55 protein-coding genes and 5 pseudogenes (1 of these 60 cut by a window edge) are annotated in these 54,898 nt (G+C 61.4%); 44 read left to right on the top strand and 16 right to left on the bottom strand.

Going from position 1 to position 54,898, the window contains the following annotated elements; genetic code table 11:
* Positions 1–168: 168 nt before the first annotated feature.
* Positions 169–348 carry a hypothetical protein gene (locus tag C6Y53_RS19815; RefSeq protein ID WP_149615684.1) on the top strand — a complete coding sequence of 60 codons (180 nt, stop codon included), beginning with the start codon at positions 169–171 and terminating at the stop codon, positions 346–348.
* 32 nt (positions 349–380) lie between these two features.
* Here the strand turns inward: C6Y53_RS19815 and C6Y53_RS19810 are convergent.
* From C6Y53_RS19810 to C6Y53_RS19800, 3 genes and pseudogenes are all read right to left on the bottom strand, one after another.
* A pseudogene (locus C6Y53_RS19810) lies at positions 381–1,040 on the bottom strand (IS30 family transposase); the annotation flags it as partial.
* Positions 1,041–1,188: 148 nt separating this feature from the next.
* On the bottom strand, positions 1,189–2,094 hold the full coding sequence (locus C6Y53_RS19805) for a LysR family transcriptional regulator (RefSeq protein WP_149615683.1): 906 nt from the start codon (positions 2,092–2,094) through the stop codon (positions 1,189–1,191).
* 136 nt (positions 2,095–2,230) lie between these two features.
* Positions 2,231–3,274, bottom strand: a pseudogene (locus C6Y53_RS19800) (MFS transporter); the annotation flags it as partial.
* A gap of 141 nt (positions 3,275–3,415) precedes the next feature.
* On the opposite strand from C6Y53_RS19800, the gene C6Y53_RS19795 reads away from it, so the two are divergent.
* Together C6Y53_RS19795 and C6Y53_RS21500 are read left to right on the top strand one after the other, a co-directional pair.
* Positions 3,416–4,629 (top strand): IS3 family transposase gene (locus C6Y53_RS19795; protein WP_149615682.1). Its coding sequence is split into 2 segments (ribosomal slippage): positions 3,416–3,746 and positions 3,746–4,629, totalling 1,215 coding nucleotides; the frame shifts between segments, so codons are not numbered across the junction.
* A 62-nt stretch (positions 4,630–4,691) separates the two neighbouring features.
* Positions 4,692–5,540, top strand: coding sequence for an alpha/beta fold hydrolase (locus C6Y53_RS21500; protein ID WP_211299558.1), 849 nt, complete (start codon positions 4,692–4,694; stop codon positions 5,538–5,540).
* Here C6Y53_RS21500 and C6Y53_RS19785 read toward each other — a convergent pair.
* The gene (locus tag C6Y53_RS19785; RefSeq protein ID WP_149615695.1) at positions 5,519–6,187 is read right to left on the bottom strand and encodes an IS6 family transposase; all 669 of its coding nucleotides are present in this window, start codon (positions 6,185–6,187) and stop codon (positions 5,519–5,521) included. The two genes, C6Y53_RS21500 and C6Y53_RS19785, sit on opposite strands and share 22 nt — an antisense overlap.
* A 262-nt stretch (positions 6,188–6,449) precedes the next feature.
* On the opposite strand from C6Y53_RS19785, the gene C6Y53_RS19780 reads away from it, so the two are divergent.
* From C6Y53_RS19780 to C6Y53_RS19770, 3 genes are read left to right on the top strand one after another with little or no spacing between them, the layout of a single operon-like run.
* A complete protein-coding gene (locus tag C6Y53_RS19780; protein ID WP_149615585.1) occupies positions 6,450–7,967 on the top strand; it encodes a Mu transposase C-terminal domain-containing protein in 1,518 nt (505 codons plus the stop codon).
* A complete protein-coding gene (locus tag C6Y53_RS19775) occupies positions 7,945–8,799 on the top strand; it encodes a TniB family NTP-binding protein (RefSeq protein ID WP_244615033.1) in 855 nt (284 codons plus the stop codon). Before C6Y53_RS19780 ends, C6Y53_RS19775 begins: the two co-directional genes overlap by 23 nt.
* On the top strand, positions 8,763–9,758 hold the full coding sequence (locus tag C6Y53_RS19770; RefSeq protein ID WP_149615583.1) for a TniQ family protein: 996 nt from the start codon (positions 8,763–8,765) through the stop codon (positions 9,756–9,758). The genes C6Y53_RS19775 and C6Y53_RS19770 overlap by 37 nt, the downstream gene beginning before the upstream one ends.
* 33 nt (positions 9,759–9,791) lie before the next feature.
* Here C6Y53_RS19770 and C6Y53_RS19765 read toward each other — a convergent pair whose 3' ends face one another.
* Positions 9,792–10,223 (bottom strand): TatD family hydrolase, encoded by a 432-nt coding sequence (locus C6Y53_RS19765; RefSeq protein ID WP_342212785.1) that lies wholly within the window; start codon positions 10,221–10,223, stop codon positions 9,792–9,794.
* A 703-nt stretch (positions 10,224–10,926) separates the two neighbouring features.
* Here C6Y53_RS19765 and C6Y53_RS19750 point away from each other — a divergent pair.
* Positions 10,927–11,058: pseudogene (locus C6Y53_RS19750) on the top strand (IS481 family transposase); the annotation flags it as partial.
* Here the strand turns inward: C6Y53_RS19750 and trpC are convergent.
* The 4 genes from trpC to C6Y53_RS19730 all read right to left on the bottom strand — a co-directional run bounded on the left by trpC (position 11,030) and on the right by C6Y53_RS19730 (position 15,261).
* Entirely contained in the window at positions 11,030–11,866 is an 837-nt protein-coding gene (gene trpC / locus C6Y53_RS19745) for an indole-3-glycerol phosphate synthase TrpC (RefSeq protein WP_149615680.1), read from the bottom strand. The pseudogene C6Y53_RS19750 and the gene trpC overlap by 29 nt on opposite strands.
* 78 nt (positions 11,867–11,944) lie before the next feature.
* Entirely contained in the window at positions 11,945–13,375 is a 1,431-nt protein-coding gene (locus C6Y53_RS19740) for an NAD-dependent succinate-semialdehyde dehydrogenase (protein WP_149615679.1), read from the bottom strand.
* Between the two features lie 120 nt (positions 13,376–13,495).
* On the bottom strand, positions 13,496–14,443 hold the full coding sequence (locus C6Y53_RS19735; RefSeq protein ID WP_149615678.1) for a LysR substrate-binding domain-containing protein: 948 nt from the start codon (positions 14,441–14,443) through the stop codon (positions 13,496–13,498).
* An 11-nt stretch (positions 14,444–14,454) separates the two neighbouring features.
* Positions 14,455–15,261, bottom strand: a complete 807-nt coding sequence (locus tag C6Y53_RS19730) for an aspartate dehydrogenase (RefSeq protein WP_149615677.1) — start codon at positions 15,259–15,261, stop codon at positions 14,455–14,457.
* A 161-nt stretch (positions 15,262–15,422) separates the two neighbouring features.
* Here C6Y53_RS19730 and C6Y53_RS19725 point away from each other — a divergent pair, with 161 nt between their 5' ends.
* From C6Y53_RS19725 to C6Y53_RS19665, 13 genes are all read left to right on the top strand, one after another.
* The gene (locus tag C6Y53_RS19725) at positions 15,423–16,376 is read left to right on the top strand and encodes a dihydrodipicolinate synthase family protein (protein WP_149615676.1); all 954 of its coding nucleotides are present in this window, start codon (positions 15,423–15,425) and stop codon (positions 16,374–16,376) included.
* Positions 16,377–16,386: 10 nt separating this feature from the next.
* Positions 16,387–17,265: a DMT family transporter gene (locus C6Y53_RS19720; RefSeq protein WP_149615675.1), complete on the top strand. Its 879-nt coding sequence runs from the start codon at positions 16,387–16,389 to the stop codon at positions 17,263–17,265.
* A gap of 129 nt (positions 17,266–17,394) precedes the next feature.
* Entirely contained in the window at positions 17,395–17,958 is a 564-nt protein-coding gene (locus C6Y53_RS19715) for a 3-hydroxyanthranilate 3,4-dioxygenase (RefSeq protein WP_149615674.1), read from the top strand.
* Positions 17,959–18,231: 273 nt separating this feature from the next.
* Entirely contained in the window at positions 18,232–19,245 is a 1,014-nt protein-coding gene (locus C6Y53_RS19710) for a type 2 periplasmic-binding domain-containing protein (RefSeq protein WP_149615673.1), read from the top strand.
* A gap of 47 nt (positions 19,246–19,292) precedes the next feature.
* On the top strand, positions 19,293–19,808 hold the full coding sequence (locus tag C6Y53_RS19705) for a TRAP transporter small permease (protein WP_244615032.1): 516 nt from the start codon (positions 19,293–19,295) through the stop codon (positions 19,806–19,808).
* Positions 19,808–21,124: a TRAP transporter large permease gene (locus C6Y53_RS19700; RefSeq protein ID WP_149615672.1), complete on the top strand. Its 1,317-nt coding sequence runs from the start codon at positions 19,808–19,810 to the stop codon at positions 21,122–21,124. Before C6Y53_RS19705 ends, C6Y53_RS19700 begins: the two co-directional genes overlap by 1 nt.
* A 3-nt stretch (positions 21,125–21,127) precedes the next feature.
* On the top strand, positions 21,128–21,901 hold the full coding sequence (locus tag C6Y53_RS19695) for an aspartate/glutamate racemase family protein (protein WP_149615671.1): 774 nt from the start codon (positions 21,128–21,130) through the stop codon (positions 21,899–21,901).
* Positions 21,902–21,970: 69 nt separating this feature from the next.
* Complete coding sequence (locus tag C6Y53_RS19690) at positions 21,971–22,402, top strand: organic hydroperoxide resistance protein (RefSeq protein WP_149615670.1); 432 nt, start codon at positions 21,971–21,973, stop codon at positions 22,400–22,402.
* 33 nt (positions 22,403–22,435) lie between these two features.
* Complete coding sequence (locus C6Y53_RS19685; protein WP_149615669.1) at positions 22,436–23,611, top strand: thiolase family protein; 1,176 nt, start codon at positions 22,436–22,438, stop codon at positions 23,609–23,611.
* Complete coding sequence (locus C6Y53_RS19680; protein ID WP_149615668.1) at positions 23,611–24,867, top strand: SDR family NAD(P)-dependent oxidoreductase; 1,257 nt, start codon at positions 23,611–23,613, stop codon at positions 24,865–24,867. The genes C6Y53_RS19685 and C6Y53_RS19680 overlap by 1 nt, the downstream gene beginning before the upstream one ends.
* Before the next feature lie 3 nt (positions 24,868–24,870).
* Positions 24,871–25,653 (top strand): cyclase family protein, encoded by a 783-nt coding sequence (locus C6Y53_RS19675; protein WP_149615667.1) that lies wholly within the window; start codon positions 24,871–24,873, stop codon positions 25,651–25,653.
* A gap of 23 nt (positions 25,654–25,676) precedes the next feature.
* Positions 25,677–26,483 (top strand): aspartate/glutamate racemase family protein, encoded by an 807-nt coding sequence (locus C6Y53_RS19670; RefSeq protein ID WP_149615666.1) that lies wholly within the window; start codon positions 25,677–25,679, stop codon positions 26,481–26,483.
* A gap of 135 nt (positions 26,484–26,618) precedes the next feature.
* Positions 26,619–27,992 carry an aspartate ammonia-lyase gene (locus C6Y53_RS19665; RefSeq protein WP_149615665.1) on the top strand — a complete coding sequence of 458 codons (1,374 nt, stop codon included), beginning with the start codon at positions 26,619–26,621 and terminating at the stop codon, positions 27,990–27,992.
* Positions 27,993–28,199: 207 nt separating this feature from the next.
* Here the strand turns inward: C6Y53_RS19665 and C6Y53_RS19660 are convergent, their stop codons facing one another.
* Together C6Y53_RS19660 and C6Y53_RS19655 are read right to left on the bottom strand one after the other, a co-directional pair.
* A complete protein-coding gene (locus C6Y53_RS19660) occupies positions 28,200–28,676 on the bottom strand; it encodes a MarR family winged helix-turn-helix transcriptional regulator (protein WP_149615664.1) in 477 nt (158 codons plus the stop codon).
* Complete coding sequence (locus C6Y53_RS19655; protein WP_211299556.1) at positions 28,673–29,152, bottom strand: MaoC/PaaZ C-terminal domain-containing protein; 480 nt, start codon at positions 29,150–29,152, stop codon at positions 28,673–28,675. The genes C6Y53_RS19660 and C6Y53_RS19655 overlap by 4 nt, the downstream gene beginning before the upstream one ends.
* A 185-nt stretch (positions 29,153–29,337) precedes the next feature.
* Between C6Y53_RS19655 and C6Y53_RS19650 the strand changes: the two genes are divergently transcribed.
* From C6Y53_RS19650 to C6Y53_RS19635, 4 genes are read left to right on the top strand one after another with little or no spacing between them, the layout of a single operon-like run.
* Positions 29,338–30,939, top strand: a complete 1,602-nt coding sequence (locus C6Y53_RS19650) for an ATP-dependent acyl-CoA ligase (protein WP_149615662.1) — start codon at positions 29,338–29,340, stop codon at positions 30,937–30,939.
* Between the two features lie 51 nt (positions 30,940–30,990).
* The gene (locus C6Y53_RS19645) at positions 30,991–33,144 is read left to right on the top strand and encodes a ferredoxin family protein (RefSeq protein ID WP_149615661.1); all 2,154 of its coding nucleotides are present in this window, start codon (positions 30,991–30,993) and stop codon (positions 33,142–33,144) included.
* An 11-nt stretch (positions 33,145–33,155) separates the two neighbouring features.
* On the top strand, positions 33,156–34,718 hold the full coding sequence (locus C6Y53_RS19640; RefSeq protein WP_149615660.1) for an indolepyruvate oxidoreductase subunit beta family protein: 1,563 nt from the start codon (positions 33,156–33,158) through the stop codon (positions 34,716–34,718).
* On the top strand, positions 34,718–35,335 hold the full coding sequence (locus C6Y53_RS19635) for a flavin reductase family protein (RefSeq protein ID WP_149615659.1): 618 nt from the start codon (positions 34,718–34,720) through the stop codon (positions 35,333–35,335). Before C6Y53_RS19640 ends, C6Y53_RS19635 begins: the two co-directional genes overlap by 1 nt.
* Positions 35,336–35,499: 164 nt before the next feature.
* On the opposite strand, the gene C6Y53_RS19630 is transcribed toward C6Y53_RS19635, so the two are convergent.
* Complete coding sequence (locus tag C6Y53_RS19630; protein WP_149615658.1) at positions 35,500–35,862, bottom strand: type I restriction-modification system subunit M N-terminal domain-containing protein; 363 nt, start codon at positions 35,860–35,862, stop codon at positions 35,500–35,502.
* A 139-nt stretch (positions 35,863–36,001) separates the two neighbouring features.
* Between C6Y53_RS19630 and C6Y53_RS19620 the strand changes: the two are divergent.
* Positions 36,002–36,109 (top strand): annotated as a pseudogene (locus C6Y53_RS19620) (IS481 family transposase); the annotation flags it as partial.
* Positions 36,110–36,217: 108 nt separating this feature from the next.
* On the opposite strand, the gene C6Y53_RS19615 reads toward C6Y53_RS19620, so the two are convergent.
* Complete coding sequence (locus C6Y53_RS19615; RefSeq protein WP_149615657.1) at positions 36,218–37,393, bottom strand: IS5 family transposase; 1,176 nt, start codon at positions 37,391–37,393, stop codon at positions 36,218–36,220.
* Between the two features lie 125 nt (positions 37,394–37,518).
* Between C6Y53_RS19615 and C6Y53_RS19610 the strand changes: the two are divergent.
* A pseudogene (locus C6Y53_RS19610) lies at positions 37,519–38,342 on the top strand (CBS domain-containing protein); the annotation flags it as partial.
* A gap of 16 nt (positions 38,343–38,358) precedes the next feature.
* Here C6Y53_RS19610 and C6Y53_RS19605 read toward each other — a convergent pair.
* Positions 38,359–39,072 carry a 4-phosphopantoate--beta-alanine ligase gene (locus C6Y53_RS19605; protein ID WP_244615031.1) on the bottom strand — a complete coding sequence of 238 codons (714 nt, stop codon included), beginning with the start codon at positions 39,070–39,072 and terminating at the stop codon, positions 38,359–38,361.
* An 85-nt stretch (positions 39,073–39,157) separates the two neighbouring features.
* Here C6Y53_RS19605 and C6Y53_RS19600 point away from each other — a divergent pair, with 85 nt between their 5' ends.
* The gene (locus C6Y53_RS19600; protein WP_149615656.1) at positions 39,158–40,198 is read left to right on the top strand and encodes an IS110 family RNA-guided transposase; all 1,041 of its coding nucleotides are present in this window, start codon (positions 39,158–39,160) and stop codon (positions 40,196–40,198) included.
* 474 nt (positions 40,199–40,672) lie between these two features.
* Positions 40,673–41,146, top strand: coding sequence for a hypothetical protein (locus tag C6Y53_RS21130; protein WP_211299555.1), 474 nt, complete (start codon positions 40,673–40,675; stop codon positions 41,144–41,146).
* Positions 41,147–41,300: 154 nt separating this feature from the next.
* On the opposite strand, the gene C6Y53_RS19590 is transcribed toward C6Y53_RS21130, so the two are convergent.
* Both C6Y53_RS19590 and C6Y53_RS19585 read right to left on the bottom strand, forming a co-directional pair.
* Positions 41,301–42,329 (bottom strand): L,D-transpeptidase, encoded by a 1,029-nt coding sequence (locus tag C6Y53_RS19590; protein WP_149615655.1) that lies wholly within the window; start codon positions 42,327–42,329, stop codon positions 41,301–41,303.
* A gap of 121 nt (positions 42,330–42,450) precedes the next feature.
* Positions 42,451–43,305 carry an acyl-homoserine-lactone synthase gene (locus C6Y53_RS19585; protein ID WP_149615654.1) on the bottom strand — a complete coding sequence of 285 codons (855 nt, stop codon included), beginning with the start codon at positions 43,303–43,305 and terminating at the stop codon, positions 42,451–42,453.
* Between the two features lie 382 nt (positions 43,306–43,687).
* Between C6Y53_RS19585 and C6Y53_RS19580 the strand changes: the two genes are divergently transcribed.
* From C6Y53_RS19580 to C6Y53_RS21120, 16 genes are all read left to right on the top strand, one after another.
* Positions 43,688–44,026: a hypothetical protein gene (locus tag C6Y53_RS19580; RefSeq protein ID WP_149615653.1), complete on the top strand. Its 339-nt coding sequence runs from the start codon at positions 43,688–43,690 to the stop codon at positions 44,024–44,026.
* Positions 44,027–44,181: 155 nt separating this feature from the next.
* Complete coding sequence (locus C6Y53_RS19575; RefSeq protein ID WP_244615030.1) at positions 44,182–44,538, top strand: hypothetical protein; 357 nt, start codon at positions 44,182–44,184, stop codon at positions 44,536–44,538.
* Between the two features lie 54 nt (positions 44,539–44,592).
* Entirely contained in the window at positions 44,593–44,880 is a 288-nt protein-coding gene (traL, locus tag C6Y53_RS19570) for a type IV conjugative transfer system protein TraL (protein WP_149615652.1), read from the top strand.
* Positions 44,881–44,883: 3 nt separating this feature from the next.
* A complete protein-coding gene (locus C6Y53_RS19565; protein WP_149615651.1) occupies positions 44,884–45,435 on the top strand; it encodes a TraE/TraK family type IV conjugative transfer system protein in 552 nt (183 codons plus the stop codon).
* Between the two features lie 21 nt (positions 45,436–45,456).
* Complete coding sequence (locus tag C6Y53_RS19560) at positions 45,457–46,155, top strand: TraK domain-containing protein (RefSeq protein WP_211299554.1); 699 nt, start codon at positions 45,457–45,459, stop codon at positions 46,153–46,155.
* A complete protein-coding gene (locus C6Y53_RS19555; protein WP_149615649.1) occupies positions 46,152–47,417 on the top strand; it encodes a TrbI/VirB10 family protein in 1,266 nt (421 codons plus the stop codon). Before C6Y53_RS19560 ends, C6Y53_RS19555 begins: the two co-directional genes overlap by 4 nt.
* A gap of 5 nt (positions 47,418–47,422) precedes the next feature.
* Positions 47,423–47,815, top strand: a complete 393-nt coding sequence (locus C6Y53_RS19550; protein WP_244615029.1) for a TraV family lipoprotein — start codon at positions 47,423–47,425, stop codon at positions 47,813–47,815.
* Between the two features lie 23 nt (positions 47,816–47,838).
* Positions 47,839–48,030 carry a hypothetical protein gene (locus tag C6Y53_RS21125; RefSeq protein WP_211299553.1) on the top strand — a complete coding sequence of 64 codons (192 nt, stop codon included), beginning with the start codon at positions 47,839–47,841 and terminating at the stop codon, positions 48,028–48,030.
* Positions 48,027–50,513: a TraC family protein gene (locus C6Y53_RS19545; protein WP_149615647.1), complete on the top strand. Its 2,487-nt coding sequence runs from the start codon at positions 48,027–48,029 to the stop codon at positions 50,511–50,513. The genes C6Y53_RS21125 and C6Y53_RS19545 overlap by 4 nt, the downstream gene beginning before the upstream one ends.
* Positions 50,510–50,869: a TrbI F-type domain-containing protein gene (locus C6Y53_RS19540; RefSeq protein WP_149615646.1), complete on the top strand. Its 360-nt coding sequence runs from the start codon at positions 50,510–50,512 to the stop codon at positions 50,867–50,869. The genes C6Y53_RS19545 and C6Y53_RS19540 overlap by 4 nt, the downstream gene beginning before the upstream one ends.
* Positions 50,856–51,377 carry a S26 family signal peptidase gene (locus C6Y53_RS19535; protein WP_149615645.1) on the top strand — a complete coding sequence of 174 codons (522 nt, stop codon included), beginning with the start codon at positions 50,856–50,858 and terminating at the stop codon, positions 51,375–51,377. Before C6Y53_RS19540 ends, C6Y53_RS19535 begins: the two co-directional genes overlap by 14 nt.
* An 8-nt stretch (positions 51,378–51,385) precedes the next feature.
* A complete protein-coding gene (gene traW, locus C6Y53_RS19530) occupies positions 51,386–51,997 on the top strand; it encodes a type-F conjugative transfer system protein TraW (RefSeq protein ID WP_244615028.1) in 612 nt (203 codons plus the stop codon).
* Complete coding sequence (locus tag C6Y53_RS19525) at positions 51,994–52,422, top strand: thermonuclease family protein (RefSeq protein ID WP_149615643.1); 429 nt, start codon at positions 51,994–51,996, stop codon at positions 52,420–52,422. The genes traW and C6Y53_RS19525 overlap by 4 nt, the downstream gene beginning before the upstream one ends.
* The gene (traU, locus tag C6Y53_RS19520) at positions 52,419–53,411 is read left to right on the top strand and encodes a conjugal transfer pilus assembly protein TraU (RefSeq protein ID WP_149615642.1); all 993 of its coding nucleotides are present in this window, start codon (positions 52,419–52,421) and stop codon (positions 53,409–53,411) included. The genes C6Y53_RS19525 and traU overlap by 4 nt, the downstream gene beginning before the upstream one ends.
* Positions 53,396–54,139, top strand: a complete 744-nt coding sequence (gene trbC / locus C6Y53_RS19515) for a type-F conjugative transfer system pilin assembly protein TrbC (RefSeq protein ID WP_149615641.1) — start codon at positions 53,396–53,398, stop codon at positions 54,137–54,139. Before traU ends, trbC begins: the two co-directional genes overlap by 16 nt.
* 94 nt (positions 54,140–54,233) lie before the next feature.
* Positions 54,234–54,898: the 5' portion of a hypothetical protein gene (locus C6Y53_RS21120; protein ID WP_211299552.1), read on the top strand. Its footprint extends 676 nt past the window's final position; the window shows 665 of its 1,341 coding nt (coding positions 1–665); it begins with the start codon at positions 54,234–54,236; its stop codon lies beyond the right edge, outside the window.

Here is a 54,898-nt window from a genome sequence, read left to right as displayed (position 1 = left end):
GCTGCGTCACCGGTTGCGCGCCGCTCGGGCCAGGTGCGGGGCTTCGCCATGCAGCGGGGATTAGGACGGACCAGCGCCCGAACGCGACCGGGTGCTCATCTCCGTCGGTCTGCTGACACTCTCGGATCGCTTCGCTATACCGAACGCGAAAACGGAAGAGCCGCGCGTATGTCCATCGACCACGAAGACGACCTCGACGGCCTCAAGGAGATCAGCAGGTTTCGGGGGCGGGACAAAAACGGTTCTCTGATGGCGGCCATGTCAAGCGGGATGGCGATCCGTCCGTTCGGGGTCATGGTTCTTCTATGGTTGCCGCCCTTATTGCAAGATGTTGTGCGCGATACCTGAACCGCGACTCTCGCGGAGCCAGAGTAGGTGCGTCACGCCCGTTTCTCCAGGATCTTCTCCTTGAAGACTTCTGCCGGCGTCTTCCACCCGAGGCACTTGCGTGGCGTGTTGTTGAGGCGCTCGCAGATCATTTTCAAATGATGATCTGAGAGCGCCGACGGGTCGAGCTTGCGGGGTAGCCAACGACGGGCGCGGCGGTTGGTGTTCTCCACCGTGCCTTTCTGCCACGGCGCCGATGGATCGCAGAACCAGGTCTGCGTCCCGATCTCGGCCTGCAGGTGCGGCCAGCTCACGAATTCGCTGCCGCGGTCGAAGGTAATGGATCTGCGCGACGCGAGGGGCAGGGCGCGGATCGCCTCGATCATCTTGCCGATGACTGGCTGGGTGCGCTTGTTCGGATTCTTCAGCAGAACCGTGAACCGGCTGACGCGCTCGACGAGCGAGGTCACGTTGGCCTGGCCGAAGCGCTGCTTGAACAGCATCAAGTCGCCTTCCCAGTGATCGAACTGGCGACGATGCGCGACATCGTCGGGACGGAAGAGGATGCTGACATCGCGGTGGAACTTCGGCGGCAGACGTCGTCTGGCACGCCGCGGCCGGCGCGCCTTGCGGTGGGTCGGCAGGTACCACCAGAGTTCGTCCGCCATGCCTTCCCTGGAGTATATGTACCGGTAGATCGTCTCTTGTTGCGCGTGCACGGCGATGATCTCGCCAATCTCCTCGATGGAAGATTCGGACATGGCTGATGGCATGGCTATGCGTCCTCCCTTTCGCATACCATCGGATGCCGGGGCGGCGTGGATCAATAAAGCAGTCCAGTGGGGCGATTTGGGTTTCCGATCAAACGGTCAGCGGCGGCCGCCCTGCGCGGGCCAGCTGCGCCGCCTTCACGTTGAGCGCTTCGAGCACCGGGGTGCGCGGATCGCGTTGCGGCAGGATCAGCCCGACGCTGTGACCCGAGCCGTCGGTATCGAGTGGGAGCAGAGCGAGGTCGCGTCCGGTGGCCAGGAAACGGGCCATATCGGTCGGCAGGATCGCCACGCACTCGCCCGCCAGCGCACTGGCGATCAGCACGACGATGGAGTTGGATTCGATGCAGGTGCCTGCGGTTGCGCCCGCCTCCGCGATGCGCTGGTTCACGATGCGGCGGTTTTGCATGTCGGGGGTCAGAAGTGCGAGGGGGATGCCGTCCAGGTCAGCCCAGCCGGCACGCTCGCGTCGGGCCAGCGCATGACTGGTGCCGCAGACTGCCATGTAGTCCTCGCGGTAGATCGGTAACGTGTCGACACGGCCGAGAGGCTCGTTATCGAGGTAGGAGATGCCCGCATCTACTTCGAAGTTTTCCAGCATGGCGAGGATCTCGCGCGAGGTGCGCGACAGGATGGTGAAGCGCACGCGCGGATGTGCCTTGCTGAACTCGGAGGAGAGGTTGGCCGCCCAGGTCAGCGCGGTAGGGATCACCGCGAGCCGGATTTCGCCCGCCAGTCCGTGCCGTTTGGCGCGCATTTCGTCGCGCATCTGGCGGGTGTCGGCGACGATTTTGCGCGCCCAGGCGAGGGCGCTCTGGCCCTCCGGCGTCAGCCCGCCGAAGCGTGACCCGCGAAACACCAGCTGGGTGCCCAGCACCTCCTCGAGTTGCTTGATCCCGGCGGAGAGGGTGGGCTGCGAGATATTCAAGCTCTCTGCGGCGCGGCCGAAGTGCTGCTCGCGGGCGAGGGCGATGAACATCTCGAGCTTGTCGATCATGATTGGTTTTTCCGATCGGGAGCCGTTGGTTTGATCGGAAATGCCGCAAGACAATGATCCGATCAAGCCCGGGGCGCGGTCGCGAGCGCACCCCGGGCGGCGCATCACTCGCCGGCGACGGCCTGAAGCTCGGGCTCATCGTGGTGTTGTAGAGCGAGGGCGTCGGGTCAATGGTGCCCTCGGGCGCGATCTCCATCAGCCGCGCGATCGTCACCGTCTTGGCGGCGACGAGCTGTTCGAGCTGGGTCAGATGCCCCGAATTTCTCGGCAAAGGCGGCCGGGTCGACCTTGGCGGCGAGATCCTCGATGGCATTCGTCACCCACATCTGGCGCAGCCAGGTTATCGCAAGCGGGCCCAGTACACCTGCGGTGGACCACGCAGTCAGCGGCCGGCCGTGGATGCCGCCTACGTGCATGGTGCCGAACATGTCGGCCAGGTAGGCTGGGATCGTCGCAAAGCCGCCGCCGCCGTGCATCGAGAAAATGATCATCGTCGCGCCGTAGAAGCCGATCAGGTAGATCAGGGCCGGGTTGGTCGCCACGGCGCTCGCGAAGTAGGGGATCGACAGGTAGAGTAGGGTGCCCAGCACGAAGAAGCACATATAGGTCGCCTTGCGACCGATGTAGTCCGACGTGGAGGCCCAGAAGAACCGGCCCACCATGTTGAACACTAAGATCATCAGCACGTAGGTCGAGGCGAAAGCGGCGGTGACCACCAGCGGTATGACCGTACCGAAGATTTCCGTCATCATGGTCTTGGCCACGCCGATCACGCCGATACCGGCAGTCACATTGAAGCAAGCATTACCCAGAGCTGCCAGAATTGCGGTGTTTTCAGAGCCTGATCGATGTGCACGTTGTTCTGGCTGACCATGCCCTTGGCAGCAGGCTTGGGCTCCCAGCCCTCCGGTTTCCAGTCCGGGGCGGGAACGCGATACTGGAAGGCGGCGATCATCATCACCACAAAGTAGACGATCCCGAGCGTCAGGAAAGCCTCGGTGGCGCCGGTGCTGCCGGTGACGACAATGTAAACCCCGGCCTCGCCGCCCAGTTCGGCGGCCCGAGCCGCATTGGCGAGCACGACTTCGATCTGACCGGCGGCGGTTTCGGCAAAGGCACAGCCGCCTTCGACCACTGTTTGTACTGCCTCCGTGGTGCCCAGGTATTCCGGCGCGCGCTCGAACATGCCGCGGATGCCCAAAGGGCCTGCGATTACCTGGTTGCCGCTTCGGAAGAGAAGCAGGGGGACCGGGTGAACTGGCCCCCGTTTTTACCGGACAGCTTGTCTTGACGAAGGAGGCTTAGGGATAGCCTTAAGCTTATGCTCATGTCTGAGATTGAAATCCTCACCGACGGCGGCCGCCGTCGGCGCTGGTCTGCGGCGGAGAAGCTGCGGATCGTGGAAGAAACGAAGTATGACGGGGCGAGTATTTCTGCTGTTGCGCGTCGCAATGGCGTTGCCCCCAATCTTCTGTATCGTTGGCGCAAGCTTATGCTCGAAGGGGGCAGCATCGCCGTGGCACAAGATGACAGCGTGACCGGGAACAGAACCGTCCGCGAGATGGAAAGCCGCATCCGGGAACTTGAGCGCCAGCTCGGGCGCAAGACGATGGAAGTGGAAATCCTGAAGGAAGCCCTCGACAAGTCACGGGCAAAAAAACCGACCTTGCTTGCGCAGTCGCTGAAACCGGACGGTTCCCGATGAAAGCGGTGGCCACGACATTGGGCGTGTCCCGCTCAAACCTGCACGATCGGGTGCACGGAAGCGCAAAGCCGCGTCGGGGCTATCATAAAGCCCAGGACGCGGCGGTCCTGCCACGCATCCAGGCGCTTGTGGCGAAGCGCCCGACCTATGGCTACCGTCGCATTACCGCCATTTTGAACCGGGAGTTGCGTACGCGGGGCTTGCCGCCTGTTAACCATAAGCGCGTCTATCGCATCATGGAGCGTAACGATCTGCTGCTTCAGCGATCCGGCTTTGACCGGCCCGAACGGAACCATGACGGCAAGGTGGTGATGATGCGCTCGAACCTGCGTTGGTGCAGTGACGGCTTCGAGTTCACCTGCTGGAACGGTGACATCATCCGGGCGGCTTTTCTGATAGACGCCCACGACCGAGAGATCATCTCCTGGCGGGCGGTGGCGAATGCCGGGATCAGCGGATCGGATGTGCGTGACATGCTGCTGGAGGCGGTTGAGCACCGGTTCCGCGCCTATCAAGCGCCGGAGCGGGTCGAGGTGCTCTCCGACAACGGCAGCGCCTATGCCGCCAAAGAAACGCGCATCTTCGCGCAACAACTCGGGTTGAAATCCTGCTTCACGCCGGTCAAGAGCCCGCAATCCAACGGCATGTCAGAGGCGTTCGTGAAAACCCTGAAGCGTGACTACGTTCGCGTGAACCCGCTGCCAGATGCCGAAACTGTGCTGTCATTGATTGGAGACTGGATCGAAGACTATAACGAAAACCATCCTCACAGCGGCCTGAAATGGAAATCGCCTCGCGAGTTCATTAGAGCCAAAACCGAAACCGCTTAGGTGTCCGGTGAAATGGGGGCTGGATCACCGGGCTGCCTGAAGGGCCGCGCTGCCCGCATCGTTTGTTAGAATTCCCCGGGCGAACTGAGTTTATCGAAACCTTTGGGCGGACGATGGTGGAGTTCGCCGAACTCGGATACTCGACGCTGGTTGTCGATTGGCGCGGTCACGGTCTTTCCGATCGCATCGCCCAAGATCCTAAGCTTGGCCACGTCGGACGGTTCTCCGACTATCAACTCGACGTCGCGGCGATGGTTCAGGCTGCTCGTCAACTTGGAATGCCGGAACCTTGGTACCTGCTTGGGAACTCCATGGGGGCATGTATCGGGCTTCGGGCCCTTATCAATGGGCTACCGGTCGCAGCTTGCGCCTTCTGTGCGCCAATGTGGGGCATAAAGCTATCCCTTCTGGCTCGCATCTTCGCCTGGCCTGTGAGCTGGGCTGCGTCTGTCTCGGGCAGCGGTCAACGATACGCGCCCGGACATTCAGGCGAGAGCTATATCCTGAGCGTAGACTACCCAAGTAACCGACGCACGAATGATGAAGACATGTATCTCTACATGGTCCGCCAGGCGGAGGCTGCACCTGAACTGCACACCGGGGGCCCGAGTATGACGTGGCTGAACCAAGTCTTACTAGAAACCAAGAAACTCTCCAGAGTCCCATCGCCGAGCTTGCCATGTATAAGCTTTTGCCCTGAGGAGGACGAACTCGTAAGCCTATCTGCCGTCAAGAGCCGGATGGCCCGCTGGGCGGGGGGGACGCTCGAGTTCATTCCCGGTGCGAAGCACAACCTTTTGCTGGAAGAGACAGAGATATGTCGGCACATCTTCACGGGTTCCGTCGCAAAGTTCGCATCCAGCGGAAATTCGTTCCACTTGGTTGTCGCTCAGGCCGCAAGGCTGGCATAGATTGCGAACGGGCAGCTTTCGCCGAGTTGTCCTTTCCTGATCATGTGCGCGGTTTCGATACCGTCTAAAGTTGCTGTCGCTGAGCTTAGCGCCTTGAAGCCCATCATCGGCCTGATCCTCCGTTTGACCGCCCGGTGGTCCTGCTCCACGATGTTGTTGAGGTACTTGGACCGATAAACTGCAATTCTCCGGTCTGAGCCCACCTTCCGAAGCGCTTCGTTCATCCCTGCGAGTCCAGCCGTATTAGCGCCGCTCTTGTCGATGGCGCAGGATCGGGGTAGCCCGTTCGCAGTGACTGCCTTGGCCAGAAATCGCAACGCTGCTGCTTCGTTTCGTTGTTCGGAAAGCATGAAATCAAGGGTTTGCCCGTTCCGATCCACTGCACGATAGAGGTAGCACCAATCCCCGCGGACCTTCACGTAAGTCTCATCGAGACGCCAGGACGGAGCCGTAGCCGCTTTGCGTCGCTGCGCGACCGCCGCCAGGGCCGATGCATATTTCACGACCCAACGGTTCAGAGTTGCGTGATCGACGCGGATGCCGCGCTCCGCTAGGATCTCCTCGAGGTCGCGATAGGACACGGCGTAGCGGACATAGAAAAAGACCGCGTGCAGGATAACATCCTGCGGGAATTGCGCACCTGTCATGGTCACGTAATTCGTGAGACTCACGGTTGATTTTCTCGTTTGTTTTCAGCGGCGACTTGGTAAGGTTAACTTTAGGATGGTAAAGTTATTTATGAGATGGTAACTTTAACCGTGAGACAGTTTCCACTGTGGATAACTTTAGATTGTGACGGAAGAAGCAAGTGACGAAGCGCTAGAAAGGGCAGAGGCGCTAAGACCACTGTTATCACCGCTTGCTCGGGGTCAAAGTATCGGGCGGGCGGTGGAGGCGGCGGCGGCCGAGTTGAACATATCGCGCAGTACAGCTTGGCGTATTTTGAGCATGTTGCGCGAGAACGATGGCCGGGCAAGTTCGCTTCTTCCCAAACGCAGCGGCCCCAAGCCCGGCTCCCTCCGTCTGCCAGCGCAAGTTGAAAGCATGATTGCCCGGGTCTTGCGTGAGCGATATCTGGTTCCGGAACGCCCGAGCTTTCGCAGGATTGTGGGCGAGATCCGCGCCGAGTGCGTTGCCAGAGGTTTTCAACCGCCAGCACGGCAAACGATCAAGGCTCGCCTTGATGCCATGGATCAGCGCGAGGTGTTACGGAAGCGGAAAGGGGCGAAGGCCGCAAAACAAGTTTTCGAAGCGAGGGCAGGGAAGTTGGAGGTGGAACGGCCACTGGAAGTCGTCCAGATCGATCACACGTTGGCGGATATTATCCTAGTTGATCAGGTTGAGCGCAAACCTCTAGCACGACCATGGCTGACACTCGCGATCGACGTCGCGACCCGTGTGGTACTGGGTGCCTATGTCACTTTCGACGCGCCATCGGTCTTGTCCATTTGCCTTTGCCTTGACCACTGTGTGCGGCCGAAGTCCGTCCGGACACCGAGTTCGCTTAAGCAACTCTATTGGCCGACAGCCGGGATCCCACAGGCCATCCATGTCGATAACGGGCGGGACTTTCGCAGTGATGCCTTCCGGTCGGCTTGCGCGGAATGGGGCATCGCGATCAAGTACCGGCCGCCGGGCCGTGTGCATATTGGTGGGCATATCGAGCGGCTGATCGGCACGACGATGGGTGCCGTGCATGTATTGCCGGGAACGACGCAATCCTCGCCAAAAGACAAAGGCGAGTATGATAGCGCTGCCAAGGCCTCAATGACGCTGGACGAGTTCGAGGACTGGCTGCAGCTGGAGATTTGTCGGTATCATAATACACGCCACAGCGGATTGAAGCGGACCCCGCTGGCCGCCTGGGCCGATCTTGGGGGCGACGATGCCGGCCGACAGGTCGTGGATACAGATGCCTTCCGGATCAGTTTCCTTCCTTCCGAACGCCGCCAACTTGGCAGGACCGGGATCAACCTGTTTTCCATCGGTTATTGGAGCGACGCCTTCGCGCCCATGATCGGTCGCGGGGCAGGGAAGGTTACGGTCAAGTACGACCCGCGAGATATGTCCCGGATATGGGTAGTAACCGACGATGGTCGAACAATTGCCGCGCGCTACAAGGATCTTTCTCGCCCCAAAGTTTCCCTTTGGGAGTCGAGGCGCGCCAGTGCAATTTTCCATGAGCGTCACGGCGGTAGGATATCGGAGGCAATTCTTTTCGGGATCATCGAAGAACAGCGGCGTATCGCCCACGCGGCGCGGCAACGAACGCTTGCGACGCGCCTGGACGAAGAACGCAAAGCACGCCAGCCAAACGACAAACCGAAGCGTGATCCGTCCCGTGAGATGTTTGCGATTGATACCAGTAACCCCAATCTCCCAACTTACCCGATAGATGATTTTGATGGACCTCGACGAAAGACTTGATCTCATTCGCAGCGATCGTTGGATCGCCTTTGATCGCGCAACCATTGTTCTCAACAGATTGATATCCCTGATGGAAATGCCTCGGCAGTCCAGAATGCCGGGCCTCATGGTTTATGGCAGCTCTGGCATCGGCAAGACCATGATCGCCAAGCGGATGGAGAGCCTCTACCCGAGCAACTATCGCTCAGACCTCGGGGTGACGCGCACGCCGATCCTACTCCTTCAGGCGCCACCCGCACCAGACGAGCGGCGGTTCTATCAACATATCCTGGCGTCGATCGGCGCGCCCATGTGGGGCCGTCACACCATCTCCGAACTGGAGGTGCGGGCTCTCAGCCATTTGCGCGGAATGGACTTGAAGATGATCATGATCGATGAGGTCCATAACCTCCTTGCCGGAAGCTATCGGGAGCAACGCCGGTTCCTGAACATGCTGCGCTTCCTTTCCAACGATCTGTGCGCATCACTTGTCGTCTTTGGTGTCAATGAAGCTGCTGAGGCGGTTCGCGGTGACGAGCAACTTGCGCGACGGCTGGACGAACATTTTCTGCCACTCTGGGATGACGATGTTGAGTTTTCCCGGCTGGTCCAGACTCTGATTGCTGCCATGCAGTTGGAGCGCGGATCTGGTCTGAGCGTCCAGTCTCTACGTACCATTCTCGGTATTACAGGCGGCGTCACATCGCGTGTGTTCACGATGATAAAGGCTCTTGCCATCGACGCCATTGAGACTGGCGAAGAGCGGATAACTGACGAGGCCGTCCAATCCTGGCAGCCTATCTGGGCCAAACATAGTTGGACCGTTCGGAACCAACCACAGCCGGCATTTTAGTGATCCACAAACCTCTGCCGAGGCGTCCGGCACCTTATCAGGACGAACTGCTGTCAAGCTGGATCGCCCGTCTGGCAGACGCTAACTATTGTTCACTACCAGAGCTCTGCCGATATCTGGGGCTTGGTCAAGAACGTCCGCCGGAAACGCAATCAGATTTGGCTGGCGTGAACCTCGACAGGTTCTGCACATTGTTACGTCTGCCTTCTGCGGAGCTCGGTCGCATGTTGCTCAGGCGACGGGCTGAATTCCCGATTGAATGCATTTCGTGGTCGGATTTTCAGCACTGTCCCGCGTGCACTCACAAGGTACCCGGGGTATCTTTGCGCCATTGGCGCTACGCGTGGTCGTTGCAATGCGAAGTCTGCGGATCCGAGTTGTCGCCATTGGGCCGTGATCCAGCGGCACATGTGAACCTGCCCACCCGGCTCCGCACCCGCGCCAAAGAGGGCGCGAAGCAGCTGATGCTCGCCAATCGACGCGGGGACCGCCATGCTGGTCGACGCATGGATTTGACGCTGCAAGTCGCTGGCGTGCTCGCGCCAGAACCCCGTCACGGTGCGCTCTTTTCCCAGAACCGAATAGATCGCTTCAAAACCCTCGCCGCCATCAATCTCGGAATGACCCGACCTTTGCTCGCAGCCGCGTTGACGATGAAAAGCGATAGGGTTGGCGAGACCAAGCTTCGGATTGCCTTCCCGCACAAGCGGAAAGTTGTGGATCGCCTTTCACGACTTGCTGAAAGCTTACCACGGCAGAGGCCTCGAGAGGGCGGGGGACCCAAAAATCAATCGCCTACGAACTACGCGGGTACGACCCAAGCACCAAGGCAGGAATATCTTCAGGCGGCGCGGAAGGCGATTGATCAGCTTGGGGAAAACGCAGAATGGTCCGATTTGCTCAATTGCGCGGCGAAGCTCCTCGAAAGTGCATGCCAATCCCATATGGATATCTCATGAATAGCCTTACCAAATATCGAAAATGGATGGCCATTACGAAAGAGTCTCAAGAATACCGTGACCATGACAACCCCTCTCACCCGCCAGCATGGCAGGGCCTACACTGAACCAGCAGCCGCAATCCACCGCACGGTCCAACTCCTTTTGGCTACCGGAAAACCAGTGCAGGACGGGTGTTCCGGCACTTGGACAGGCCTCAAGCCGCTCAACTACAGCGCTGGCCGCGCGGCGGCTATGGATTGACATAACCCGGCCGCCCGCATTCTCACAGGATCTAAGGATATGCTCAAACACATCGCACTGATCCTGCCATGACTTGCGGAACTCGGGCGCGCCGTCGAGACCGATTTCTCCGACGTAGTCGGTTTGAGGAAGCAATTGGTCAAAGAGCGGTAACTCTGATTTGCGCTCGTGGGCAAGTTGGGGATGCAGGCCGAGTGCCGTCTGCGTTCTAGGCCCGGCCAGCGAAGCTGTGACCTTTCAGGCGCTCGGTGTGGTTGTTACCGAAAGGACGAATAGGCCGCGCTCCGCGCAGATTTGGGCAACTTCTGCGGGGTTGGGATACAGATCGATGTGGCAGTGAAAATCAATCACTTCAAGCGAAGCCGCCCGTTTTCAATTGGTCGGGCTTTGACTGTCAATCGGCATTGAAGTTTGACCCCCTATCGGCGTCCAATATTGACCCCCTTTGTGCTGAGCAGGCCCGGCGCTGCGTAGCCCTCACATAGCGCAGCGGCGGCGAGCATACATCAGTCATTGCGACACGGGTCGGTACGGTTAAGACATCAACCCTCGCGCTAGCACTGAGAAGCGAGGGGTTTTCGGTCGAACAGCATGACGGGTTTCTGCTGGTGGAGGCCGGGGACGAAACCCCCGATCTTCAAACGGTACTAGCGCATATTCGATCTGGCGAACCTGTCGATCTGTTCGCTGGAGCAGGGAATTTAATGTCGGAGAAGTTTCATCCTTACCTGTCGCAGCCCCTCTTGGAGTTGGATGCAATTTCTTCCAAGCTTGCGCCCGATATACTTACCGCGATGGTCGGTAGAATCGTCACAGCATAATGTGTGCGGCAATCCTCGTTGACTGCCGTCATCGTTCCTAAGGCTAGGTGTTTGATCCCAGGGTTTGATGGTGTGATCCTTTCGTTGGAATGGAAGGAAGCATTATGGGCCAAATTCGTCACGGCAGCGCCACGACCACGCACGCGGTCAGAGCAGCAATACAGCGATCGCAAGCTTCGATCGCGGAGCTGAGCCGGGAGTTGGGCATTAACCCCAAGACGGTCGCGAAGTGGCGGACATGGGTTTTACAACTGCGTGGGAAAGCAGATCCTTGACGGCGGCCTCTACATCGTCATGCTTCATCAAGCTCTCACCGATCAGGAAACAGCGCACGCCGTGCCACGCCATGTCTGCCAATTGCTCCGGTGTGGAGAGGCCACTCTCGCTGACGAGAATACAATCACTGGGTGCGAGTTTTGACAGTCTGCGGGTGATCTCTATATCGGTTTCAAACGTCTTGAGGTCCCGATTGTTGATCCCGATCAGACGCGATTCAAGTTCCAAAGCTCGATCCAGTTCGGCCTCGTCATGGACTTCCACCAGAACATCCATGCCCCAGTCGAAGGCGGCCGCTTCCAGTTCCGCGGCCTGGCCATCGTCCAGCGCGGCCATGATCAACAGAACGCAATCAGCGCCCAGTGCGCGGGCTTCGGACACCTGATAAGGGTCGAACATGAAGTCCTTTCGCAAGACCGGCAGCTGACAGGCGGATCGCGCCTGTGACAGGAATGCCTTATCGCCCTGGAATGAAGGTGTATCGGTCAGCACTGAGAGGCAGGTCGCGCCCCCATGCGCATAGGCCGCTGCAATGTGGGCGGGATCGAAATCTGCGCGAATGAGACCTTTTGAGGGACTGGCTTTCTTTACTTCCGCGATGAGCCCATACCCCTCTTGGGACGCGGCCCGCAGGGTTTGTCCAAAAGGTCGGACGGGAGCAGCCGTCCGAGCATCCGCTTCGACATCGGCCCAGCTCCGCACCTGTTTGTCGGCACGGATTTCCTCAAGCTTGTAGGCTTTGATATGGCCGAGGAAAGTGTCGCTCATTTCGACTGCTCCGATCACAGGGCATTCAACCTGTTGCTCTTAATTGACTGTTGACGTGTTGAAAAGCGTGTAGCAGTTTCACACGATTTGACTGGAGTGCCACACGTGTTTGATGGCCATGTAGTTGTCAAGGCCTTCGCTGCCGCCTTCGCGCCCGTAGCCGCTCGACTTGACCCCGCCGAACGGCGTTTCGGGCATCGACGCCTCCAGCGTGTTGATCGAGAGGTTCCCGACCTGGACCTCTTCGGCCAGCCGGGCGATGTAATCGGCGCGGTTGCTGAAAGCATAGCCAGCTAGTCCGTAGGGCACCGAATTGGCCTGTTCGATGGCCGCGTCCAGCGAGGACACCGGGTTGATGACGGCAAGCGGACCGAACGGTTCCTCCTGCATGACACGCGCCGTGTCCGGCACGTCCGCAAGAACAGTTGGCTGGAAGAAGTAGCCCTTGTTGCCATGACGTTCACCACCGGCAAGAATCTCGGCGCCCTTGGCCCGGGCGTCCTCAACCAGCGCGCTCAGTGCCGGGATGCGGCGGTCGTTGGCCAGAGGCCCCATTTCGACGCCGTCCTCCATGCCGTTGCCGACAACGGTCTCGACGGCGCGACGGACGAAGTTATCCCGGAATTCTTCATAAACGCTGTCATGCACGAAGAATCGGGTGGGCGAGGTGCAGACCTGCCCGGCGTTGCGATACTTGCGCACCGCCCCGCTGATCGCGGCCTTGACCACGTCGGTATCCTCGCAGACAATCACCGGAGCATGACCGCCCAGCTCCATCAGCACCGGGGTCATGTGTTCCGAGGCCATCGTTGTCAGGTGACGACCAACGGCCGTCGAGCCGGTGAAGGCGACCAGGCGTACCGGCTCTTGCGGGATTAGGTAGCCGGAAATTTCTGCCGGATCGCCGAAGACGAGGTTGAGCACGCCCTTGGGAAGGCCGGCGTCTTCGAAGGCGCGCACGATGTGCACGGCCCCGGCTGGGGTCTCTTCGGCGGCCTTGAGGATGATCGAGCAGCCAGCGGCCAGCGCCCCGCCGATCTTGCGGGCAGGCTGACTCATCGGGAAATTCCACGGAGAGAAGGCCGCGACCACACCGACCGGCTGGTGATGGACGGTGAAGCTTTCGCCATGTTTCGACGGGATCACGCGCCCATAGGTCCGCATGGCCTCGCCTGCATCCCATTCAAAGAACTCAGCGCCGCGGATCACCTCCAGCCGGGCCTGCGGCAGCGGCTTGCCGTGTTCCAGCGTAATGGCGCGGGCGATTTCCTCCTGCCGCTCACGCATCAGAGCGGCGGCACGGCGGATCACGTTGCACCGTTCGCGCGGCGCGGTCTTGCGCCAGATGGCAAATCCTTCGACAGCCGCCGCCAGCGCATCGTCAAGGTCGCGCCGCGACGCCTTGGGAAGTCGACCGATCTCGTCCTCGGTCGCCGGGTTGATGACGGGAAGATCTTCGGACGACTTGCGCCATTCGCCACCGACATAGAGTTTCAGGTCAGGATACATTCGATAAGGCCTCGGACTTGGGACGGATGAGCTATTCATCGCGCGAGGCCAGGTTTTCTCTCAAGTGAATTGCCAGAATACGGGTATCGCTTTTCCGGATAACAGGGGCAGGCGTGGCCCTCAACCGATCCGGGCCGCCGCTTTGCGCAGGGACTGGAGCATCGCCTCCCCGGCTGGGGACATCCGCCCGTTCCGGCGATAGGAAACGCCGACCGGGCCGTTGCCGAAGGGCAGGGTGAGGTCGAGCCGCACCAGAAGGCCCACGTCGATATCCTGTGCCGCCACATGGGAAGGCATCAGCGCGATGTAATCCCGCGACCTAAGCAGGCTCCGATTAGTCAAGTAGGAGACGGATTCCAGCGCGAAGGGCGGATGGTACTGATCCTGTCTCAGAAAGTACTGATTCAGTTGGCGCCGGAGGGTCGTCTCGACCGGCGGCAGGATCCAGCCGAATTGCTTCAGATCCCCGAACTCCAACGCCGTGCGACCGGCCAGCGGGTGATCCGTACCGGCAACCACGAGGATGTGTTCGTCAAAGAGTTTTTCTTGTGTCAATTCATCGCGGTAGCGGTGGGTCGGCAACCGGCCCGCAACGAGGTCGATCTCGCCCGAGCGCAACTCGGGAATCAGCACCTCGTTGGTGCCTTCGACGACCTTGATGGCCAGGCGGGGTCGATCCTGAAGGACCTGCTCGATCGCCAGCGGCAACAGGTGCGACGAGGCCGCCAACAGGGTGCCGATCACCACCCGTCCGCTGCTGCCTTCGTTGAGGTCGTCCAGTTCCTGCGCCGCGTTGGAGATCTGCGCGAAGATCAGCTTGCCATGGCGGATCAAGGCCTCGCCATAGGGGGTTGGCACGACACCTCGGTTGGTGCGCTCGAACAGCTGGACCTCGAAATCCAGTTCGAGATCCTGGATCATCTTGGTTGCCGAAGGCTGCGAGACGTTCAGTTCGCGCGCGGCATACTGGATGTTGCCGTGCTTGCCCACCGCCACAAGCAGCCGAAGCTGTTTGAGCTTCAGTCGCGCAGTGACGCGGTCGACGATGCGGGCGTGACCGGTTGGCAAGGCGTCATTTCCTAAAATCGTATCGGGCTTGCGCTTTGCAGGATCGTATCGACTACGCTCATGGCTGCCAAGGCGGAACTTCTCGGGTTGCCGGGCAGCGGCTTGCCGGAGATGCGGAATTCCAGTTGACCAAAGGTACCTTCGGCATGGATTTCGTGGATGTTGGCGGTGGCCGTCGGGTCGGCGATCAACTCCGCTTCGGTCCGGTCGAAACCGATCCCGGCCAAGGCAACCGCGGCGGCGACATTGGCGTTCTTGGGATAGGCCCGGGCCGCCCCGCGGGCGGTTCCGGCGAAATGGGTGGCCGGGGTATCGGTCAAGGCGGCCAGATCCAGTTGGTCCTCGGCGGGCGATCCACGCCAGCCTTCGGGCGGCTTGCGGCCCACGTAGCGGACCGATTTCAGCTCTCCAATCCGGGCGGAGCGCAAGGCGTCCAGCGCGCCGATGGCGCCACTGGCAAGGGACAGGGCCGCGCCACCCTCGATGGCCGCGTGCCGAAGGTCTTCTTCGAGTGCCGGGTCGGCCAGAGCGCCCAGCGAGACGGTGGTCAGATCGAAACCTGCGCGCAGAATCGCAGTGCCATACTCGTGCAACGCATGATGCCCCGCGCAATCGACGACGCGATCCAGATCCGCAGGCAAATCCGCGACCGAGGACACGAAGGCAGGCCCGTCGCCTGTCTGCGTGCAGTGCGCCGCCCGCATCTCATCCACCCTTTGGGGACGTAGCAGGTAGGCCGTGACAGGGTGACCCTCGGCTTTCAGCTTTTCTTCGACATACCGGGCGATGGCGCCGCGGCCGATCAGACCAATCTTCATGAAGCCTCCTGTTTGGGGCACTATATTAACTTTAACACAAGGCTCTTGGAAATTCGATTTTCCTATACCTGATTTCAAACATTCGATTTGGATAATCCAGGGATTCGCTGCAGCTTTCACGCACATCCTGTCCGAGCCGCAGAACCAAGGGACTCCATCCGATGCAATACACGAAGCATGAAGCCAAGGCCCACGCCCGCGAAACCATGTGGGGAATCTGGGCGGCCGCATTGAACCCGTTTCACGCGGATGGCAGCTTTGACGAAGCCGGCCTGCGCCACAATATCCGCCACTGGATCGACGACTTGCAAATCCAGGGGCTTTTCATCGCCGGCAAGCAGGGCGAGTTCTGGTCGATGTCGCTGGACGAGCGCAAGCGCAACATGACCGTCGCCGCCGAGGAATGCGGCGGCAAAGCGGGCACGATCATGTCGATCTCTGACCAGAACGTGGATACGGTGCTGGAACTCGGTCTGCACGCGCAGGACTGCGGCGCCGATTATGTCGTCGTCCATGCGCCGATGCTGAGCTTCTGCCATGACCGGGACGAAGTGCTCTACAACTACTACAAGTACCTGTGCGATCGCCTCGATATCGGCATCGCGATGTGGTCGCACCCCGACAGCGGTTACCTGATGGAGCCCGAGACCTGCGCGCGCATCGCGGACCTGCCCAACATTATGGCTATCAAATACTCGGTCCCGCGCGAGATTTATGCGCGCCTGAGCCGCATGGTGGGGGACAAGATCCTTGTTTCCACTTCTTCCGAGGACGAATGGCTCGATAATATAGAGGAGCTGGGCTGGCAGCTCTACCTGTGTTCCTCGCCGCCTTACCAGTTGCAGACCGCGAACGACCTGCGGATGCACGAATACACGCAACTGGCCTTTGCCGGGAAATTCGACGAGGCGCGGCGGGTCCGCAACAGCCTTGATCCGGTGCGCGAGGCAATCCGGGGCACCAAACCGGGCGGCAAGCCCACGGCGCATGGCAAGTACTGGCAGGAATTGCTGGGGCAGGTGGGTGGCCATGTCCGCCACCCGATGCTTGAAATGACCGACGCGGAAAAGGCCGCCACCCGCGCCGCTTTCGAGAGCTGCGGACTCAAACTCTGACGGTCAGGGAATGACCGGAGAAATCCTCGCTCTGTGCTCGGCGATGTTATACGGCATCGCCGGAGTCACGATCTCGAAGGGCAAGAAGGACGCCACGGGCGACAATGGAGTCTTCCTATCGGTGGTCGCCACATGCGTCCTGACGGTGGGCCTCTGGTTGATCTGGGGTGGCGTGTCTCTGTCGCAATTGGCCAGCTGGGACAGTGCGCCCGGCTTGGCCCTGTTCGCGCTTGCCGGGATCTTTTCGACAGTGCTGGGCCGGACGACGATGTACCGGGCCACCGAACGGATTGGCGCGGTCAAGGCTGCCCTGTTCCGCCGCCTGATCCCGGTCTTCGCTCTACCCTGCGGGCTGATGCTTTTAGGCGAGTGGCCAGAAGCGCACGTCCTGGTGGGCGGCGCCATCATCATGGCAGGCGTGTTGTGCTATCAACTGCTGCCGTGCCACCTGTCCATCACGCAGAACTTGACCGGAGACCTGTTCGGCATTGCGTCTGCGCTGTGCTATGCTCTGGCCTACAGTTTCCGCCGCATGGGTCTTGATGGGATTCCCGATCCGCTGTTTGGCACGCTGTTCGGGGCTGTGATGGGGCTGGTCTGGTTTCCTTTAGTCGCCGCGTTCCGTGGCGGTGCCTTCCGGCACCTGTTTTGCGACCGCTGCGTCTGGCATTGGGCAACCGCGTTGTCCCTCGGGATCGGGCAGACGCTGCAGTTTCTCGCGTTGAGCATGGCGCCGGTGTCGAGCGTCGCGATACTGGGCACGCTCGATTTGTTCTTCTCGGCGGCTTTTATCGCGCTGTTCTTCAAGGGCGAACGCTTTGATGGGCGGCTGCTGGCCCTGGCTGGCGGGTTGGCTTTTTTGGGGTCTGCGATCCTGTTTTCGCAATGACACCCGATATTCCATAATCTGATACCTACTTCCCTGAATATTTCTAAACCGGGTGCGCGGATTTGGATAGGGTATAGGATAACGACACATCCTTTCGACGCACAGCGAAGGTCTCAACTGGAGGAAGCCATGTTCAACCACCCCACCCTGAAACCCTTCAATTTCAAGAAGTGGTGCGAAGACAATGCCGACCAATTGCGCCCCCCGGTCGGCAACAAGCTGCTTCACAAGGAAGGCGACATGATCGTGATGGTCGTGGGTGGCCCGAACACGCGCGTGGATTTTCACGACGACCCGGTCGAGGAATGGTTCTTTCAGCAGAAGGGCGACATGATGCTGAAGATCGCCGATGGCGGCAAGATCTACGACGTGCCGGTGCGCGAGGGTGAGGTGTTCATGTTGCCGCCGCATGTCCGCCACGCGCCGCAGCGCCCGCAGGAAGGGTCGATCGGCATCGTCGTCGAAGCGCCGCGGCAGCCCGGTATGAAAGAGGGCTTCGAGTGGTACTGCTTCAACTGCGAGGGCCTGGTGCACCGCGCCGAAGTGGAGCTGAGTGGCGCCGAGGGGATCGTCACCGAACTGCCTAAGGTATACGAGGCATTCCACAACAGCATCGAGGCGCGTACATGTCCCGCCTGTGGCGCCGTGCACCCGGGCCGGGGCAAGCCGCCCGAGGGGTGGGTCAACTTGTAAGGCGCTGTTGCGCTTTCGAACGGCCGCTCTCGTGTATCTAGTATTGGATTGGCGGTGGTGAAGAGGGGGCGTTGGTTCCTAGCCTCATCTCCGTTTTTGACCGTAATGCTTCAAGTCAGCGTGAAGTCCGAGACCCGTTCGGGCGGACGATGACAAATTGACACGGGCGCTAACAAATGAAAATACATATGAAAAACCAAACACCTATGGCGATCTTGTCTGCAAGTAAAGGATGCGACGCCGTGGGGAATCAGCCCAACTGGAGGAAAGACAATGCAACTAACTGATTTCAAGACACTTACGAAAATCGTGGCAAGAGCACTGCCCGTCGCCGCGATCATGGTCGCCGGCGCAGCCATTCCCGCCAAGGCCGAAGAGACGCTTCGCGCGATTGCCGCTTTCCCGAAATCGATGATCTTCACGGAGAGCTTCCAGCGCTACGTCGACTACGTGAACGAGAACGGCGAGGGCGTCATCCAGATCGACTATGTCGGCGGCCCGGAGATGTTCCCGCAAAACCAGCAGGTGGACGCGGTTCGTCGCGGCATCGTGGACATGTATTACGGTCCTCTTGCCTACTACCTCGGGAGCATGCCCGAAGGTGACGCATGGACCGGTTCGACCGTCACGCCGATGGAGGCGCGCAAGAACGGCGGCCTTGCCATCATGCAGGAAGCCTCACGCAAGAAGCTCGGGGTGTTCATCAACGGTCAGCTCGATGGCGGTATCCAATTCCACATCTACACGCTCGACGAACCGGAACGGACCGAAGACGGCGGTATCAATTTCGACGGACTACGGATCCGGACATCTCCGCTCTATACGAGCTTCTTCGAATCGCTGGGCATCATTCCGGTGAACATGGCCGTGACCGACGTTTATACCGGCCTCGAGCGCCATTCCTTCGACGGGACCGGGTGGCCGTCCATGGGTATCGAGGACCTGTCCTGGGATAAGTTCCTGAACTACCGGATTGATCCCGGTTTCTTCCAGACCGATCTGGCCGTAGCCACCAACGCCGAGAAATACGATGCGCTCAGCGATGAGGCAAAGGAGCTGCTGACCCGGTTGACCGCCGAATACGAGCAGATGTCCTACGACCATTTCCAGAACAAGATCAAGACCTCGGAAGAAGCCGTCAAGGCGTCCGGGATGCAATTCCTCGAACTCGAAGGCGAGGCGCGGGAAGAGTTCCTCGACGCGGCGTATGGAAAGGTCTGGGAGCGGATGGAAAACGCCGGTTCCGAATACTATGACCAGTTGAAGGCCGCCTACTACCAGCAATAACCGAGTTCGCGCGGGCACGTACCGTCGTGTCCGCGCAATTGCCTTGCATGGAGAAGGTCCTGCTAATGATCTTTATGAAACTGTATGATGGCACCCTCAGGTGCCTCGTCTACTTAGGGGTGGCGTGTCTCTCGTTCATAGCCATTGCGATTATCGGTGATGTCGCCATGCGGAACCTCGGCTACCGCTCCCTCCAGGCATTCAGTGCACTGATCGAGTATGGACTGCTGTTCAGCACGATGGCCGTTGCCCCCTATCTGGTGCGCACAAATGGCCACGTCGCGATCCAGTCCTTCGTCGACAAGATGCCCGCAGCTGTTCGGCGTGTGGTGTCGCAGGTCGCCCTGACACTGTCCGTGTTGGTACTGGCCGTCGTGAGCTGGCGCGCAGCCGCCGTCGCCATCGAAGTGACGCAGAACGGTGCGGTTGACATGCGGTCCGTCAATTTCCCCGGATGGGTGCTGTATGCGATGCTGAGCGTCGGCTTCGGCCTGATGGCTGTCGAGTTCCTGATATTGCTCTTGCGCGGCGAACGGTTCCGCGGCTCGCAAGGAGAAGGCTGATGGAATGGTATGTCGCAGCCTTCTACCTGATAGGGGGCCTTCTCTTCTGCATGTTCATCGGCGTGCCGGTGGCCGTAGCATTTATCACGATCAACGTCGTCGGTGCCTTTCTCTTCATGGGTGGGTTGGTCGGCATCGATCAGTTGATCACCAATTCGACGACGGCAGTGACAAGCTTTGCGCTCGTACCGGTTCCCCTGTTCATTCTAATGGGTGCGCTGCTGTTTCATACGGGGCTGGCGGCACGGGTCTTTGACGCGCTGGACAAGTGCTTTGGCTCGATCAAAGGGCGGCTTGCTTATCTGACGGTGGCGGGCGGGACGCTTTTCGCGACGCTGTCGGGATCGTCGATCGCCAACACCGCCCTTCTCGGGACGACCCTGCTGCCTGACATGCTCAAGCGGGGCTACAAGAAGCACATGATCATGGGGCCGATCCTGGCTACCGGCGGGCTTGCGATGATCATCCCGCCGTCTTCCTTGGCGGTGCTGTTCGGATCGCTTGCCCGGATTGATGTGGGGGCCCTGCTGATCGCAGGCCTGATCCCCGGCGTTCTCCTTGCGCTTCTCTTCATCGTGACGATCGCATGGCAAATCTATGCCGATCCGGATGCCGCGCCCGGCTACGCGGCCGACCGCGCAACAGCCAAGGAAATCCTGCGTGCGGTTACAGTTGATGTCCTGCCGATGGGGCTCGTGGTGTTCGCGGTGATCGGGATGATCCTGCTTGGCTGGGCAACACCATCGGAATCCGCGGCCTTTGGCACATTCGCGGTTCTGATCCTGGCGCTGCTGAAAAACGTGCTGACCATCGAGGCGATCCGGGCGTCCCTGATGGAGTCGCTGAAGGTGTCGGGCATGATGCTGGTGATCATCCTGGGCTCGACGACGTTTTCCCAGATCATGGCCTTTTCCGGAGCCTCGTCCGGCTTGATCGGATTCGCCAAGAGCCTCGACCTGAACCCGTATGCGCTCATCGCGTTGATGTTCCTCATCGTGCTGATCCTGGGCATGTTCATGGATCAGCTGTCGATCATGATGCTCACCATCCCGATCTTCATGCCGCTGATCATCCTGAACGGCTTTGACCCGGTGTGGTTCGGCGTGGTCATGTTGCTCGGCCTCGAACTGAGCCTCGCGACGCCACCGTTCGGACTGCTACTGTTCGTCATGTTGAGCGTCAGCCCGCCCGGAACGACCTTGGGAGAAATCGCGCGCGCAGCCGCACCGTTCATCCTGTGCACCCTTTTGTTGGTCACCATCGTGACGATCTTTCCAGAGATCGCGCTGTGGCTGCCCAGTCTTATAAGGAACTGATCCATGCGCATTTGGTACCAGAGCTTTGTCGATGCGGAAAACGGCGCCGCTTACTGGCGCCACTTGGAGGCTGCCCTGATGGCCGTCGCCGACCCCGGAACCGAGGTCGATATCCGGGGGATCACGCCGCATGACAGCTACGCACATTCGCTGGTCGAATTTCGCTGCGCCCGGGAAGTGATCTGCAACGCCATGCGCGCCGAAGCCGAGGGCTATGATGCCTTTGTCATCGGCCATTTCCAGGATGCCGGCCTTTACGAGTGCCGCGCCGCTGTCGACATCCCTGTGCTTGGCCTGGGCGAAGCGTCCTTGTTGCAGGCTTGCGAGCTTGGACAGCGGATCGGCGTGGTGTCCTTTAACCGGCGTTACGATCCATGGTTCCGGCACCAGATCCGGAAATACTGCCTCGAATCCCGGGTCCCGGAACTCCTGAGCATGCGGTTCGAGCCAGGGCAGGTGATGGAGGCACTCTCGTCGGACGAGATGCTGGATACCATCGCGGCCAAGTTCGAGGACGAGATGCGCGACGCCGTCGACGCGGGTCTGGATGTGCTGGTTCCCGGGGGGGGAATTCCCATGCTGGCCTTCAATCGCCTTCATGCACATTGCGTGGAGGGCGCGCCGGTTCTGAATGGCGTACCTGTGGTTCTCAAACGGGCCGAGCTGGCGGTGCGGCTGAAGGAGATGACGGGCCTGCGGGTGAGCCGCAGCGGCGAATTCGTCCAGCCGCCGCCCGACATCCTCCAAGAATTCATCGAGAATCCCAAAGGGTTGTGACGGTTGCACCGCGCCGGGCGCAGGTCCGCGTGTTCACACACATCATCCAAAGTAGAAGGAAGACACAGAATGAAAACGCCTAAGAAAATCATTTACGAAACCACCGTGACATCGCAGGGCGGACGCGACGGGCGGTCCCGCAGCGACGACGGAAATCTCGACGTGGCCCTCGTCATTCCCAAGGAAATGGGCGGACCGGGCGGCGAAGGCACGAACCCCGAACAGCTTTTCGGCGCCGGCTACTCGGCCTGCTTCCTCGGCGCGGTAAAGCTGGTCGCGCGGACCTCGAAGATCAGCCTCCCCGCCGAGACCTCGGTCTCCGCCAAGGTTGGCATGGGGCCGATCGAAGTCGGATATGCGCTGACCGTCGAATTGGTGGTCAACATGCCCGGGCTTGAGCAGGACGTGGCCGACAAGGTGCTTGCCGGTGCCCATGAACGGTGCCCGTACTCCAACGCAACGCGCGGGAACATCGACGTGAAGCTCACGGCGGTCACCTGACGTAACGCCAGCGCGCCCGGGAGTTCGGCCAGAATGAGCAATCCATCAAGACACCCCTACAACGATGTGGTGATCACCACGCCAGTGACCGTCCCCTACAGGAGGTATTCATCGGAGAGCACGATCTGGTGGATCGGGCGCGCCTTGGCGGCACTGGCCAATGGCGCGGGGCTCGGCCACCGTGACATCGACGGGCTGTCGGTCGGGAGCTTCTCGACCGCCCCGGACAGCGTGATCGGCTTGACGCAACATTTCGGCGTTTCACCAAGGTTCATCGATTTCCTGCCGTTCGGCGGCGTGGCCGCGATTGTTGCGCTGCGCCGTGCCGCCCGCGCAGTGCAGATGGGCGATGCGGATATCGTCGCCTGCATCGGCGCAGACACCAATGCCGTCGACAGTTTCGAGGAGTCGCTGAAGTCGTTCTCGCGGTTTTCGCAGGATGGCGTGTTTCCTTATGGTGCAGGGGGGCCGAACACCAGTTTTGCGCTGATCGCCTCGAACTACATGCGCAAATACGGCGCGCGCCGCGAGGATTTCGGTAAGATCGCCGTCGCGCAGCGTGCCAACGCGTTGAAAAACCAAAATGCGCTGTTCAAGACTCCGCTGGATCTGGACACCTACATGAACGCGCGCGCGATCTCCGCGCCGATCCACCTGTTCGATTGCGTCATGCCCTGTGCTGGCGCCGAAGGGTTTCTGGTCATGCGCGAGGCGGCAGCCCGCGCGCAAGGACTGCCCTTCGCCCGGATCAGCGCCACGATCGAGCGTCATAATGCGTTTTCCGAGGACGCGGTTCAGGAACGCGGGGGCTGGGCCGCCGATATCGGCGAGCTTTACACGATGTCCGGGCTGGAGCCCGCGCAGATCGACGTGCTGGAGACCTATGATGATTATCCTTTCATCTCGATGATGCAGTTCGAGGATCTCGGCTTTTGCAAGAAGGGCGAGGGATCGGATTTCGTTCAACAGCACGACCTGACCATCGAGGGCAGTTTCCCGCACAACACCTCTGGCGGGCAGCTTTCGGCAGGGCAAGCGGGTGTCGCGGGCGGTTTTTTGGGCCTTGTCGAAGCCGTGCGACAGGTCACGGACCAGGCCGGGGGAACCCAGGTTGCAAAGGCACAGCATGCGATGGCTGCCGGGTTTGGAATGATCAACTACGACCGGGGACTCGCGTCGGCCGCCGTCATCCTATCGGGAGGTGCATGATGTTCAGACCACTGGACGTTCCTGGCAACAAGGACCCGCTTGAGAGAACTCGTCAAGTCACGCTGCCCCCACAGGCGCGCAGCCGTCAGGCACATATGCTGGCGCAAGCCGCTGCCGAGGGCCGGTTCGCACTTTTGCAATGCCGCAGTTGCGGTACCTTCGTGGCACCAGCGCACGACTGCTGTCCAGTGTGTCTGGCGGGGGAATTTTCACTTGGCGATGCGGCGACCGGCGGCACGGTCCTGTCGCTGACCGAGGCAGAGGTTCCCTTTCTGACCTACTTCCGCGAGCGCGCGCCGTGGCGCGTGGCGCTGGTTCGGCTCGATTGCGGTCCGATCGTTCTCGCCCATGCGCATTACGGCTGCGAAGAAAGTGGAAAGGTCACCATGAGCCTGAAGCTCGACAAGGCAGGGCAGGCGGTCTTTTACGCCGCGCCCGAAGGCAGCGAGGCCACATACATGGACGATCCGCAATGGCGCGAGATGACCGCCGATCCCCGGCATCGCCGGATTCTTATCACCGATGGTCGCAACCCGGTGACGCCCGCTCTGGTCAAGGACCTGCTGAAGGCCGGCGCGCGCAAGGTGTTCGTCGGCGTCCCTGACGATTGGAAACCGTTCCCGGCGGGCGATGAGCTGATCCAACTCAAGAAGGTGAAGCTTGTGCCGCTGGATGTGCGCAGCGAACGGTCGGTCTTTGAACTGAGCCACGCCTATGCCGCCAAGACCGAGATCCTGATCAATACCACGGATCACATCCGCCCTGGCGGGTATCTTGCGCCCGGGCAACTTAGCCACACGGCAGAGGCCATGGATGTGGTCGCCATGGGGCTGATGCGGCTGGCCACACGCTTCGCTCCGATCATGGCCGCGCGGGGCGCCGACGGCGACACCGGCGCGGCGGCTTGGGTTAACGTGCTTTCGGTCTATGCACAAACACCGTCGGCCGTTTTTGCCGGATACAGCATGGCGCATGCCGCCGCGCTGAACTTGTCGCACAGCCTGCGGGCCGAGTTACGGCAGGGCGGCATTCGGATGATGAACGTGCTGACCGGCGCGTCGGAGTCCGAATGGCTCCAGACGATGCCGCAACCCCGGGTCACGGCGCGGGTGCTTTCGCGGAGCATTGTCGATGGCCTGAAACGGGGGCTCGAAGATGTGCATGTCGGCGCCGTCGCACAGGATATCCATGAAAGATTGCTGTCCAACCCCAAGGCCGCAGAACGCGAAATCGCAGCCACAAGACCCGGAGGATAAATCATGACCCAGTCGGTACAGCATATATTGGCCGAGGCCCTTGCAACGGGGGCGCTGCGGATCGTCGATCTGACGCACACCCTCTCGCCGGATTTTCCGACCTTGGTGCTGCCGCCGGAATTTGCCCAGGCAACTCCGGTGAAGATCGAGCGGCTGGCAAGATACGACGCCGCCGGGCCTTCTTGGTATTGGAACAAGCTGACCTTCTCGGAACATACCGGCACCCATTTCGATGCGCCGGCGCATTGGGTCACCGGGCGCGACTTGCCGCGGAACACGGTCGACACCATGCCGTTGGACCCGATGATCCGCCCCGCCTGTATCATTGATTGCTCGCGTGAAAGCGCGGCCGATCCCAATTACCTTCTGACCGTCGACGACCTGTTGAAATGGGAAGAGGTGAACGGGAAGATTCCCGCCGGATGGTGGGTCCTGATGCGCACCGATTGGTACAAGAAAAGCGGTGCCGAATATGCCAATCTGAAGGATGACGGCGCCCACACCCCCGGCCCGACCGAAGAGGCGATCCGGTGGCTGATCAAGGAGCGCGATATAATCGGCTTTGGTACCGAAACGATCGGTACCGACGCGGGTTTGGCAGGGAACTTCTCGCTTCCCTTTCCTGCGCACAATCTTCTGCACGGCGCTGGAAAATACGGGCTTCAATGCCTGACAAACCTCGACAAGCTGCCAGTGAAGGGGACGATCATCGTTTCGGCCCCGCTCAAGGTTCTCGAAGGCTCGGGCAGTCCGCTTCGGGTTCTCGCGCTGGCGGATGCAGAATAACATTGCAATCGGAGAGTGGAAAAATGCGGATTTTCTGGCAAAGTTTCGTGGATGAGACGGCAAGCGCGCCGTACATGGAAAAGCTGGCGCGGGACCTCAACGCAATCGCGTCGCCCGGCACGACAGTAGAGGTGTTTGGCATTACGCCGCCGGATCGAGCGTTCAGCCGCTTGTCCGAGCTGAGGTGTGCCGTGCTGGCGATCGACAATGCCATTGCCGCAGCCGAAGCGGAGTATGACGCCGTGGTCATGGGGCATTTCCAGGACCCCAGTCTCTACGAGATGAAATCAGCCGTGGACATTCCTGTCATCGGCGCCGGAGAGGTCACGATGCATTTCGCAGCGCAGCTTGGTCGGACCATCGGCCTGGTTTCGCTGGACGAACTGTACAGGTCTCATCATCTGGAACAGGCCGCGCTCTACGGTCTAAGCGACCGGGTCGTGCATGTGGCAGGGATGAACGGGCAGCCATCCGATTTTTCCGATGCCTTCGCGGGTGATCCGGAGGCCAAGGCGCGGATGCTTGGCGCGTTCCGCTCTGCAGCGCAGCCAATGGTCGACAAGGGGGCCGATGTCATCGTCGCCGCCGGCATTCTCCCGGCAATGCTGGTCGGCTCCGAGTTCGGCATGACGGTCGGGCCTGCACCCGTCGTGAATTCGGCCGCCGTCACGCTTTTCAGCGCCGAGATGCAGGTGCGCCTAGCGCGTCTGAATGGCACCGGAATCTGCCGCGGTCAGCACTGCAACCTGTCGCCGGACCAGGCGATCCGCGACTTCAGGGAGTTGGTGGCCAATGGTCGGAAATCCAGCCTATCGCTGAAATCGGAGTAAGGGTTCGCAAGACTGTCCTTGCTTCCTCCCGAGCAAGAGCAGGCAGACCGGCATTTGCACCCTTTCCGATCGCGTCGCGCCGATCCGGCGCGGCGCACACCATTGGCCAGAGCGCCAAGAACAGGTTTCCACGACATGAAACACGACATCCGGACTGAGCACGACAGTCTTGGACCGATGGATTTGCCGCGAACCTGCCTGTGGGGCATCAACACCCAGCGCGCGATCGAGAACTTTCCGATCTCCGGCATGCCTTTGTCGCACTTCCCCGAGTTTGTCCGGGCACTCGCATCGGTTAAGAAAGCTGCTGCGCGGGTGAACGCCGACTTGCGTGTCCTGTCACCGCAGAAGGCGCGCGTGATCGAGGAGGTGTGCGACGAAATCATCGCCGGTTGCTGGCACGACGAGTTTCGGGTCGACATGATCCAGGGCGGGGCGGGTACCTCGACCAATATGAACATGAACGAGGTCATTGCAAATCTCGGACTGATCAAGTCGGGCCACCAGCCCGGTGACTACGCGCACCTGCACCCGAATGATGACGTGAACAGGTCGCAATCTACAAACGACGTCTATCCGACCGCCATGCGCTTGGCCATCGTGTCGCAATGCGAAGCTTTTTCCGCAGCGCAGATGCGCCTGGCCGAAGCCTTCCGGGATCGAGCCGCCGCGTTCTGCGACATCAGAAAAATCGGCCGGACGCAGTTACAGGACGCCGTTCCGATGACGCTTGGACAGGAGTTCACGGGGTTCGCCGTGACCATTCACGAAGATGTCGAGATCATCGGGCGGCTGAAACACCTCCTTCTCGAAGTGAACCTCGGTGGCACAGCGATTGGAACCCAGGTCAATACGCCCGACGGGTATGCCGAGGCAGTGGTGGCGGAGCTCTCGCGCCTCACCGGACTGCCGGTGAAGCTGGCAGGCGACCTGATCGAAGCGTCGTCGGACACGGGGGCCTATGTCACCTTTTCCAGCGTGCTGAAGCGCATCGCGGTGAAACTGTCCAAGATATGCAACGACCTGCGGCTGTTGTCTTCCGGCCCGCGGTCGGGGTTCAACGAAATCGGGCTGCCACCTGTCCAGGCCGGGTCTTCGATCATGCCCGGCAAGGTGAACCCGGTGATCCCCGAGGTCGTCAACCAAGTGGCGTTTCAGGTCATCGGCAATGACCTGACTGTCACCATGGCGGCGGAAGCCGGACAATTGCAGTTGAATGCCTTTGAACCGGTCATAATCCTGAATATTCTGCAAAGCATGAGGATCTTGGGCAATGCCATGGATACCCTTGCCACGAAATGCGTGCAGGGTATTCAGGCCGATGCCGCGCTTTGCGAAGATATGCTCGAAAATAGTCTGGTCCTGGCAACCATGCTGGTGCCTTACCTCGGCTATTCGGTAGCCGCCGAAGTTGCCAAGATGGCGCTGGTCGAGCAGGGAAGTGTCAGAGAAGCAGCGGTCAAGTTGGGAATTGGAACCCAAGACGAAATCGACGCGATGCTGGCATGAGAACGCGGATGTCGGAGATCTATTGGTCTTTCGAATTCCGTAAGACCTTGCCGGCGGCGCGCATGAGAAGCATGAGACCGGTCCGGTCAACAGCATTGTCGATGCCGTGGATGCTCTGTGCTTTTGTGATGCACTTAGCAAACATCACGTCGGCACGTTCCGCTGCCGACAGGAAGGGGCGTCCGCTCCCCCGACCCTGGCTGTCTCCTAGTTCTTTTCTAGGTTATGCAGGATCTTTCTCAGAGAATTGAGAAGCGCCTGCCGTTCTCGTTTTGGAATCCCGTCCACGATGCTCTCGGCATAGGTTCGCGCCGCAGGAACCAGATCGAAGTAACTCTTGCGGCCCTGATCGGTCAGAAATACCTCGATGATGCGGTTGTCGCCGGCCTTTGGGCGGCGGACGACAAGGTTGTCACGCTCCATCTGGTCCACGACACGGCTGAGCGCTGATTGCTCGATCAGGGATTTCTCTCTGAGCTCGGTCATGTTGCAGGTGCCACTTGTCATGAGAACCATGAGAATGCGCCATCTTCGGATGGTCACGCCGTGAGGCTTCAGAATCGTGCGGAACCGCTGGCTCAGTCCCTCGGCGATCAAGTGAAAATAATACGGAAGAAAACTCTCGAAATCGATCATCTCTTGTTCAGAAGCCATGATCGGTTCTTTCTGTTCGGGTCCGGTCATGCCGCGTCTTCCTTCTTGGATGCTGGGTGAGTGCTTGCAGGCCGCCGCTTCAGCCGGTGCATTGCATCCAGGCTCAAGAGCACTGCGCCGGTGCTTTGTTCCAGTGTCTCTTGGTGAACCTTAATTATACCGCGGTCCGGTTTCGATCTCGAGGGCAGCACTTCAGAAACCTTTGCTTTCACGAACAGACAGGTATCCGGCAGAACCGGACGAAGCCAACGTACGTTGTCTATCCCCGGGGATGGCAGCACCGCGTCATCCCAGAGGTTCAGGTCAAAAAACAGTTTCATGCTCAGCGAAAGCGTGTGCATCCCCGCTGCGATAACATCCGGAAATCCATGGCACCTCGCGACCGCCGTGTCGAGGTGAAACAGATTAGGGTCGAAACCATTGGCAAAGTTTAGAATGTCGGTCTTCGACACGGTAACTGCCTTGGTTTCAAAAATCTGGCCGACCGTGACATCGTCGAAAAACATTCCGTGCATCGCGTTTCCTTTCAGAAGGTGAGGTGGATTCGAAAAACCACCTTCGAACAGTAGACAAAATCATATGATTTGTCATATAAGAAATCGAATCAAAGATCAAGGCCACTTTGTGAGCGTAGGCTGCGATGAAAATGCGCAACCATGCAGGCGGAGAGGCGCGGCAAGGAGGTAACGCGATGACTTCAGAATACTTGAAAGAAAAGTTTGGCCCCGAGGATCGGACTTTTCCCAATATGCTTCAGCGCCAGTCGCAGAAGTACGGCAAACAAGACCTGTTCGCCTGCGGGGATGCTCGTCTGACGTTCGACGGTGTTCAGGACGTCGCCGAGGGTTATGCGGGCAAGCTCGCGGAAACCGGGATCGAGAAGGGGGACCGGGTCGCGATCATGGCCTCGAACCGACCCGAGTTCATGAAGGCCTTCGTGGCATGCGGCTGGAGGGGCGCCATCTCGGTGCCGATCAACGTGGCGTCCCGCGGATTTCAGCTTCAGCACATCCTGTCGAATTCCGGCGCCAAGCTTTTGATCATCGAATCCGACATACTCGGGGCGCTATATGATCTGGACTTCCAGGCGCTGCAGGTCGAGACGATCTGGGTTATCGGCGATCACGACGGGGCCTTTCCGTCCCACGGGCCGCGCGCCCTGCCATTTCCCGAAGCCGGGGATCCGATCGAACCCGCTGCGGTTCAGCCGCACGATCCGCTGACCATCCTTTATACCTCCGGCACCACCGGTCTTTCCAAAGGCGTAATCTGCCCGCATGCGCAGTTCTTCTGGTGGGCATATTATACCGGTTCTCAACTGGGCGTCGTCGAGAAGGATGTGCTGCACACCCCGCTCCCGCTGTTTCACACCAACGCGATGAACTGCTTTTTCCAGGCATTGTTGTTTGGTGCGACACAGGTTGTCGAACCGCGTTTTTCCGTCAGCAATTTCTGGAAGTCGATGAAGGCATCCGGCGCGACGGTGACCTATCTTCTCGGTGCGATGGTGCCGATGCTGCTGTCCCGCGATCCGGGCGAAGAGGAACGCGGGCATTCGATCCGGGTGGCCTTGTCTCCCGGGGTTCCGGCCAGTGCCGCCGAGGCGTTCTCGGACCGCACGGGTATCATCTTGCTTGAAGGGTATGGAGCGACGGAAAGCAACGCCGTCATCGGCGCCAATGCCAAGACGGTGCGGCATGGATGGGCGGGCCAGCTACGCGAGGGCTTCGAGGCCCAGATCGTCGACGAGTACGACAATCCCTTGCCGGATGGTGAGGCCGGGGAACTGGTACTGCGCGCAACGGAACCGTTTTCCATGGCGCTTGGCTATTTCGGGATGCCGGAAAAGACGCTGGAAACCTGGCGCAACCTGTGGCTGCATACCGGCGACCGCATGGTGCGGGATTCAGACGGATATTATCGCTTCATCGACCGGATGAAGGACAGCATCCGGCGTCGGGGCGAGAACATTTCCTCCTACGAGGTCGAACAAGTCCTGATCGCGCATCCGGACGTGGAAATGGTCGCCGTGTTTCCGGTGGCGTCGGAACTGGCCGAGGATGAAGTCATGGCCACCATCGTTCCGGCAAGCGGATCCAATCTGACGGGCGAAGAGCTGATCCGCCATTGCGAGGGAAAGATGTCGTATTTCGCCGTGCCGCGTTACTTCGACTTCGTCGGCAGCCTGCCAAGAACCGAAAACGGAAAAGTTCAGAAGTTCAAGCTTCGCGACAGGGGTTTGACACCGGACACATGGGACCGCGAAGCTGCAGGTATCACGCTGAAGCGGTAACCGGTTCTGGTCCGGATCACACTGAAACATTCCTGACAAAGAACTGGTAATATGGCTGAAAGATCGTTCAAGAAAGAAGTGCAGGATCTGCGTGCGGGCGAAGGGGAAATCTTTCGCGGCGAAGGGATCCTGGCCATCACGAAGGCGCTGCTGCAATCCGGGGTGAGTTATGTCGGCGGCTACCAAGGCTCTCCGATCTCGCATCTCATGGATGTGTTGGCGGACGCCAACGAATTGCTCGACGAACTCGATGTGCATTTCGAATCCTCGGCCTCCGAGGCCGCCGCGGCGGCTATGCTGTCGGCCTCGGTGATGTATCCGTTGCGCGGTGCCGTCACCTGGAAATCGACCGCGGGGACCAACGTGGCGTCGGATGCGCTGACCAACCTGGCTTCGGGCGGGGTGACGGGTGGCACGCTGATCATTCTCGGAGAGGATTTCGGCGAGGGGTCGTCCATCCCGCAAGAGCGCAGCCATGCGTTCGCCATGAAGTCGCAGATGTGGCTTCTGGACCCGCGGCCCAACCTGGAATCGCTCGTCAATTGCGTCGAGCAGGGCTTCGAGCTGTCCGAGTCGTCGAACACGCCGGTCATGATGCAGGTCAGGATTCGTGCCTGTCACGTTCACGGTGAATTCGTCGCCAAGGACAATCGCGCCCCCGATTTCAAGCTGCGCGATGCGCTGCAATCTCCCCGCCGGGACATCAACCGCGTGGTGCTGCCGCCGGCCTCCCTTGCGCAGGATGTCGAAAAACTGGAAGAACGCTATCCGGCGGCCATCCGCCATATCCGCGAGAACAAGCTGAACGAGGTATTCGGCCCCGATAACGGCGATGTGGGCATCGTGGTTCAGGGCGGGCTGTACAACAGCCTGATGCGCGCGCTGCTGTATCTTGGCCTGGCCGATGCCTATGGCGAAACCTCGATTCCGATTTACGTCATGAACGTCACCTATCCGATGGTCGATGACGAGGTGGTCGAGTTCTGCCGCGACAAGCGCGCGGTGATCATGGTCGAGGAAGGTCACCCGAACTACATTGAGCAGTCGCTGATTTCGGTGCTTCACCGCCACGAGCTGACCACCCGGGTACATGGCAAGGACATGCTCTCCATGGGCGGTGACTATACCGCCTCCGTGGTTGAAAAGGGTCTGCGCAACTTCTTCGAGAAACACGCGTCCGACAGGCTGGGTAACCGTCCCCCGGCGCCTGACCCGGTTCCGATCCTGACCTCCGAGCCGGTCAAGAAACTGGCCGACACGGTGCCGCCGCGTCCGGCCGGATTCTGCACGGGCTGTCCCGAACGGCCGATCTTCGCGGCCATGAAGTTGACCGAAAAGGACATTGGTCAGCACCATGTTTCAGGCGATATCGGCTGTCATATCTTTGCGAACCTGCCGCCCTTCAACGTCAGCGGCAACACCATGGGTTACGGGTTGTCCGGGGCCGGGGCGTCAGCCTTCAACGTAAAGTCCGACAAACGCACGATTTCGGTCATGGGGGATGGCGGATTTTGGCACAACGGCCTCACGTCGAGCATCGGCAATGCCGTCTTCAACGAACATGACGGCGTGATCATAATCGTCGACAACCATTACGCAGCCGCGACCGGCGGGCAGGACATCCTGTCTTCACGCGCCGATAATCCCCGGCGCTCGACCCAGCACAGCATCGCCACCGCGGTCAAGGGCATGGGCGTGAAATGGGTCCGACAGATCGACCGCACCTATGACGTGGCAAAGATGCAGGCGACCCTGACCGAGGCGCTGACAACCGAGGAAACCGGCCCCAAGGTGATTATCGCCTCTTCCGAATGCATGCTGAACAAGCAGCGCCGGGTGAAGCCCCAGTTCCGCGCGGCGGTCAAGGCCGGCAAGCGCATGGTCAAGGAACGCTTCGGCGTCGATGAGGACGTCTGCACCGGGGATCACGCCTGTATCCGCTTGTCGGGTTGCCCATCGCTTTCGGTCAAACAAACCGATGACCCACTCAAGGATGATCCGGTTGCCGCCATCGACAACACCTGCGTCGGCTGCGGGAACTGCGGCGAGGTCTCCGAGGCGGCCGTGCTCTGCCCCTCGTTCTACCGCGCCGACGTCATCCACAACCCAACCCGCTGGGATCGACTTGTCGCGCGCATGCGCAGCGCGGTGATCGGAACCCTGCAAGGCCTCGCGGACAGCCGCCGCGTCGCCTTTCCGGACTGAGGGAGAATACCATGAATGCGCTTGCCGACCATCTGACCGGCGCTCCGGTTCTGGACAAACCCATTTCCATCGCCATCCTCGCCATGGGGGGGCAGGGCGGTGGCGTCCTGTCCGACTGGATCGTGTCCATCGCGGAATCCCAAGGCTGGGCCGCGCAGTCCACCTCTGTTCCCGGTGTTGCCCAGCGGACCGGTGCGACGATCTACTATGTCGAGATGATGCCGTTGCATGGCGGCAAGCGTCCGGTGTTCTCGCTGATGCCGACCCCGGGCGATGTCGACATCGTCCTCGCCGCCGAGTTCATGGAGGCCGGCCGCGCCATCTTGCGCGGCCTCGTGAATCCCGAGCAGACCGTCCTGATCACCTCCAATCACCGGTCCTACGCTGTGGTGGAGAAACAAGTGCCCGGCAACGGTGCCGGAGATTCCATGACCGTGGTCAAGGCCGCCGGGATCGCAGCCAAAAAAACCATCTCGTTCGACATGCAGGACGTGGCCGAGCGCGCCGGGACTGTGGTCTCGGCTGCACTGTTCGGCGCACTGTGCGGCGCCGAGGTCCTGCCGTTCGGACGTGAGGTCTTTGAAACCGCCGTTCGCGAAGGCGGTAAGGGTGTCGATGCCAGCCTGCGGGCCTTTGCTCAGGCGCATGACATGGCCAAGGGCGATCAGCCGGTTCCGGCCCTCAAGAAGGATACAGAAAAAAGCCTGCCATTGATGCCGGAAACGGTGGGACATCGCCGGCTCGACGCCCTGCTTCAACGTGTTCGGGCAGAATTTCCCGCCCCGCTGCACCCGATGATCTACGCGGGAATGAAGCGGCTGGTAGATTACCAGGATGTGCCCTATGCGGACGAGTATCTTGATCGGCTGGCCGCGCTGCACACCCGCGACGTGGCCTGTGGCGGCGAGGCGCAGGGGTACGCATTCACCGAGATGGCCGCCAAATATCTGGCTGTCGGTATGGCCTATGATGACGTCATTCGCGTCGCGGATCTCAAGACGCGGGCCAGCCGGTTCCGCCGCGTGCAGGACGAGGTCGGCGTATCCGAGGAACAGATCCTTTACACCACCGAGTATATGCACCCCCGGATGGAAGAAATTACCGGATTTCTTCCGGCCCGCCTGGGTCGGGCCATCGAAACCCGGCCGGGTCTGTACAAGGCTCTCGACCGGGTGCTCAACCGCGGTCGCCGGGTGCGCACCGGAACGGTTTTCTGGTTCGGCACGCTCTACGTCCTCGGCGGTATGCGCCGAATGCGGCGGCTGGGCCTTCGGCATGGACGTGAAATGGCGCATATCGAGGCCTGGCTGAAGACCGCTTTGGACCAGTTGTCAGACGACTACGCGCTGGCGACAGAGACCCTGCGCTCGCGCCGCCTGGTCAAAGGCTATTCGGATACGCACAGCCGCGGCCTGTCGAAATTCGACCGGGTCCTGGCCCAGGTGCCCCGCCTGTCGGGGCTGCCAGGTGCCGCAGGCTGGCTTGCGCTGATGAACAAGGCGGCCCTGATGGACGAGGAAGGCAGCGCGCTGGACGGCGCGATCAAGTCGCTCGACGCAGAGCTGGGCGCGTGATGGAAATTGACCCGAGCCGGAACACGACGGCGGAGAACTACAAGATCATGACCGGTCTTGTGGTTCCCCGCCCGATTGCCTGGGTCACCACGCTGAACCAGGCGGGGGCAACCAACCTGTCCCCGTTCTCGGCCTTCACTTTCTGCTCGCACAAACCGCCCATGGTGGCGATCTCGATCGGGCGCAAGGGCGGCGGAGAGCTGAAGGATACCGGCGACAACATCCTTCAAACGGGCGAATTCGTCGTGAATATCGTCAACCGGGCGGTGCTGGAAGTGATGCACAACAGCTCGGCTCCCGTCCCGCCCGAAGTGAGCGAGGCCGAGGCGCTACAGCTTGACCAATTGCCCAGCGGCATAATCGCCCCGCCGCGTATCGCCGAAGCGCCTGCCAGCCTGGAATGCAAGCTGCACATGGCGATCCCGCTGGGCGAGGAACGCAACATGCTGGTGATCGGCGAGGTGCTGCGGTTTCATGTGCGCGACGATCTGATCAAGGACGGCAAGATCGATACCGTGAAGCTGGATCCGGTGGCACGTCTGGGCGGACCGAATTATGCGGTGCTCGGGCAGGTGATACAAACGCCCGAGGCCGCGCTTCCCGTTGATGGGGGCTGAGCGCGCTGCGTGCTAACCGACTATTTGGTGCAGGCTGGCGGTTCTATGACGGCTTAAATCACCCCGTAAACCACCCAAGGATCAGGGAATAGCTCAGACACGATTCAAATGCGACATACGCCGGTATAATCGGCGCAAGCAGATCGCGGTCACGTTCGGCAGGCTCAAGGACTGGAGAAGTATCGCAAGCAGATGTCGCGGACCTCGGGCGAAAAGGCATCGATATAGGCAAGAAGGTTCGAACCAATGTTGTCTTGGTCGCCAATGATCCTGCCAAGATCGAGCGTGGAGCCGTTGTAGAAACTGGTCCCCGAGGCGCGGCGCATGAAGGCGTCCGGGTTTAGATCCTGGGCGGCCATCTTGTCCTTCACTTCGAGAACTGCGGATTTCGTGGGTGCGAGAACGCAGTCAAGACGGCGCAGTACGGTGAAGGCGAGGATCACGCGGCCGTATTCGGACTGGCGGTAGTCGCCTCGCAGGAGGTCAGCTACGGACCAGATGAGGTTGGACAACTCCGACTGGGACATATGCTATGTTGCCTTCAAGACCGTATTTTGGGCCAAAGGGCTACTGGTCCGGCATGTCCGGGACAGAAAAGGACCAATTTAGGTGTTTGATCCCAGGGTTTGATGGTGTGATCCTTTCGTTGGAATGGAAGGAAGCATTATGGGCCAAATTCGTCACGGCAGCGCCACGACCACGCACGCGGTCAGAGCAGCAATACAGCGATCGCAAGCTTCGATCGCGGAGCTGAGCCGGGAGTTGGGCATTAACAGGCTGCTGAAGAAGCCGGCCTTGAAGGACGCTGTTCCTGCCGTCACGGCTTGAAGAAGCTTCTTTGCGGTTGCGGTTGCGGATGCTGGCTCCGGCCTGTGCTCTTGCTCAGGCCGCAAGAAGTTTCGGTAGCCTGGCCAGATTGCAGGCCGCCATGGTCATTGTGAATTGGGCGCGGACCCTGTCGAGGCCGCGATGAACAGTCTGGGCCATGCCACCCACGGTCTTGGCCCAGCCGAAGGGTTCCTCGATCTTCTTCCGGCGCCGCTGTGACAGGGCGTAGCCCGGATGCTGCGTGGTGCGCCCGTCGATGGCGGAATAGCGGATCCTTTGTGCGACATGCGGTGTCACGACCATCCGCCTGAGCGCGGCGACGAAGTCGGCGCTGTCGTATCCCTTGTCTGCTCCAAGCGTCAGGCGCCGGGTCGAGCCAGGGGAGTGCCGGTTGATCATCTCGAGCGCCGCCTTGCGCTCGCCGTGACCATCAGCATGGGTCAGATCGGCCTGCACGACCAGCCCGTTGCGGTTCTCCATCAGCGTATGCCCCATGAAGCACAGTGTCGCCGCGGCACCCGGCGCCTTCTTGTAAAGGCGGGCATCGGGGTCCGTCACAGAGGTGTGGGTCGCATTCGAGCGCTTCTGACCCCGGAAGTTCACTTCGGCGTTGCGCGCCTCGCGGGGCGTGTCGGGCATCGATTGGGTCTCGGTCTGCTGGGGCTGGTCGGTGTTGGCGGAAGGCTCGTCGGCTGGTGGGGGCGGCCCGCCGGGATCATCATCGTGCGGCGGCGGCGCGCTGTCCTTCTGCTGAAAGCTCTTCATGGACGCCCATGCCTTGACCAAAGTTCCGTCCACTGAAAAGTGTTCATCCGAGAGCAGCGGTCGGACCTCCGGGTGTGCAAGGATCGCGGCCATCACCTTGCGCGACATGTCGGTCGTCAGCAGCCGGTCGCGGTTCTTGGTGAACACGGTCGGCACCCATACGGGGTCGTCGATGCCGAGGCCGACAAACCAGCGGAACATCAGATTGTAGTCCATCTGCTCCATCAACTGCCGCTCCGACCGGATCGAGTATAGCATTTGCAGAAGGCTGGCGCGGATCAGCCGCTCCGGCGCGATGGAGGGGCGTCCAAAGTCGGTGTAGAGCGCGTCGAACTCGGCATCGAGGCATGCCAGCGCGTCGTTGACGATCCGACGAATCAAACGCAGCGGATGCCGCGCCGGAATGCGCTCTTCAAGATCAACATAGCTGAACAGCGACCCGCTCGCCTCGTCCGTCCCGCGCATCGCCACCTCCCGTCACCGCTACCGTGACGAAGGTGAATCATGTTCTCGAAACCGCGTCGAGGGCTGACTTTTTCAGCAACCTGTTAACCCCAAGACGGTCGCGAAGTGGCGCAAGCGGGAGACGGTTGAGGATTACGGTCGGCATCCTGTGTCGCGCGATCTATCCCCCGGCGGGTGCGGTCGCCATGACAGCGGCGATGAGCCCGGAGGCCGTCGAGCGACTTGGATTCTGGTTCGCGATCGCGCCCGTCGCCACGGGCACCCTCGCGCTGGTCGTCTTGGCTGCGATCTACGCCCGGCTCACGGAGCGCAGATATCCATTCCGCCAGTTCGATGAGCCAAGTCGCCACCGCACCGAAGGTCCCGATCCCGCCAAGCGCATCGGGCTGTCCCGAGAAGAACTGACAGAGCTGCTGGACCGGTATCGCCAGTCGTTCAATCTGGGTGTCGAAGACCTGGCGCGGTTGATCGGCGCGGCCGAGTTGCAGGCCGCCGCGCACCGGACAGGTCCGCTTCTGGCGACCGACGTCATGTCGCGTAATCTGGTGACCATTGGCCCGGACACTCCGCTGTCAAAGATTGCGGACCTGTTCAGACATCATCGCTTCCGGTGACCGGGGTCGAGGGGCGTTATCTTGGCGTTATCTTCCAGATGCACCTGATCGACCGAGCGCGCGAGGATGCGCTTCGGCTCGACCGTGGCTATCTCGCGGCGTTTCGGCGCCTGATCGACCAGGATCGTACGCAGCCGGTCCGAGCCAAGGACATCATGAGCGTCGTCGGGCCTCGGGCGGTACCGGCGACTCCGGTCGGGGTGCTCCTGCCGATGATGGCCGATGGTGATGTCGATGCGGTGCCGGTCCTTGAAAAGGGCCGGATCGTCGGCATCGTCACCAGGACGGATCTGATCGCCGCCCTCGCGCGGTCCGGTTTGCGGGCCCAGGACTGAGAGGCGGCGGCCCGGGTCAGGCCGGCTCGAGCGGGTGATCTTCGGGAGTCGGGACGCTTGCGAGACCCGCGACAGGGACATTGTCGATCAGGCGCACGCCATCGAGCCAGGCGGCCAGGAAGAGGCGACCGGGGCGGTCTGCCCTGGTCATCAGCTTGAGGTCGGGATCGCTGCGCAACTCCAGGTAGTCGATCGTGTCGAACCCGCCAGAGAGCAGCGCCGCCCTGGCGTTGTCGAGGGCCTGCGCGACTTGTCTGCCGCGGGAGATGACACGCGCGGCGTCGTCCAGGACCTGGGCGATCACCGGCGCAATTTCGCGTGGCCCGGGCCCGAGCCGGAGGTTGCGTGAGGACATGGCGAGGCCGTCTTCCTCGCGAATGGTCGGACAGCCGACAATCTCGGTCTTCAGGTCCAGATCCTCGCACAGCCGGGTCACCACCTGCAGTTGCTGGTAATCCTTTTCCCCGAAATATGCCCGGTCGGCATCGCATTGCAGGAACAGCTTGGTTACTACCGTCGCCACCCCGTCGAAATGCCCCGGCCGCGCCCCCCCGCAGAGCACTTCGCTGAGGCCAGCCACGGAAATCGTCGTGGCAAAGCCTTCGGGGTACATCTGCGTCCCATCGGGCACATAAAGGACATCCGCGCCGTGAGGCGTCAGCTTTTCCGCATCGCTGTGCTCCGTTCTGGGATATTTCGCCAGATCCTCGGGGTTGTTGTCACTGTACATGGTGTGATTGCGGCGGTCACTCTCCGGTGGCGTACGAGGTCCGGTATTTTGGCCTCATGGAAAAGAGCCGTGAGGAGAACGACCTATGAAATACTATGCTGGTTTGGATGTGTCGCTGAAAGAGATTTCGGTGTGCGTGGTGGACGGGGATGGTACTGCCATCGAACGCGGAGCATGTCCTGCTGATCCCGAAAGCGTGGCAGGCTGGTTTCGAAACCGGCAGATCACGCCTTGCCGGATCGTTCATGAGAGCGGGCAGTTGTCGATCTGGCTTCAGCGAGGTCTCACCGGGCTGGGTCTGCCGGCAACCTGCATCGATGCACGAAAAGCGCACAATGCCCTTTCGGCACGATTGAACAAGTCGGATGCCACTGATGCGGAGGGGCTTGCGCAGCTCGCCCGCACTGGATGGTACACGTCCGTTCACATTCGCAGCGAAGATGCTGATCGGCTCCGCAGCCTGACCGGTGCTCGAGAACGGTTGATCCGACTTCGGAAGGATCTGGAGGGTCACATCCGCGGCGTCCTGAAAACCTTTGGCATCCGAATGACCGGCATCGGCCAGGGGCGGCAGCGACAGGCGTTTCGCGACCAACTGACAATGGCGGGTGAGAGCGATCCGGTTCTGCGCTCCATCGCTGACGGGTTCATCGCTGCCCACGTCACTTTATGCCAGGCGGCAGATGACCTCGACAAAGCCGTGAAGAAGAAGGCCAAAGCACACCCTGTTGCGCGCCGCTTGATGACGATCCCCGGCGTCGGGCCGGTCAACGCGCTCAGCTTCATCGCTCTGATCGATGATCCGTATCGGTTCAGCCGAACATCCAATGTGGGCGCTTTCCTTGGACTGACGCCAAAGAGACATCAGTCTGGCGAGGTGGATTGGTCCGGGCGCGTGTCGAAATGCGGCGACGGCGCGATGCGCGGACTGCTGTTCGAGGCTGCATCCTGTGTCATCCGCCAGGTCAAGCGCTTTTCGCCTTTGAAGAGTTGGGCCGTCCGTCTGGCCGGGCGCCGCGGGTTCCGAAAAGCGGCGGTCGCCACCGCCCGCAAGATTGCCGTGATGATGCTGACGCTTTGGAAAAACGAAACCGACTATCAATGGACCAAGGAGGCCGCCACCTGATCTGAATTCCCGCCGGAAACGGCGGGGAGCCGGATCCCGACGGGACGGAGGCCGGGTCGATCTCGCATTAGGGTATGGGGCGCAAGACCCCGCACTGTACATTGAGAGACGGTCCGCCACCGAACGCCATCATGAGGCGCAGAACGCGACCTCGGAGAGAACCATGACCCCGGACGGACATCCCGCTCACCCGCTTGACATACCCGCAATCAGAGAACCTTAATTAATCAGAATCGTGATTCAGATTTTTGTTTGTTTTCAGCCCCAAGATGTACCCTTAATTTCCATACTGTACCCTTAATTACCGTACGGTCGGATCTGTGGATAAGTGTCGGCCGATCGGGGCGGGGGATTTGCGTGGTAAACGAGCGTCTTGCGAAACACCGTGCCGCGGTTCTTCGACCAATCCTGGAGCTTGAGAAGAGAGGTGAGCCGATCAGCGCTGCTATCGGAGATGCCGCTTGGGAACTGGGCTTGGCGAAAAGCCACACATGGTCGCTCTATCGGCGTCTGAGAGAGAACGATGCACGTGCCACGGCGTTGGAGTTGGAGCGTCGCGGGCCGAAACCGGGGTCGAAAAGAATTGCCGACGGCGTCGAAATCATCATCGATGAGAGCCTGCGAAGATACTATCTTGTCCGCGAGCACTCGAGCTTTTTTCGCATCTGGCGCGAGATCTGTGCCGAGTGCGAGGCGAAGGGGTTTCAGCCCCCGACCCGAAGAACGGTCAAAGCCCGTCTAGACGCGATGGATCAGCGAGAGGTCTTACGGAAACGGCGCGGGGCAGAGGAGGCTGGTAAGGTCTTTGCCGCGCGTCCTGGCCGCCTTGCAGTTTCAGCCCCGCTGGAGGTTGTTCAGATCGATCACACGACGGCGGACATCACGTTGGTCGATCACGTCAATCGACGGCACTGCATGGAACGGCATTGGCGGGATCCCGGCCCTTGATCGTGCCAATGTCCTGCCGGTGCCGTCACCGGTGTCCGGCGGATCGCCCGGACACCCGCACGGGTGTTTCAGTTGCGTATGACTTTCCCTCTCATGCGCGACCTGTGCGGGTGATCTGCCGGATCGCTGAGCCCTCCAGGGCAATACCGATCGTTCAGCCCCGCTTCAGGCCAGCGGGCCGGTCATGCGGCAGAGGCGACTGTAGCAATCTGCCATCCATGATCACGAAATCCTCGCCCGAGCGACGATCCGGGCTGACGGGGAGGTCGGACAGGATCATGGTCATGCCGACATGTTTGCGCGCCAGGATTTCCCCGGCGAGGTCCGGGGCGATCGACAGCCGGTTCAGCACGGTTTCCTCCGCCGCCAGCGGGTTGGCCGGGTCCGGGTGATGGGTGATCCCGGACCAGTGCAGACCGCCGTCGGCCAGCCCGTTCAGCACGAACACATGCTCACCCAGCGTCGCGCCGCCCTTGATGGTCAGCGGCCCGCTGGCCACGACCTGGCTGTTCTCGATCACCGTCACGGTACGGTCGTCGGCGGTCACCAGCACCGTGCTCACCGGGTGCGCCGCCGCATCGGTCCAGTCCGTGGGCCGTGCCTTGCCCTTCAGGCTCAGCACCGCATCGACGTCACTTTCGAAACCGGCATGGCCGAGCAGCAGCCCGGGATGGATCAACTCCCATGGATCGGTCCGCGCGCCGGCGATGATCACCGGGGTGCCCAGGTGGGTGACCCCGAACAACTTTTCGGAAAACTCCAGCGGCAGCCGGATGCAGCCATGTGAAGCCGGGTATCCCGGCAGATTGCCCGCATGCAGCGCGATCCCGTCCCAGGTCAGCCGGTTCATGTTCGGCATCGGCGCGTTGTTGTAGGTTGAGGACCGGTGGTGCTTGTCCTTTTGCAACACCGTGAACACGCCGGTCGGCGTCTCGTGGCCGGTCTTGCCGGTTGAACAGGTCGACACCGCGATGCGGAGGCCGTTGCGATAGACATGCACGCGCTGTTCCGGGATCGAGGCGATCACCGCCACCGGACCCGATGGCGCCCGCTCCGGGTGCCAGGCAAATTCTCCCGGCAGCATATTGGCAATGTCGATGGCCAGTTCTTCGGCACCGACCACGGCGGCAGTGCCGAACGCCGCCATCCCAGTGACGACATTCCTGCGTGTAAGGCGTTTCATCACGATTTCCTGCTCTACATCTTGTTTGCGGCGGTTCGCAAACAACTATAGCTGGGGCGATCTGTTAAGGCAAACTCTGCAACCCTGTCGAATTCCGATCATGCGCCCGGCGCACCGGCAATCAGGCATTTTGATTCAAGGCCGCTGCTGCTGACAACTGCTTTCCAGTCGGCATGTCTATGGTAACGAGATCGACCCGGTGAAGGGTCCCGCTCACGTTGCCGCTGGTCGGATCGATCCACCGGACCTGTTCTTCGTTCGTGTTCCAGCGGAAGACGATTCCGACGCAGCATCCTGCCTTGTCGAACAGTTCGGCGACCGGGAACGCGCGCTGCTTTCCCGCTGATGCGCTAGCCTTGACCGCAATGGTCGGGGCGACTTTCAGCGCCGGCTCAACCTTGCAGGCAAACGCCAGGAACGACCCGTCTTCGTTGGCTACGAGAGAGCCCAATGGCCTGGGAGAAAAGCCCATCATCTTCGCCATCCGCATGAACGATGGCGGCCCAAGAAAGAGGCATTGACTGGCGCCGCGATGAGAAAGGTACTCGTTGGCCTTCTTCAGAATGTGGTGACCAACCCTCTTGGTGCCGGTCGAAACAAACCGGGTCAATTCCCAGACATCGTCTTTGACCGGCGGCAACATGTAACACAGGTTCGACGGGATGCCATCGATCCGTTCCAGGTATGCGTCACGGATCATGTAGGAGGAGGGATGCTCGGAAAGTGGACAGCAATAATCCTCTCTCGTTGTCGGCAGCAGACGGGCACCACCGACAACCCGGCCGCACGATGTGTCGATCGCAACGACATAGGCTGCGGACAGACAGTCGTATTCGTCGAATTCATAGCCGGCGGCATCCGTCAGCGACCAGTCCATGCTGTCAATGAACACCGACTTTCTGAGCTGGTAATACTGGTCGAGATGGTGGCGGTCGTCATCGGTCGCGTTGAACCCGATGACCTTCACGTCGATCATTGCTGTGACCTCACTGTCTTCCGGGCCTCTAACCGTCCGGATGCGGGGTCCGTTCCATAAGATTTCTCGGGAGGGCGTCCACCCCGAAGACCGGAAACCGATACGCAGGGATAACAGCTTATGCCTTCGGATATGCCAGATCGAAACGCGTTGACAATTGCGGAAAGGGCAGGGGGACAGGCAAGTATCAGAGAACAAACGAGATTACGGAGTGGCGTTTCGCGTAGGACCAGCAATCCATCATTACACCCCTATTAACTCATTACGTCGTATTGACTTGTATTAGACCGTTTGTGCTAGACGGGGTCTATGCAATCATGTGGCTTCATATTCCCAAACCGGCCTTGTAATGACTCCGACAGGACAGGAGAGGCCAGCCTTCATGAGAGATCTTACACCAGTGCTCCTGGAAAACGGATTTCGGGATGCCATACGGGACGGCGGAACACTGGAGATTCACTGCGTCGCGGAAGTCGAACACAACGGCAACGACGTGAATGGCCAATGGAAGTTCTTTGTCCGCGAGGAATTCGACGGGCAGGACGTGCGCAGTGTGCTCGCCTTGCAAAGAAACGTGCAACACCGCGTCATAAAGACAGCACGCGGTGTGGTCAGCCTGGCGGCATGGTTCGGGGCGACCTCCGTCTCGCTGCCATTGGTACGTGGCGGCATTGGCGTCTGCGAGGTCGATCAGACCAGGATCAAACCGGGCAAAGCCTGACCCCTTGCCAGATTGCCGGAGTAATTCTCCGGCACCTGCACGAGATCATCGAGACAATCTGTAATTTCGGGCCGGACAGGTCCGGGATCCTGCGGGGCAACCCGCAGGTTTTCTTGTTGTCCAACACTGCAAACTGAAAGGAACGAGGGATTCACATGAACTTCAGCAAGATGGGGCGCAAGGCTATACTGGTCACAGCCTTGGCCGCGGCGGGATCGGCGGCGTCTGCGGCCGGCACAAACGCGGGCATCGAAGCGGGCTTCTACGCGCTCGGGCAGGATCTCGATACGCTGCTCGCCGGAGCCGGCGGCTATGTCATCATGATCATTTCCGTGATCATCGCCGGCATCGTCCTCGCCTTCACGGGCCGGTGGACCTACGTGGGCATCGCCTTCGGGGTCGCCGTGTTCCTCGGCTATGGCGTAACCACGCTGACCAGCTTCGGCGGCGTCACCGCCAGCACCGATCTGCTTCTGGGGCAAACGCCGGTTGTCCAGTCCGTAACGCGGTAACCCGCCTGCCCCTGCGCCCGGGCGCGGGGGCACCTTTCCTGTGAGAGTTACATAATGAGCAAGGTCATCCGCGTTGAACAACGGCTGCAGGATCCGCCGCAGTTCTTCTTTCTTCCCGCCGATGAAGCGATCGTCGCGATCATTCCCTGTGTCCTCGGCCTCATGTCGAAGAAGGTGTTTGTCGGCATCGGGCTGACGATCGTTGCTTACCTCGTCTGGAAACGTATCAAGGGCGAGCGGGGGCTGACCGGCCTTCTGGCGTTGCTCTACTGGATCATCCCGAGCGAGGTGTCGCCCTATCGGGCCTTGCCCGACAGCGCGGTCAGCACCTGGAGAGCGTGAGGGATGAACTACCATCATCTGAACCGCCGGGTGCAGCGTCAGCAACGGCTGATCGGGGTCCTGAGTTTCAAGGTCGTGGCGCTTGTGGTTGTGGCAGCCCTGCTGGCGCTCAAGATATTCACGCATTCCTACCAGGTGGTGCTGGTGCCCACATCTGTAAGCGACGGAATGGTGGCGCGCGGCGCGGTGGACAAGGGTTACATCGAGGCGCTGGCGCTCGATGCGGTTTACGCGATGTACAACGTGTCGCCGCAAACGGTCGAATACGGGCGCAGCGTGCTGGAACGGCTGAGCGGCCCCGGTGAACGGGCCGCGATCCTGGTCGCCTATGACCGCAACGCGACCGACATTGCCGAGCGCAAGATCACCACGATCTTCTTCCCCCGAAAAATCGAACACAATTTCGCCGCCTACGAGGTCGTCGTGGACGGTGTTCTGGGAACCTACCTGGAAACGACGCAGGTCACGCGCGAGGACCGGCGCATTCTGATCCGGTTCAAGCCACAGGCGGGATCGGTCCGGCTCGCATCCATTGGCAAGTTGACGGAGGACTGAATGCGGTATGCTGCAATGGCAATGGCGCTGATGGTGGCCGGGGCGGCACAGGCCGGCACCGAAACCCACAGTGTCCGTGAGGACGGGCTGGTCCGGTTCCGCGCCTCGATCACCGGGATCACACGGGTCAGCGTGAAGGGGGACCGGATCACCTCCATCGTCAATGACGATCAGGCGTCAGTCTACCAGGTCAGAAACGACAAGAATACCGGCGACATCTTCATCCGCTATGTCGGGCCGGACAATACCATGCCGGACAAGGAAGGCGGTTACCTGGTTACCGAACAAGGCCGGACGGTGGCGATCGAGATCCTGCCGATCCGGGCCAGCACCCAGACGATCATCGTCAAGCTTGCGGGGGTGCCGGCGACGGCCACGTCGGCTGGCGCGGCGAGCAGCGGGGACGCCGCCGGCGGATTTGCGGAAACCTCGATCGGGGGCGGCGACAGGCTTGTGGCACAGCTCACGGATGCGACGCGGAAGACGATCCTGCGGAAGATCCGCACACCCTGGCCGAAAAGCGGGCGCAACGGCACGCTGATCTCGTCTCTCCGGATCGGCGATCTGGTGGGGGAGGTGCGGGTGGCCTCAGCCGGCGCGTCGCCGAAACAGGTGCGGGAGCAGGAGTTCTACCGCAGTGGCGTTCTGGCTGTCTGGGTCCAGAAGAACAGCCTCGCGGCGCGGGAACGGTCCTGGGTCGTCGTGGTGAGGAACAAATGAGCGTGCAGCCGGATCGCAAGAAGAAACAAGTTGTTGCCATTGGCGTTCTCGGCGCGGTGGTGCTGGCGCTGTTTCTGGGGCTCGGCGCCCTGATGGGGCCACCGAACGGCAGCGTCATTACAGGCGTCGCCCCGGTCACGGTGGATGAGACGATCATTTCGGACCGCACCGCCGCGGCCTCGCCGGAAATGTCGTGGATTACGCAGGGCCGCGTGGAAATGGAGCGGTTGCGGCAGGAAATGGAGGAACAGCGCAAGCTGCTTGAACAGGCGCGCAGCGACGCGCAGACGGAAGTGGCGGCGATCCGGGAAGAGTATGACGAACAGATCCTGCAACAGGCCACCCGCATCGTGGAACTGGAACAGGAGCTGACCGGTCGCGCACAGGACGGCGCGGCTGCGGATAACGGCGGCGGCGACCGGCCCCTGACGGGCCGGGAAAAACTGGAACGCCGGATTGCGGCCGAGGGACCGGGCACGGATTTCATCGAGCGCCGGCCACCGACCCGTGCGGCCGCCCGCGGCGCGCAACGGGTCGATGCCGATGGCAATGCGGTCAGTTCCGGGTTCGGGCAAAGCTTCACCCTGGCGGCCATGGAGGCGCCGGAGGTCGAAGAACGTGAGGTACGGACACTCGGCAGTTACCTGCCGGCGGGCAGCTATGCGCCGGCGGTGGTGCTGTCGGGCGCGGATGCGTCCACCAATGTCTCTAACCGCGAAAACCCGATCCCGGTCCTGTTCCGGATCACGGGGCCGGCGGTCAGCGCGGCCGTGGGCGGGCGGGGTCCGGCAAAGGTCAATCTCAAGGGATGCACGGTACAGGGGTCGGCAACCGGCGATCTGTCGTCGGAACGGGTCAAGGTGCGCCTGATCGGCATGACCTGCGTGAACCGCCACGGCGCAGTCCTGGAAACGAAGGTCGCCGGCTACATGGCCGGATCGGGCAAGGAAGGTGTGCGTGGACAGGTCGTGAGCCGGGAAGGACCGCAGATGCGGAACGCTCTTGCGGCCGGGCTTCTTGGCGGGCTTGGCTCGACGCTGAATGCCGCCGCAACGGCGCAGATGTTCCAGGACACGGCATCGACACAGGAATTGCTGAGAGGCGCCGGGGTCGGTGCGGTCGCCGGCGGCGCGGAAAGCGCCGCGAATACGCTCGCGGATTACTACGTCAAGCGCGCCGAGCAGTATCAGCCGGTGGTTTCGCTCTATGGCGGCACGAGGGTGGAACTGGTGTTTCTCGAAGGCGTGGAACTGAAGGGATGATGACGATGCGGTTTCGTGCCGGTGCGGCAATGATCGGCGTTGTGGCGCTTTCGGCCTGCGCCAGCAATACCGAGCGGGATTTCCTCTGCGAAGCCCAGGCGGGGTCTCCCTGTACGACGATTTCGGCGGTGGACGGAACAGGGGCGGTGGGCACACGCTCGGTTGCGGAGCGGCCCGAAGACACGGCGGTCAAGAGCCTCACTCAAAACCCGCTCTGGACAGGCAAGGGCGGTGCCGTGGGCCTGCCCGACGGGGGCTTTCCCTATAACGCGGCCGCCTATCGTTCGCCCGAGATCGTGGGAACGCTGTGGATCGCGCCGATCCTCGACGACGGTGGCATCCTGAATGAGGCCCGGTTCGTGCATTTCGTGATCCAGGAAGGGCGGTGGCGCCAGTGAGCAGGGCGGCCAGGCGGGCAAAAATGGCACGTCAGATGGCGGGGATCAGGATACGGTGGCGGGACGCGGATTTCGCGGAAGTCGCGGTCTGGATGCCGAAAGAAAACATCCGCGAACTACACGACTGGACCTGGGACCGGCTTGACTGCGCCGGGCGTTGCTTTTCGCATGGCGCGACCGGCTCGCTGGTACGCCGGGAGGGGAAACGGCGATGAGCTTCCTGCGGGACATGCTGGCTGGTTTTCTCGGTGAAGAACCGTTGACGGATACCGCCACGGATCTGATGGCGGGCGAGGTTCTGTCAGACATTCTGCCCTGGCGGTTCCATGACGCGGAACGGGGTCTTTACTATTTCGAGCATGGCACCGGTTTCCTGATCGAGGTCGGGGCGGCCATTGGCGCCAATGATCTGGCGGAGAATATCGGCGGCGTGATCGCCGCCAACCTGCCATCGGATGCGACTGTCCAGGTTCTCAACTGGGCTTCGCCGGGGATCGAGGCAGTGACGGGCCGGTGGCAATCGGTGCGCGAGGGCCGATCACCGCTCGTCGATGAGATGGTGCGGCAGCGCGTGGCGCATCTTGCGGGAATGCGCTTTGGCAGCGGCGATACCGGCGCACGGTCGATCCCGTTCGACCGGCATATCTTCATCGCCGGATGGCTGGAAGGCACCGATCTGGGGCTGGAAGACGAAAAGCGCCTCGGCTCGCTGCGCTCGGGCCTGCGCAACGTGTTCAGCACCGTCAGCTGGGCACGCGACGTGGAACCCGTGCAGTTCCTGGCCCTGTTGCGGGAATTGCTGCACATCGCCCGGCCGGAAGGCTCGAAGGGCGAGTGGGGCGCTGAAGCCTATGACGAGGCGATGCCACTCAATTACCAGCTGCCGGGGGCCACGCTGCGCGTGGGTAGCAATGCGCTGAGGTTTTCGGGATCGCCGGGACTGTCGGCGACGGTCGCGTCGGTGAACGCGTACCCACCCGAATGGGTGTTCGGTCTCGGCATGGCACTCAACGGCGACCCGGCGCGGCTGATGGATCGCGCAGTGGGACCGGTCCTGACCAGTTTCACGCTGAAACCGATGAATGCGCAGAAGGCAGGCTCGTTCATTCTCGCCCGGCGCGGGAAGAACGAACATGCGGCCAATACATCTTTCGGCAGGTTCGTGCCGCAATTCGCCGAAAAGAAACAGGAGTTCGACGATCTGGCCGCGGAACTCGGGGCAGGGGAGCGGCTGTTCCAGACGCTCTATACCGTCGTGTCCTATGCCTGCGGCGGGTCCGGGGACGCCGAGGCGGCGGCCGGCGAAATGGAATCCATTTATCGCCGCCAGCGGGTAAAGCTGTCGAAAGACACCTATCTGCAATTGCCCCTCTTCCTGGCCAGCCTGCCGTTCGGCTGCACAAACGGCATGATGACGGATTTCGGGCGGCAGATGCGGATGCGGCTGCTCAAGGGCGCGGCGGCCATGGCATTCCTGCCGGTACATGGCGAATGGATGGGCAACAGCAGGGGCACCGGCATGTTGCTGCTCGGGCGGCAGGGCCAGGTGTTCCAATGGGACAACTTCGTCAGTTCGGGCAATTACAACACCGCCGTGGTGGGCAAGTCCGGAGCCGGGAAATCGGTCTTCATGCAGGAACTGGCCTGCGGCATCTATAGCGCCGGCGGCCATGTCCTGGTCATCGACGACGGGTATTCGTTCAGGACCACCGCGGAAATCCTCGGCGGCAAGCATATCGCCTTCGATGGCGGAACGGTGAACCGGCTTAACCCGTTCTCGCTGCTCGACAAGGCGGCCATGGTGCAGGACGAATACCGGGCCGATGCGATCGAGTTGGTCACGCGGGTGGTGGCCTCGATGGCCGATCTCGGCTCGAACAAGGCCGGACGCGTCGAAGGTGTCGAGGAAGACTACATTCGCTCGGCCATCGCCAAGATCTGGGACGAAAAGGGGCCGGGAGGAGAAATCAGCGACGTGCGCGACGAGCTGGACCGCGCGGCCGCGAACGAGCCGCGCCTGCCGGATGTGGTGCGCAAACTGAACGCCTATTCACGCGGCGGGGTCTATGGCGGCTATTTCGAGGGCGAGGCCAATATCGCGCTCGATGCGCCGTTCACGGTTGTCGAACTGAGCGACATCAAGGGTCAGCCCGGCCTTGAGGCAACGATCCTGCAGATCATGATGTTTCTCGGAACGGAATTGATGTTCAGGACGCCGCGCGACACGCCGGTGGCAATCGTGATCGACGAGGCCTGGGACCTGCTGAGAGGGGACGGAACCGCAAGCTTCATCGAAGGGGTCGTGCGCCGCGCGCGAAAATACACCGGCGCCCTGATTACCGGCACCCAGTCGATGTCGGACTATGCGGCCAACCCGGCTGCGAATGTCTGCCTCGAAAACTCCGATTACCGCATCTTCCTGGCGCAGAAACCGGAAAGCATCGACGCGCTGCAAAGCGTGACGCCGGGTGTGAAGGGGTTGCTGAAGTCGCTCACCTCGGTACCAGGCCGGTTCGCCGAACTCGCGATCCAGATGCCTGAAGGCTTCGCATATGGCCGGCTGCTGCTGGATCCGTTCTCGCTGGCGATCTTCAGCTCCAAGGGCGCCACGGTCCAGCGCATGAACCAGTATCGCGCCTCCGGCATGTCCACCGTGGAGGCGATCAGGACACTGGTCGAACGGGGTGAGGTTTCATGACGGTGCGGGGCAGGATCCTGCTGGGTCTCGGTACTGTCGTGGTGATCCAGATCGCGATGGCGGCCGGGCTGCTGATCGGACGGGGGCAGGGCGGTGCCGGGCCGGTTGCCACCTTCGATCCCGAACGCGGCCTCGCGCTCTTCGTGATCTGGTCCCGCGACCGGCTCGACGATGAAGGGTTCACGACGGTGCTGCCCGCGTTCCAGGACCGGGTAACGCAAGCCCTGCACGACTATTCGGCCGCCGAAGGTGTCGTGGTGGTGCGGGCCAACGCGGTTCTCTCCGGCGCGGCGGCCGCCACAGCCGACATAACCGATGAAATCATGAACAGGGTGTTGGTCGATGGCGCGTTCTAGGGCCGTCAGATCGCTATGCACGGCCGGGCTCGTGGTGGCGCTCGCCGGATACTACCTGCTGGCCTTCGGCCGGCTGACGGTGAACGCGACCGACAGCCTGCCCGATCATGCCTATGCGATGGTCACATGGCCACGCCTGCCCTGGCGCGGGGCCGTCGTGGCAATCGACCTGCCGGAGGTGCTGGCCGAAAAGCTGGAGGGCGACAGGATCTATCTCACCAAGCGGGTTGCCGGTCTGGCGGGTGATCCCGTGGTGCAGCGGCGCGACGACCGTCTGTGTATCGCCACCCGTTGCGTAGAGGCACAGCGCCGGGACGGCGCTCTGCTTCTGCCGCTCTGGGACGCGGCGGAAGTTCCAGCCGGAAGCATCGCCGTACTGGGTGACAGCCCTGACAGCCTCGACAGCCGCTATGCGGTGATCGGAGCCATTCCCCATACGGCGATCCGGGCGGTGGGTATCGCCATTCCGTTTCCCCATTGGACGACCCTTGCGGAGTGGTTGCGATGAGGAGAGCGGTGACCCTGCTGGCGCTGGCGCTGTTAGCGCATCCGGCCCCGGCGAAGGACCTGGGCACGTATGGTCCGCTGTTCGAGGTGATCGAGCCGTCGATTCTCGACACCATCCGGACGCGCCTGCGGGACATGGAAGCCACCGGTGAACTGGATGCGATGCGCAGGGACATGCAGGAGCGGACGCGGCGCTATACGGAGCGGCCGCGTCCGGTGCCCGGTCTGGGCAAGGCGGAAGACTATCGCGCCTGGGACGTGGATCTGACGATTACGCTGAAGGAGGATCTGGCGGACCACAGGGGTCGGGTGTTTGCGCGGGCGGGAACGGTGGTCAATCCACTGGCATGGTCGCGGTTCGACAAGCGCATCGTTCTCTTCGACGGGGACGATCCGGCGCAGCTGCGGTTCGCGCTCGAAGACGGTGACGAACTGGACACGTTGCTGGTGCTGGTCAGCGGCGACCCGCTCGGACTGATGCGCGCGCATGGGCGGCGTTTCTACTTCGATCAGGACGGCGTGCTGGTCGGCCGGTTCGGCATCCGCAATGTCCCGGCGGTGGTGAGCCGCGCCGATCCGATGATGCGGGTGGAGGAATTCGCGGTGGGGGACGAGCGATGAAACTGCTGCTTCCCTGCGCGCTGGTGGCCGCCAGCCTCGCTCTCGACCGGTGCGGCGGGGAGGAGGGGGAGCGGCTGGTGCTGCCCTCCGGAGAGATACGCGTGGTCGATGGCGACACGGTGGCTCATGGCACGACCAGCTACAGGCTGACCGGGTTCGACACGCCGGAAACCCATCGCGCGCGCTGTGCCGCGGAAACGGCGCTGGGAGACCGGGCCGCGCGACGTCTTGCGCAGCTGATCGGGGAAGCCGGTGCACTTGAGCTGACGGTGCGGGCCCGTCCGGACAGGTATGGCCGCCGTCTCGCCAGGGCGGTTGCGGGCAATCAGGAAATCGGCGCGCTGCTGATCGCGGAAGGGCTGGCGCGGCCCTACGCCGGTGGTGCGCGCCAGCCATGGTGCGGGTCAGGGACGGGCGGATCATGAAGTCCTGGTTCAACCGCCTGATACTGGCACTGATCGTCTCGATCACCGCCAGCGAAGTGGCCGCGATCTGCAACAAGCGGTTTCTCAATCCGATTACAGAGATCTGCTGGGACTGCATCTTTCCGATTTCGGTGGGGGCGGTCAGCATCAGGGGCGGCGGGCGGCCGGACACGCCCAACCAGGCGCTCCCGGTCTGTGTCTGCCCGGGCATACCGCCCCGGATCGGCCTGTCGATCGGGCTTTGGGAACCGGCGCGGCTGGTCGACGTGGCGAACGAAGCGGGCTGCTTCGTGAACATGGGTTTTGACATCGACTTCGGGTTGTTGTCGCTCGGAAAATCCAGCGCCACGGCCCAGAACGGCGGCTCTACCGGATCGAGCTGGCAGGCGCATTACTATTTTTACCCGCTGATCTCGTGGCTGGGCGTCGTGGTCGATGGCCTCTGCCTGCAATCGGCTCAGTTCGACGTGGCCTATATCTCGGAGATCGATCCGCTCTGGCAGGATGCGGAGCTTAACAACCTGATCAATCCCGAAGCGATCCTGTTTGCCAATCCGATCGCGCAGGCGGCCTGCGCCGCCGATTGCGTGAGATCTTCCTCGGGCGGATTGCCGATGGACACGCTGTTCTGGTGCGCGGGCTGCGGCGGGTCGATCTATCCGATCCAGGGCCAGGTGGCCGCCCATGTCGGCGGGGTAATGGCAAGCCAGGTGGTGGCGACCAAGATGGTTGCGCGGATGCACCGGCTATTGCTGGCGCGGCGCACCTCGGGCGGCACGGCGCTGTGCCAGACGGTCAGCGCGCCGATCATCAAGAAGAGCCAGTACCGGCAGCAATTCACCCGCCCGGTGCCAACCACCTCCGGGCGCTACGGCTGCGGACCGATGGGCTTTTCGACGCAATTCATAGACCGGCTGCGGGAGTTTCCGTTCAAGGGAGAGTCCTTCGGCTGGCTGATGTGGAGGAAACGGAATTGCTGCGCGTTGTAACGGTATTCACGCTGGCGCTGGCACCAGTCGCGGGCCTGGCCGATCAGGCCGCGTCCAGGGGCGACGCGGTGGTGGAATATGCGCCCGGATCGACCGGCCGGATCACCGCCCCGCTGGCGACAATCGTGGATGAGGCCGAACGGCACGGCGAGATCCTGCGTGAACGGCTCGGGGAACCCGAACCGGCGGAGGGCGCGTTTGACGGCGTCGATTTCGACGCGTTGCGGGACCGGGCGCTGAACGATCCGCGCGTGCGCGCGCTTCTGGGTACGGATGACGACGTTGCAGGCGCTGCCGAAGCCGGCACCCGTTACGAGGACAGCAAGGTCTTCCTTCTGGCCTCCTTTTCGATGCCGCGGGAATCACTAAGGCAGATGATGAGCGAGGCGCGGGATTTCGGTCTGAACATCGTCTTTCGGGGCTTTGTGAACAATTCTGTCCACGACACCCAGGCCGCGCTGGAAAAGACATTCGGGGATCTCGACGCCGCCGCCGGGTTTTCCATCGATCCGACGCTTTTCACCCGTTTCCATGTGGAGGCGGTACCGCAGGTGATCGCGGTGGGCGATGCAATGGAGGTCTGCGAGACCGAGGGCTGTGCCGGCGATCCGGTGCCGCCGCATGATCGGGTGAGGGGCAATGTGCCGCTACGGTTCGCGCTGGAACGGATCGCGGCCATGGGGGAGGTCGGCGCGGCGGAAGCCCGGCGGCTGCTTCGGGGCCGATAGGGTGGGGCGTGGTGTCCTGCCCCTGTTGATCGCGGCTATTGCCGGATCCGCCGTTCTGGCCCAACAGGAGCGCGCCGATCAGGCGTTGTCGGGCATGAACGGTACCAACGGTACCGGAGATACGTTCACCACCGGCACGGTGGGAAGGGTGGTCACGCCCTACAGGACCGACACTCCGGCAGAAGCCGGGCTTCGTGAGGGCCGGTTCGGGGAGAGGATCGACGAGATCCGTCAGGAAACCAATGACCAGGGCCGGGTGCTGCGGGCAACCGAGGACAGCAAGGCGGTCAGGCCGGAGGCAGACATAGACGGGCAGGAGGCGCTGTTCGACGACGCCAACTGGGCGCATGAAAACGCCGATGCGGTCGCCGGCAAGTATTTCACGGCCGAGGAGGGCCAGTGCGAAACCCCGAGCCTTCCGGTCAGCGACCCAATGGACAGATTCTGCGAAAGTTTCCCGGCCACGGCCAACCGCAGCTGCGATATCGTTCGAAAAATCCGGGTGGACCGGACCGATCATTATCGCTGCGATACCCGGCCGGCGACGTTCGTCAAGATCTGCGAGAAGGAGGTGAACTGGCAATGCGACACCTCCGGAACGAAAGGGAGCTGCATCCGCGACAATATCCGGATTGCGGGCACGGGCGTGGACTCTGTGAGCTGGAACGGGCGAACGGCGACGGTGACGTTCCGGGCGGTATCACCGCACCCGCGGCCGGTTGATAGCGGAGCGCTGGTCAGGCACAGGTTTACGATCCG

It is taken from the genome of Pukyongiella litopenaei, from assembly GCF_003008555.2.
Classification (GTDB): Bacteria; Pseudomonadota; Alphaproteobacteria; order Rhodobacterales; family Rhodobacteraceae; genus Pukyongiella; species Pukyongiella litopenaei.
This window is presented reverse-complemented; position numbering and strand designations above follow the sequence as displayed.

Bases quoted from the DNA above. Each gene is read 5' to 3' on its own strand.
- C6Y53_RS19815 (WP_149615684.1), top strand. From the start codon at position 169: ATGTCCATCGACCACGAAGACGACCTCGACGGCCTCAAGGAGATCAGC.
- C6Y53_RS19805 (WP_149615683.1), bottom strand. From the start codon at position 2,094: ATGATCGACAAGCTCGAGATGTTCATCGCCCTCGCCCGCGAGCAGCAC.
- C6Y53_RS19785 (WP_149615695.1), bottom strand. From the start codon at position 6,187: ATGACAGGTGCGCAATTCCCGCAGGATGTTATCCTGCACGCGGTCTTT.
- C6Y53_RS19775 (WP_244615033.1), top strand. From the start codon at position 7,945: ATGGACCTCGACGAAAGACTTGATCTCATTCGCAGCGATCGTTGGATC.
- trpC (WP_149615680.1), bottom strand. From the start codon at position 11,866: ATGAGCGACACTTTCCTCGGCCATATCAAAGCCTACAAGCTTGAGGAA.
- C6Y53_RS19740 (WP_149615679.1), bottom strand. From the start codon at position 13,375: ATGTATCCTGACCTGAAACTCTATGTCGGTGGCGAATGGCGCAAGTCG.
- C6Y53_RS19730 (WP_149615677.1), bottom strand. From the start codon at position 15,261: ATGAAGATTGGTCTGATCGGCCGCGGCGCCATCGCCCGGTATGTCGAA.
- C6Y53_RS19725 (WP_149615676.1), top strand. From the start codon at position 15,423: ATGCAATACACGAAGCATGAAGCCAAGGCCCACGCCCGCGAAACCATG.
- C6Y53_RS19720 (WP_149615675.1), top strand. From the start codon at position 16,387: ATGACCGGAGAAATCCTCGCTCTGTGCTCGGCGATGTTATACGGCATC.
- C6Y53_RS19715 (WP_149615674.1), top strand. From the start codon at position 17,395: ATGTTCAACCACCCCACCCTGAAACCCTTCAATTTCAAGAAGTGGTGC.
- C6Y53_RS19710 (WP_149615673.1), top strand. From the start codon at position 18,232: ATGCAACTAACTGATTTCAAGACACTTACGAAAATCGTGGCAAGAGCA.
- C6Y53_RS19705 (WP_244615032.1), top strand. From the start codon at position 19,293: ATGGAGAAGGTCCTGCTAATGATCTTTATGAAACTGTATGATGGCACC.
- C6Y53_RS19700 (WP_149615672.1), top strand. From the start codon at position 19,808: ATGGAATGGTATGTCGCAGCCTTCTACCTGATAGGGGGCCTTCTCTTC.
- C6Y53_RS19695 (WP_149615671.1), top strand. From the start codon at position 21,128: ATGCGCATTTGGTACCAGAGCTTTGTCGATGCGGAAAACGGCGCCGCT.
- C6Y53_RS19690 (WP_149615670.1), top strand. From the start codon at position 21,971: ATGAAAACGCCTAAGAAAATCATTTACGAAACCACCGTGACATCGCAG.
- C6Y53_RS19685 (WP_149615669.1), top strand. From the start codon at position 22,436: ATGAGCAATCCATCAAGACACCCCTACAACGATGTGGTGATCACCACG.
- C6Y53_RS19680 (WP_149615668.1), top strand. From the start codon at position 23,611: ATGTTCAGACCACTGGACGTTCCTGGCAACAAGGACCCGCTTGAGAGA.
- C6Y53_RS19675 (WP_149615667.1), top strand. From the start codon at position 24,871: ATGACCCAGTCGGTACAGCATATATTGGCCGAGGCCCTTGCAACGGGG.
- C6Y53_RS19670 (WP_149615666.1), top strand. From the start codon at position 25,677: ATGCGGATTTTCTGGCAAAGTTTCGTGGATGAGACGGCAAGCGCGCCG.
- C6Y53_RS19665 (WP_149615665.1), top strand. From the start codon at position 26,619: ATGAAACACGACATCCGGACTGAGCACGACAGTCTTGGACCGATGGAT.
- C6Y53_RS19660 (WP_149615664.1), bottom strand. From the start codon at position 28,676: ATGACCGGACCCGAACAGAAAGAACCGATCATGGCTTCTGAACAAGAG.
- C6Y53_RS19655 (WP_211299556.1), bottom strand. From the start codon at position 29,152: ATGTTTTTCGACGATGTCACGGTCGGCCAGATTTTTGAAACCAAGGCA.
- C6Y53_RS19650 (WP_149615662.1), top strand. From the start codon at position 29,338: ATGACTTCAGAATACTTGAAAGAAAAGTTTGGCCCCGAGGATCGGACT.
- C6Y53_RS19645 (WP_149615661.1), top strand. From the start codon at position 30,991: ATGGCTGAAAGATCGTTCAAGAAAGAAGTGCAGGATCTGCGTGCGGGC.
- C6Y53_RS19640 (WP_149615660.1), top strand. From the start codon at position 33,156: ATGAATGCGCTTGCCGACCATCTGACCGGCGCTCCGGTTCTGGACAAA.
- C6Y53_RS19635 (WP_149615659.1), top strand. From the start codon at position 34,718: ATGGAAATTGACCCGAGCCGGAACACGACGGCGGAGAACTACAAGATC.
- C6Y53_RS19630 (WP_149615658.1), bottom strand. From the start codon at position 35,862: ATGTCCCAGTCGGAGTTGTCCAACCTCATCTGGTCCGTAGCTGACCTC.
- C6Y53_RS19615 (WP_149615657.1), bottom strand. From the start codon at position 37,393: ATGCGCGGGACGGACGAGGCGAGCGGGTCGCTGTTCAGCTATGTTGAT.
- C6Y53_RS19605 (WP_244615031.1), bottom strand. From the start codon at position 39,072: ATGTACAGTGACAACAACCCCGAGGATCTGGCGAAATATCCCAGAACG.
- C6Y53_RS19600 (WP_149615656.1), top strand. From the start codon at position 39,158: ATGAAATACTATGCTGGTTTGGATGTGTCGCTGAAAGAGATTTCGGTG.
- C6Y53_RS19590 (WP_149615655.1), bottom strand. From the start codon at position 42,329: ATGAAACGCCTTACACGCAGGAATGTCGTCACTGGGATGGCGGCGTTC.
- C6Y53_RS19585 (WP_149615654.1), bottom strand. From the start codon at position 43,305: ATGATCGACGTGAAGGTCATCGGGTTCAACGCGACCGATGACGACCGC.
- C6Y53_RS19580 (WP_149615653.1), top strand. From the start codon at position 43,688: ATGAGAGATCTTACACCAGTGCTCCTGGAAAACGGATTTCGGGATGCC.
- C6Y53_RS19575 (WP_244615030.1), top strand. From the start codon at position 44,182: ATGAACTTCAGCAAGATGGGGCGCAAGGCTATACTGGTCACAGCCTTG.
- traL (WP_149615652.1), top strand. From the start codon at position 44,593: ATGAGCAAGGTCATCCGCGTTGAACAACGGCTGCAGGATCCGCCGCAG.
- C6Y53_RS19565 (WP_149615651.1), top strand. From the start codon at position 44,884: ATGAACTACCATCATCTGAACCGCCGGGTGCAGCGTCAGCAACGGCTG.
- C6Y53_RS19560 (WP_211299554.1), top strand. From the start codon at position 45,457: ATGGCGCTGATGGTGGCCGGGGCGGCACAGGCCGGCACCGAAACCCAC.
- C6Y53_RS19555 (WP_149615649.1), top strand. From the start codon at position 46,152: ATGAGCGTGCAGCCGGATCGCAAGAAGAAACAAGTTGTTGCCATTGGC.
- C6Y53_RS19550 (WP_244615029.1), top strand. From the start codon at position 47,423: ATGCGGTTTCGTGCCGGTGCGGCAATGATCGGCGTTGTGGCGCTTTCG.
- C6Y53_RS21125 (WP_211299553.1), top strand. From the start codon at position 47,839: ATGGCACGTCAGATGGCGGGGATCAGGATACGGTGGCGGGACGCGGAT.
- C6Y53_RS19545 (WP_149615647.1), top strand. From the start codon at position 48,027: ATGAGCTTCCTGCGGGACATGCTGGCTGGTTTTCTCGGTGAAGAACCG.
- C6Y53_RS19540 (WP_149615646.1), top strand. From the start codon at position 50,510: ATGACGGTGCGGGGCAGGATCCTGCTGGGTCTCGGTACTGTCGTGGTG.
- C6Y53_RS19535 (WP_149615645.1), top strand. From the start codon at position 50,856: ATGGCGCGTTCTAGGGCCGTCAGATCGCTATGCACGGCCGGGCTCGTG.
- C6Y53_RS19525 (WP_149615643.1), top strand. From the start codon at position 51,994: ATGAAACTGCTGCTTCCCTGCGCGCTGGTGGCCGCCAGCCTCGCTCTC.
- traU (WP_149615642.1), top strand. From the start codon at position 52,419: ATGAAGTCCTGGTTCAACCGCCTGATACTGGCACTGATCGTCTCGATC.